The sequence below is a fragment of the Bradyrhizobium manausense genome, from assembly GCF_001440035.1.
Classification (GTDB): Bacteria; Pseudomonadota; Alphaproteobacteria; order Rhizobiales; family Xanthobacteraceae; genus Bradyrhizobium; species Bradyrhizobium manausense.
Window position 1 is genome coordinate 195,409 of record NZ_LJYG01000104.1, and the last position, 48,746, is coordinate 244,154.

The window sequence follows — 48,746 nt, forward strand, 5'->3', positions numbered from 1 at the left end:
CCGCCACGGCGAGATTTGGCAATGATTTCAGAACGATCAGGTGAGGGCCGGTAGGACTCGGGGCCGTCGTCGACCGCAACGAGGGGATCACGGCTTTTCACAAACGCACGCAAGCTGTGAGCGCAACGGGTCCGCGGAGCAGGATCAGGCAAGGCAGGGCAGTATCAGGAAAGACGTGGATTTTCGCGCCGCCTAGAACCCGCAAATCAACGGTGCCGGAGTTGCGACGGAACGTCCTCGACCACCGGTCCATCCGTTGAACAGAGATCAGCAGACATACCGTACGGCCCCGTCATGCGCCGGCTGACGGCATGATCACGACGTCGCGCATGCAGCGATGCGCCCCCACGCGAGTCAAACTCCATGAGCAACGCCAGCTTGCGCGAATCGTCGAACGAAATGCCCGCCGCGTCCCAAGACCGGCCCCAAGACCAGCCCCAAGACCGGCCCCAAGACCGGCCCCAAGACCGGCCGAAAGACCGGCGCGAGCTCGCTCCGGGCGGCGACCGGCCGGCTGCCGACGCCGAGATGGCCCGCGTGCTCGGAACAGTGCCTTTTCGCATGGCATTGGATGGATCCGGCGCCGGGATTGCGCACTGGAAGCACGAGCCGTTGCACGACGTCGTGCAACCCATGAACCACCACGTCATCATGGCTTACAACGGCTCGGTCCAGCGTATGGAGCGTCGGTCCGGACGATCCATCGCGATCGGGACGTTTCGTCCGGGCGTCGTGATCATCATTCCGGAAGGATCGAGCTCCCGGTGGGACATCCCAAAACCGGTCGACGTCCTCCAGCTCTATCTTCCGCAGACAACGCTGAGGCGTGTTGCGGACGAAGCCGAAGCCGGCTCTACGGCCGAACTTCTGGAGCGAACCGCTCATCCCGATCCCGTGACATCCCGTCTGCTCCTGAGTGCAGCAGACGTGCTGGAGGGCAACGAGGCTCTGGACACCCTGTTCAGGCAGCAGCTCATGGATCTGCTGGCCACGCGCCTTCTTGCCGCGCACACCGGCTCACCGAACGTGATCACGCCGGCCAGAGGCGGACTGGCGCCGAAGACGCTGCTCCGCGCGATCGAACGCCTGCGCTCGGACAGCGATGCCGACGTGTCGCTCGCGGCTCTTGCCGCCGAGGCCGGCCTGTCGCGCTTTCACTTCTGCCGCGCATTCAAGGACAGCACCGGACTTTCTCCTCATGCCTGGCTGCGCCAGCACCGGCTTGAGCAGGCCATGAACATGCTGCGCGACACCGACACGCCTGTCGTCTCGATCGCAGCCGCGCTCGGCTACTCCTCGCAGACCGCCTTCGCCGCGGCGTTTCGAAAACTGACCGGAGAATCGCCGAGCGATTGGCGGCGGCGCGTGCGCTAGCAGCAATCGCGCTGCAATCACGTCAATCGCGCTGGGGCATCGGCACGTGCGGCACGCTAGGAATCGCAGCGCCCCCACTCCTGAAACGGAAACTGCAAATGGCCTTGATCAGCTCTGTCAGCCAGCTCGCGAGTACCTCGCGACGAAGCATTCTCGCAACGACGCTCATGTACGCGGCGTCGATGACCCTGCGCTCCACCTCGGCGGCAGGCGGCGATATGAAAACAGCCGCCCTCTCGACCGGGAGGTACGACGCCGCGACCTACGTCACCACTAGCGACGGCGGAAACATCTTCTACAAGGACTGGGGACCGAGGTCGGCGCAGCCGCTCGTCTTCCATCACGGCTGGCCGCTCAGCGCCGACGACTGGGATGCCCAGATGCTGTTCTTCCTCGGCAGGGGCTTTCGCGTGATCGCGCATGATCGCCGCGGCCATGGCCGCTCGAGCCAGATCAGCGACGGCCACGACATGGACCACTATGCCGCCGACGTCGCGGCGCTCGCCGAACATCTCGATCTTCGCAACGCCGTTCATATCGGCCACTCCACGGGCGGCGGCGAGGCCACGCGCTACGTCGCGCGTCATGGCCGGGACCGCGTGGCCAAGCTGGCGCTGATCGGCGCGGTGCCGCCGCTGATGCTCAAGACCGAGGCCAATCAAGGTGGCTTGCCGCTCGAGGTGTTCGACGGCTTGCGGCGGCAGCTGGCCGCCAACAGGTCGCAGTTCTACCTCGAATTCGCAAGCGGGCCGTTCTACGGCTACAATCGCCCAGGCGCAGAGCCCTCCCAGGCGGCGATCTGGAACTGGTGGCGTCAAGGCATGATGGGCAGCAGCAAGGCCCATCACGACGGCATCAAGGCTTTCTCCGAGACCGACTTCAGCCAGGACCTGCGAAGCATCACGGTGCCGACGCTGGTCCTGCACGGCGGCGACGACCAGATCGTTCCCGTTGCCGACTCGGCGCCGCTGTCGGCCCGGCTTCTGAAGCACAGCACTCTGAAGATCTACGACCTGCTGCCGCACGGCCTCTGCACGACGCATCCCGACATCGTCAACGCCGATCTGCTCAAGTTCGTGACGGCCTGAAGCATGATCCGGAAAAGTGCGAAGCGGTTTTCCCTCGCGACATCAGCGGAACGCGTTTGCGCGGAGATCACGCGTAAACAACAACCTCGCTCCATTGCAATCATCTCAACCAAGGAACATCAGACATGCGCATCGTCATCATCGGCGCCGGCTTCGCCGGCATGTATGCCGCCCTCTCCGCCGCCCGCCTGCGCGAGATCCAGGGCGTTTCGCCCGACAAGCTCGAGATCGCACTGGTCGCGCCCGAGCCGACGCTGGTGGTTCGGCCGCGGCTCTACGAACCGAAACCCGAAACCTTGACGGCGCCGCTGGAGGGCGTGCTGAAGGCGATCGACGTCGTCTATGTCAGGGGCCATGCCGAGGCGATCGATACCGCGGCGAAGGTCGTCGAGATCGCTGTCGCGCAAGGCACGAAGAGGAAGCTGTCCTATGACCGGCTGGTGATCGCCACCGGCAGCCGGCTGTTCCGGCCGAACGTTCCGGGCCTGGCCGAGCACGGCTTCAGCGTCGACCAGCTTGATGACGCCATCGCGCTCGACCGCCATCTGCACGGCCTGTCGAACCGTCCCGCCTCGAAGGCACGCAATACCGTTGTCGTCGCAGGCGGCGGATTCACCGGCATCGAGGCCGCAACCGAGGTGCCATCGCGCCTGCGCAGGATTCTCGGCAACGATGCGGAGTTGCGCGTGGTCATTGTCGACCGCAACCAGGCGATCGCGCCCGACATGGGCCCGGGCCCCCGTCCGATCATCGAGGAGGCGCTCGGCAAGCTCGGCGTCGAAACCAGGCTCGGTGCCGGCGTTACCTCGCTCGACAAATCAGGCGTCACGCTTTCCAGCGGCGAACATATCGCATGCGAAACCGTGATCTGGGCTGCCGGCATCCGCGCAGCTCCCTTGACGACGCAGATCCCGGCCGAGCGCGACCAGTTCGGCCGGCTGCTGGTCGACCGTGACCTACGCGTTCCGAAGGTCGATGGCGTCTTCGCCACCGGCGATGCCGCACGGGCTGCGTGTGACGACGTCGGCAATTACGCGCTGATGTCGTGCCAGCATGCGACGCGGATGGGCGCCTTCGCCGGCAACAATGCTGCTGCCGAGCTGCTGGGCGTTGCGACCAGGCCTTATCACCAGAAGGCCTATGTCACCTGCCTCGACCTCGGCGAGGCCGGCGCGCTGTTCACCCGCGGCTGGGAACGCACGGTCGAGATGGTCGGCGATGTCGCCAAGAAGACCAAGCAGGAAATCAACACCGTCTGGATCTACCCGCCGAAAGCCGAGCGCGCCGCCGCCCTCGCCTCGGCCGACCCCGAGCGCGTCACCGCTCTCTGAACAACTCGCCATCAGCGACCTTCAACAGGAGACCAACATGAATCTGCACAACGCTTCCCTGAAATCGAAACCCGAAGAGCTCGTCCCGTCGCGCTATGCGGTGCGTATCGGCGAGATCGACGTCCTGGTCGTCAGCGACGGCGTGCTGCCGTTGCCGACCACCATGCTGGCGCACAACGCCGATCCGGCAAGCCGGGCAAGCTGGCTCAAGGACATGTTCCTGCCGCCGGACGCGTTCGACTGGGCCCTCAACGCAGTGATGGTGCGAAGCGGCGACAAGACCATCCTCATCGACGCCGGGCTGGGCTCGGACCCGAATTTGCACTTGCCGCGGGCCGGTCAGTTGATCAAACGGCTCGAATCCGCCGGGATCGATCTCGCATCCGTGACCGACCTGGTGCTGACCCACCTGCACATGGACCATGTCGGCGGCCTCCTGGTCGACGGCGTGAAGGATCGGCTGCGCAAGGACCTGCGCATCCACGTCGCGGCAGCCGAGCTCAAATTCTGGGAAGCGCCCGACTTCACCCACACCAACATGCCGCAGGGATTCCCGGATGCGCTTCGGGCCGCCGCCCGGCAGTTCGTGAAGATGTACGGCAGCCAGATACGCCCGTTCGATGCGCAGCACGAGGTTGCACCCGGTGTCATCGTTCGCCGCACCGGCGGCCATACACCCGGACACAGCGTGGTTCGTGTGGCGTCCGGCGGGGACGCATTGACATTCGCCGGCGACGCCGTGTTTGCCGTCGGGTTCGACCAGCCCGAATGGCACAACGGCTTCGAGCACGATCCCGAAGAGGCGGCGCGCGTTCGCGTCCGCCTCTTGCGCGACCTAGCAGAAAGCGGCGAGCTGCTGGTGGCCACGCATATGCCGTTCCCATCAGTCGGCCATGTCGCAATCGCCGGCGATGCCTTCCGCTGGGTGCCGGTGTTCTGGGATTACTGATCGCTCCTGCAAGGGCAACCTGGCGCGCGCTCATGAGCAAGCGCGCGCGAAGCGGGCTTTGCTGCATCCTCTCCGACCGCATGTTGCAGCCAAGCCTGACGCCGGGGGAGGTTTATCGGAAATTCGCCCGCTCCGCGGTCACACGCAATTCCTACCTCCAATCCCAAGGGGAGATGCAAAGCTTAGGTCTCGCCAGGGATTCAGTGTTCTTCACGTGATCGCCGACGAGGTGATCGAATAAGGACAGTGGCGCGGCTTTTTCCATAGTAGCGAATGTCCTATTGGCCCATCGCCGCCGCATCCCACGGCCTGAGGATATGTCAGCTGCCAGGAGCACCCGAGGCGGACGAAGGCTGCTAGCTATTCGAGCCAGATTGTAGCTGCTCAGCATACACTTGGAATTTGGTCGTACCATTCGAGGCTGATATGCCCCAAGGGGTCTCAGTGGTGATGTCAACGATTTCGCGCCCAGCACCGTCGGAGCGGACATCCGTTGATCTGAGTCAAATACGGCACCGGGTTAATGACCATCATTTCTTAGGCCGGCCATTCAGACAACCACGTTAGTGGGTTGGTCTACACAGGTTCGAAGCAAACATGCCCCGACCTGTGTCCAGGACCGATGTGACGGCCGGGATTGCAGGGAAGGAGTAAATCATGAATCGCGTGCTAGTCGCGTTCTCATCAGCACTCTTGCTGAGTGCAGCGCTCGTCGCGCCGGTGGCGGCCCAGCAGGCTGCGGCAACCATCACGGAGCAGGAGGCGATCGCTATTGCCGCCGACAGCTATATCTATTTCTACCCGCTGATATCCATGGACGTGACTCGAAAGCAGCTCGTCAACTCGGAGCCTGGCACCGGTATCGGCGGCCCGATGAACGCATTCGTCAACATCCCGGCATTTCCGCCCGCGGAGATGAAAGCAGTTGTCCGGCCGAATTTCGACACACTCTACTCTTCCGCCTGGCTCGATCTCACCACAGAACCATTGGTGCTCTCGGTGCCTGACACTGGCGGGCGCTACTATCTGATGCCCATGCTGGATATGTGGACCGACGTTTTCGCATCGCCCGGCTGGCGCACCACGGGCACGCAAGCGGGAAATTATCTCATCACGCCGCCGGGTTGGAGCGGCACGATTCCAGCCGGCATGACACGGATCGGAGCGCCAACGCCTTACGTTTGGATCATTGGTCGCACCAAGACCGATGGTCCGCCCGACTACGAGGCGGTGCGACGGATTCAGGCGAACTACAAGATAACGCCCCTGTCCGGATGGGGGCAGGCCCTCAAGCCAGTCCAGCAAATCATTGACCGGAGCGTAGATGTGAAGACTCCGCCAAAGACTCAGGTCGACACCATGAGCGGGGAAAAATACTTTGCCTATGCGGCCGAACTTCTCAAGCTGCATCCCCCGCACGCCACCGATCAGCCGATCATCGCACAGATGAGACGGATCGGCATCGAGCCGGGCAAGACCTTTGATTTCACCGGCCTTGCACCTGCGGTCAGGAAAGCCGTCGAACTTGCGCCGGAGACTGCACAGAAGTTGATGGCCTGGAAAGTGCCAACACTCGCCCGCGTTGCGAATTATTGGTCGATGAATACCGACACGATGGGTGTCTACGGAAACTATTACCTTAAGCGCGCGATCGTCGCCCAAGTAGGTCTTGGGGCGAATCTGCCCGAAGATGCCATCTACCCGCTCAATCTCGGCGATGAAACCGGCAAACCGCTCGACGGGTCGAGCAAATACACAATCACCTTCGAGAAGGGCGCGACGCCGCCGACGCAGGCATTCTGGTCAATCACGCTGTATGATTCAGAGGGATTTCAGGTCGCAAACGCGCTCAACCGCTTTGCTGTGAGCAGCTGGATGCCGTTCAAGGTCGACACGGATGGCTCTTTGACGCTCTACTTTCAGAACGAGAGCCCAGGCAAGGACAAGGAGGCCAACTGGCTGCCTGCTCCGAAGGGGCCTTTCAACCTCACCATGCGGGTTTACGGCCCAAAGTCTGAGGTGTTGACCGGACGCTGGATTCCGCCGGTTGTCTCACAGGTACAACCAACAGTCGGACTTGGCGCGCAATAGCAGGTTTGACTGCTATTGGCCCGAGGCTGGCTACCTCCTTTGCTGTCCAAGCGACCGCCAATGAGGGTGGAGCAGAAGCAGCGGCCGCTTCGTTTCAATCGGGAAGCGTTGTGAAGCTTGGAGTTGCTCGCGTCGGGGAACGATCTGAATTCGACCGGATTGGTTCGACCATGACAGACCCACTTCGATCGATCGGTTCTGGAGCCGGACCAAAACTCAACCAACGCAGTTTCAGCTCGCCTCGTCAGACAACGCACTACATCGAAAGCGGGCCGGACGACGGACCGTTGATGATCTTCGCCCATGGCTGGCCGAGCATCGGTCTGATGTGGCGCGCTCAGATCGATGCATTTGCCACCGACGGTTGGCATTGCGTCGCGCCCGATCTGCGCGGCTACGGCGACTCTTCTAAGCCTGCGGACAATGATGCCTACACCATCGAGGACGTCGTGGCTGACATGGCGGAGCTCCACGACCACCTTGGCGGCAAGCCTGCGATCTGGATTGGCCACGACTGGGGCTGTGTCGTGGTTGGCGAGCTGGCCGCGCATGAGCCGAGGCGCAGCCGGGGCGTCGTGCTGACCTCGCTCGCGTATCAACCCGACGGGCACGCCCTGCGCATGATCGTCCCACTGGTCGACCGAACGATTTACCCGGCTGACCAATATCCGGACGGCCAATGGGACTACTACCGTTACTACACGACGCACTTCGAGGCGGCCGTCGCCGACCTCGATGCAGACCTCGCAGCGTCACTGGCGTCGATCTTTCGCTGCGACAGGCAAGCCTTCGCCGAACGCAACGGTTACGCGCAACGGAGGGCGCTTTGGCGCCGCACACCGCGCCCCGCCGACCGAACCTGATCCGGCTCTTTGGCCGCCGGGGGACTTCGACGTGCTGGTGCAGTCGTTTGGGGCTCACGGCTTCCGTCCATCCTGTGCGTGGTACCTGAACGACGATGCCAACATCGCCTACGCGCGCAAGGCACCCGATGGCGGCCGCCTGTCGCAGCCGGTGTTGTTCGTCAACGGCGACTTTGATCAAATCTGCAGCATCACCGGAAATCACCAAGGTGACCCGATGCGCGCGGCCTGCCCAGACCTTACTATAATGAGCTTGCCCGCCGGGCATTGGCTGCCGCTGGAACGCAAGGCAGAACTCATCGGGGCCATCCGCAGCTGGCTTCAGTGTAAAAAGCTTTGATGGCGGCTGTCGTGCCGGTGTTTTGCCCGACGTGTCAACGTCGACGCGATTCAAGGTGTCGTCGCGTCCACCTCTGAAAAAGCCCTTGTCCTACAAGGGCCCTTCTACTGTGCATGGGGTTGTTTTCGAGTTTGTGCGATTGGCGGTGAAGCAGGCCGTGCTTCAGCGCGCCTTTTGCGCGATCGGCTGGCTGACGACGGTGGCCGTATCGAGCGGCTCGCATGTGATCGTGCGCCGCAGCTTCGGTGGACCTGCCCAGCCCGCAGACCCGCTCACTGGCATGAACGTATCCCCTTGTGGGCTGAGAATGATCGGCTCCGACTTCAGGCAGGCATCGGGAAACGCGAGGGCGTGGCCGGCGCTCTTCGAGAAATGCCCGATCAGCATCTGCGAGGCCTGCATTCGCGCAGCCGGTGAGGCCCGCATCGTACGATCAGGCTCGAAGGCGCGATAGCACGGCCAGTCGGCATGACCGGGCGCAAACTTATAGGTGATCCTGCAGGCCGCCCCGGCCGATTTCACGAATGGCGCATCCGAAGGCGCCGCGGCGTCGCGTTCGAAGACCAGCGTCTGCAATGTCAGCGCTTCCGTCGTCGCATCCGGCGAGACCGGCTTGTCGGGGTCGATTGCGATCTCACCGCGCGAGAACACCAGCTTCGTCTTGGGCTGAGCATCCTGGGTCTCCAGCACCATCACGGGCCGTGCGGCCCAGGAGCGATCCAGATCCAGGTCCCTGGCACCCATCGTCAGCCGGACAGTACCGACGGCGGGATTATCCTTGGCGAAATCGATCGTCCGGAGGCGCACGGTCTGCTTCGATGCCTCCAGGCTCAGGAAACGCAGATCGTCGAGCTTGCGCGTGATCGGCATCATCGGATCGAAGCGATCGTCGATATTGAACCGGACGATCTTCTTCAGCTTGGCCAACGCAGGTCCCTTGGGCGTGGCCGGTGGCGCGACGTCGATCACGAGCAGCGCACCAGCAGGTGAAAAGGTATCGCCAAGCACACGCTGCCAGATCGCCGTCAGCGGCGAGTTCGTCCGCTGGTCGACATCCCGCGCGAAGACGATCTGCTGTCCGGGACGAATGACCTGAAAGTCCTGGAACGCGCCGAGCGCTGCACCCTTGCTGACGTCGTCCCCGGAGAAGTGGATGCATTTCGACTGGTCGTCATGACCGGATTGATCGATTGGCCTCGATGCCGAACGCGAGCAGAAGCTGAGATCATTGTCGATCGTCTTCTGCGGGCTGATGGCGGTCGCGTAGATCGGGTCGCTCGCGCCCGGAATTTCCATCGGCAGCGGAGACGTCGCGAACATGTCGACCTCCACCATGCTCAACGAGGAACCGGCATCTTTCGAGCAGAGATCCCGCCGAGGCAGCGTATTGGTGAGAAGCCGCGCGGCATCCGCGCCGACGATGCAGGACATCGTGTCCTGTCGATTGTTACGGCTCATCCAGATCAGATGATGCTTGCCCGCGCTGTCCACCAACAAATGCGGCGCGGCATGATGACGACGCGGCGGCAGCCAGATCGGCACCGTCTCCGACAGCATCGGCTCGCGCTTGAGCAATGCCTCGGGCAGCTTCGTCACGCCGACCGAGCGCAGCTCGGCGTCGACCTCGTTCGGATCCTGCGTGTATTCGAACACCGGAAGTTGTCCGCAAGTCATGCAGGTTACGGCGATATCGGATCGAACGTTCTCGAACGACAGGATGACTTGGTCCGGATCGTTGCGATATTTGACCGGATCCACGGCCTTGAACGGATGATCCACGACGCGGCTCGCCTGGAATCCATTCGAGCGGAACGGATCGGATTCGAACTCGAAATAGGTCGATCGATCCCAGCCGCGAAAGGCGTTGTATCCACCCATGCTGACGCCTGCGAGGACCATCTTCGAATCGGTCTGGCAGCGCGTCGCGCTGCCGGTCCCGCTGCCGTTGCGAATATAGGTGCATAGCCGGAACGCCGCATTTTGCAGGATGCGGTCGCAATCGTTCTGGTTATAGCCATAGGTGGCGAGGCCGTGGCGGTAGCAGAGGTCATGGAACACGCAGGCCTGCCGGAACCGCTGCAGGACGAGATGACGCTTGCCCCTGGAATCCCTGCTTCCATCGAAGAAGACGTTGGTCAGAGCAGGAAGGCTGCAATTCAACCCCTCCCCGCTGCCCCCAATCGTGCTGACGATATCCGGTCCCGACTCAAAGGAGGTGACGGTGGCGGGCATCTCGCCATCAGTGATGTCGTCGACATTCTTGTAGATGGAGTCGGCGACCAACGAGGGCAGATAGTTGAAGACAAGTGCAATCGCGACGAACGCCGCGACCGACCAGCCGATCACCTTCCTTGACATGCCGCACCCCCGAAAAGCTATTCTCGTCGCAATGCCGATCTTGATCGCCGACAGGCCTGGAAATCCGCCGGGGTCGCCGCAATCGATGGCGCCCCGGTGTTGTCCCGGAAACGATCACGCCCAGGTTGTCCCGCTGTCAAGCGAGCCGCACACAGTCGCAGCCCTGAATTTCGGGGGACGTCAGGCCTGATTTTGCGCTGCGGCGCGCCGGCGGCAACGACCGGAACCGGCAATTGCTCATCCAGCGCGAGCCTTCATGGGCCATTCCAAAATGCGCACAACACCGCACGATCGACAATCTTCCCGCCACCGCGGAAATCTTCGTGGCGATCCCTCAGACTGTTGATTTGAAAGGTTCCGGTTTGCCGGACACATTGCGCCACTGAGTCCATCGGTGGATGGGCCAATCAGGGGACTTGCGATGGCAAACCTAACAATCAACGGAAAAAACTTCACGCTCGATGTCGAGCCAGATACGCCGCTGCTCTGGGCGATCCGCGAGAATGCCGGCCTGACCGGCACCAAATATGGCTGCGGCATTGCGCAATGCGGCGCCTGCACCGTGCACATGGACGGCGTCGCCACTCGCTCCTGCGGGATCTCGGTTGCCGAGGCCGAGGGCAAGAAGATCACCACGATCGAAGGGCTCGCCTCTGGCGCCACGCTGCACAAGGTGCAGGAGGCCTGGATCGCTCAGGACGTCCCGCAATGCGGCTATTGCCAGAGCGGCATGATCATGGCGGTGGCGGCGCTGCTGAGCGAGAAGCCGAAGCCGACCGACGCCGACATCGACGAGGCCATCACCAATATCTGCCGCTGCGGCACCTTCCAGCAGGTGCGCGAGGCGATCCACACGATCGCAAGCGCGTAAGGGAGCCGGCCCATGAACAAGCACGTTGCTCCCAAGATGAACCGCCGCGCCTTCGTGATCGGCACCGCCGCTGTGGGCACTGGCCTGGCGATCGGCTTCGACCTGCCGTTCGGCGGCCCGACCGTGGTTCGCGCGGCTGACGGCTCGCCCGAGGTCAATGCCTGGGTCGTGATCCGACCCGACGACACCGTGGTGATCCGCATCGCCCGCTCTGAGATGGGTCAGGGCTCGCTGACCGGCCTTGCCCAACTCGTCGCAGAGGAACTCGAATGCGACTGGACCAAGGTCGCCACCGAGTTCCCCTCGCCCGGCCAGAATGTCACCCGCAAGCGCGTCTGGGGCGATTACTCGACCGGCGGCAGCCGCGGCATCCGCGCCTCGCACGACTATGTCCGCAAAGGCGGCGCCACCGCGCGCATGATGCTGATCCAGGCCGCAGCCAATGAGTGGAAAGTGCCGGCCGCCGAATGCACGGCCGCCAACAGCATCATCACCCACACGCCGTCGGGCAAGACCACGACCTACGGCAAGGTCGCCGAAGCCGCGGCCCGGCTGACGCCGCCGGCCGACGTCAAGCTGAAGGACCCCAGGGATTGGCGGCTGGTCGGCAAGGGCGTGAAACGGCTCGACACGCCGGACAAGGTCACCGGCACCACCGTCTATGGCATCGACGTCAAGCTGCCCGGCATGCTCAACGCCGCGATCAAGGATTGCCCTGTGACCGGCGGCAAGCTGAAGAGCTATGACGAAGCCAAGATCGCCGACATGAAGGGTGTGAAGAAAGTGGTGAAGGTCGGCGACACCGCGGTTGCGGTTGTGGCCGACACGTTCTGGCACGCCAAGACCGCGCTCGATGCGCTGCCGATTGCCTGGGACGAAGGCGAGAACGCCAAGGTCTCCAGCGCCTCGATCGCAAAGTGGCTGGCCGAAGGCCTCGATGGCGGTCCGGCCTATGTCGGCAACTCCAATGGCGATGCCAAAGCTGCACTCGCCGGTGCGGCGAAGACGGTCGAAGCCGTCTACAATTATCCCTACCAGAACCACGCCACCATGGAGCCGATGAACGCCACCGCGCTCTATACGGCCGACAAATGCGAGGTCTGGTGTGGCACGCAGAACGGCGAGGCGGCCTTCGCCGCCGTGCTGGAAGCGTCAGAACTTCCGGCCGAGAGATGCGACGTCAACAAGTTGCTGCTCGGCGGCGGCTTCGGCCGGCGCGGCCAGACCGATTATGTGCGGCAGGCCGTGCTGATCGCCAAGCAGATGCCGGGCACACCGATCAAGCTGCTGTGGACGCGCGAAGAGGACATGACGCATGGCCGCTACCATCCGGTCACGCAATGCAAGCTGACCGCAGGCTTCGATGCCGACAACAACCTGACGGCACTCCATATGCGGATCTCCGGCCAGTCGATCCTGGCGAGCCTGCGGCCGGAGGCGCTGGTCAACGGCATGGATCCGGCGACCTTCGCCGGCCTCAATGCCAAGGGCGATGCACCGTTTGGATATTCGCTGCCCAATCTCCTGATCGAGCATTCGATGCGCAACCCGCACATCATCCCGGGCTTCTGGCGCGGGGTGAACGTCAACCAGAACGCCATCTATGTCGAATGCTTCATGGATGAGCTGGCGCACGCGGCAGGGCAGGACCCGCTGGAGTTCCGGCGCAAGTTGATGAAGGACCATCCGAAGCATCTTGCGGTGCTGGAGGCCGTGGCCGAGAAGATCGGTTGGGGCAACGCGCCGCCGCAGGGCATCTACCGCGGACTTGCGCACTTCGCCTCCTACGGGAGTTACGTCGCGGCGGCCGCGGAGATCTCCGTCACCGACGGCACCAAGATCAAGGTGCATCGCATCGTTGCGGCGACCGACCCCGGCTATGCCGTCAACCCGGCCCAGATCGAACGGCAGATTGCCGGGTCGTTCGTCTACGGCCTGAGCGGACTGTTCTATGGCGGCATCACGGTCAAGGATGGTGCCGTCGAACAGACAAACTTCGATACCTACGATTCGATGCGTATCGCGGCGATGCCGCAGGTGGAATCGATCGTGATGCCGAGTGGCGGCTTCTGGGGCGGTGTCGGGGAGCCGACCATCGGCGTTGCGGGACCGGCGGTGCTCAACGCCTATTTCGCAGCGACCGGCAAACGCATCCGTTCCGTGCCGCTGCGCGACCAGAACATCACCTTTGCCTAAGGAAGCACCGCGGCGGCCATGAGGGCCGCCGCGGCATTTTGACTGGATGATCCTGATGACCGCGCGACCGATGACACGGCGAACTGCCGTGCTCGGCATCACCGCCGCGGCCGCGACATTGGCGCGGCCATCGCTCTTATGTGCGCAATCGACGGGCCGCGTCGTCGTGGTCGGCGGCGGCTTCGGGGGGGCTGCCTGCGCCCGCGCGCTCAAGCGGGCGCAGGCAGACTTGCAAGTCATCCTGATCGAACCCAATGCGGTCTTCACCGCCTGTCCTTTCAGCAACCTAGTGATCGCAGGCCTGCGCGACATCGAAGCGCAGCAGTTTGACTACGACAAGCTCGCCGCCGAGGGCATCACCGTGATCGGTCATGCAGTGGCCACTATCGAGCCTCAGCAACGCAGCGTCATGACCGCCGACGGCGTCGCGCTGCCCTATGATCGCCTCGTGCTCTCGCCCGGCATCGACTTCCATTTCGAAGCCTTGCCCGGCTATGACGAGGCCGCATCGGAAATAATGCCGCACGCGTGGAAGGCTGGCGCGCAGACGCTGTTGCTGCGCAGGCAGTTGGAGGCGATGGACGATGGCGGCACGGTCGCCATCGCGATTCCCGCCAACCCTTCGCGCTGTCCGCCGGCGCCCTACGAGCGCACCAGCCTGATCGCGCATTATCTGAAGACGAAGAAGCCGCGCTCGAAAGTGCTGATCCTCGATGCCAAGGACAATTTCTCACAGAAACGGCTGTTCGAGACGGCGTGGAAAGAGCTGTACGGAGACATGATCGAACGGATCGGCCTGTCACAAGGCGGTCGCGTTACCTCGGTCGATCCCGCCACCAAGACCATCGTCACCGAATTCGGCAATTACACCCCTGACGTTGCCAATGTCATCCCGCCGCAGCGCGCTGGGCGCATTGCCGAAATCGCAGGCGCTGCGGACGCCACCGGCTGGTGCCCGATCGACCCTGTCACCTTCGAGTCAAAGCTCGTCAAGAATATTCACGTCATCGGCGACGCCTGCCTCGGCGGCGGCATCCCCAAATCAGCAGCGGCCGCGAGCGCGCAAGGCAAGGCGTGCGCCGCCGCCATCGTCAATCTGCTCGCTGATCGTGCGCCGGAAGCGCCGCGCTTGACCGGCGTCTGCTACAACATCGTCGCACCCGGCTATGGCTTCTCGCTCGCGGGCAATTACCAGCCAAGGGGCGACATCTTTGCCGAGGTCGAAGGCGGGACTACGAGCCCGGTCGATGCGCCGCGTGAGCTGCGCACCCGGGAAGCGGCGGAGGCGGAGCGCTGGTTTCAAACCATCACGGCGGACACCTTTGGCTAGGTCGATCGCCCATATGGCCACGTTGATTGCCGCCGGTCTCGCCGTCATCGCGTGCGCGAAAGCCGAAGGACTCGCGCCCTACAAGATCGTCGGCGACGGCATTCCGGAATCGCTGACCGGCGCCCCCGGCGACGCCGCGCGGGGACGCACGCTGGTGGCGACACGCACGACGACCTGCCTCCTCTGCCATTCCGGTCCTTTCCCGGAAGTGCGGTTCCAAGGCGACCTGGCGCCCGATCTCGCTGGCACGGGGAACCGCTGGACAATGAGCCAGTTGCGGCTTCGTCTGGTTGACGCCTCGCGTTTCAACCCGGCCACCATGATGCCGTCCTACTACCGTGCGGACGGCCTCGTCCGCGTCGGACGCAATTTCACCGGCAAGCCGATACTATCGGCCGCAGAGATCGAGGACATCGTGGCTTTTCTCGCCACCCTTCGCGACTAGGACCGCTTATGCCAACGACGCGACGACAATTTTTGAGCCTGGCTGGCGGCGTTACGGTCATTCCGATCGTCACGCTGCGGCCGGCCGAAGCAACGCCTGCGATGCTCAGCAGTGCGATCCGGAACATCGTCGGCGAAGCCCCCATTCGCACCGGCAAGGTCAAGCTCGACATTCCGCCGCTGGTCGAGAACGGCAACACGGTGCCGATGACTGTCAGCGTCACAAGTCCGATGACGGCGGACGACTACGTCAAGAGCATCCACATCTTCAACGAGAAGAACCCGCAGCCCAACATCGGAACTTTCTACCTGAACCCGTCCTGCGGCCGCGCGCAAATCTCGACGCGGATCCGGCTTGCCGACACCCAGAAAGTGGTCGCGATCGCCCGCCTCNCTCTCCGACGACAGCTTCTGGCAGGTCACGGCGGATGTTGTCGTGACTCTCGCCGCCTGCACCGAGGAGGTGAACTGATGACGGCACTCATCAATGTCCCCTCAAAGGCCAAGCGCGGCGACATCATCGAGATCCGCGCGCTGACCTCGCACATCATGGAAACCGGCTTCCGCCACACCATGGATGGCGCGCTGGCACCGCGCGATATCATCACGAGCTTCACCTGCCGCTACAATGGCACCGAGATCTTTCGCGCCGATCTGTTTCCGGCGATCGCCGCCAACCCGTACTTGTCCTTCTTTACGATCGCCAAAGAGAGCGGCAAGCTCGAGTTCGAATGGATCGGCGACAACGGCTATTCGTCCACCGCATCGGCATCGATCACGGTCGAATGATCTCATGGCACGCGATAGCAGTGGCGACGCTTGTCGCTACGACCTCTGCCCTGCTCGCCGGTGAGATCCCGGCCGATGCGCGCCGCTCCGGCTATTCCTTCATGGGTGCTGACACCCGCGCCATGCAGGATGACGATACCTCCAATCCAGGCATGCTGTTTGTGCTCGACGGCGAGGCGCTGTGGAGCAAGAAGGCCGGCGGCGCCGATAAAGCGTGCGCAGACTGTCACGGCGATGCGCGAAGCAGCATGAAAGGCGTCGCGGCGCGTTATCCAACCTTCGACAAGACGCTGGGGCGCCCCGTTACCCTCGACCAGCGCATCAACCTCTGCCGTGCCGATCATCAGCAGGCGAGCCCCCTGCCTTACGAGAGCCACGACATCCTGGCGCTGTCCGCGTTCGTTGCTCATCAGTCGCGCGGCGTTGCGATTACCGCGGGCGACGATCCACAGCTAAAACCTTTTGTCGAACAGGGGCGCAGCCTCTTCGTGCAGCGCGAGGGACAGCTCAACCTGGCCTGCACCAACTGCCATGACGACAACTTTGACAAGCACCTTGCGGGCTCGCCGATCACGCAAGGGCAGCCGACCGGCTATCCGCTCTATCGGTTGGAATGGCAGACGCTGGGATCCCTGGAGCGGCGCCTGCGCAGTTGCATGGCCGGCGTCCGCGCCCAGGCTTATGATTACGGCGCGCCCGAATTGGTCGCTCTCGAGCTCTATCTGATGTCGCGTGCCCGCGGAATGCCGCTGGAAACGCCAGCGGTGCGACCGTAACGCTCAAATTAGGACTAGGCAGGCGTGGAACGGTCGCTAGTATCCCCCCAAACAATTGAATCAGAGGGAGGAACTAAAGTGGCTGACCATAAGATCTCGCGCCGTACACTGTTGACGGGCACCGCTGCGGCTGGCGCGCTCAGCCTGACGGGATTGCCGGCGCGCGCCGAGGTCAACTGGAAGAAATATGCGGGCACCAAGCTGGAGGTGATCCTCGCCAAGGGGCCGCGCGGCGACAACCTGCAAAAGAACATCAAGGAGTTCACCGATCTCACCGGAATTCAGGTGGAATCGGAACAGATTCCCGAGCAGCAGCAGCGCCAGAAGTGCGTCATTGAGCTCACTTCGGGCCGACCGAGCTTCGACGTCGTGCATCTCAGCTATCACGTGCAGAAGCGGCAGTTCGAAAAGGCCGGCTGGCTCGCCGATCTGACGCCCTATATGAATGACCCGACGCTGACCGCGCCTGACCTGGTCGAGAGCGATTTTTCGGCCGCAGGTCTGCAGTACTGCAAGAACGACAAGGGGCAGATGCTGTCCCTGCCGTGGTCTGTCGATTATTTCATCCTCTACTACAACAAGGAGCTGTTCCAGAAGAAGGGCGTCGCGGTGCCCAAGACGCTGGATGACATGGTTGCAGCCGCCGAAAAGCTCACTGATGCCAAGGACGGCACCTATGGCTTCGTCGGGCGAGGCCTGCGCAACGCCAACATGACGTTGTGGACGAATTTCTTCCTCGATTATGGCGGCGAATTCCTTGATGCCAAGGGCAACATCCTGACCGACGGTCCGGAGGCCGTCGCAGCGACCAAGCTCTACCAGACCCTGCTGACGAAGATGGCCCCGCCAGGCGTCGCCGGCTTCAACTGGATGGAGTCGATGGCCTCGTTCACGCAAGGCAAATCGGCAATGTGGATCGACGGCGTCGGCTGGGCGCCGCCGCTGGAGGATCCGGCCGCCTCGCGCGTGGTCGGCAAGGTCGGCTACACTGTCGTGCCTGCCGGACCGAAGGGCCAATATTCGGCCACCTACGGCGACGGCCTCGGCATTGCCGCGGCGAGCAAGAACAAGGAAGCGGCTTATCTGCTGTGTCAGTGGGCGGTCTCCAAGACGCAGGGCGCGCGGCTGTTGCAGGCTGGCGGCGGCGTGCCGTTCCGTAACTCGATCCTGAACGATGCTGAGGTCCAGAAGGGCGTGAAGATGCCCAAGGAGTGGCTGCAGTCGGTGATCGATTCCGCCAAGATCAGCAAGCTCGGCCTGCCGGTGATCATCCCCGTCGCCGAATTCCGCGATCTCGTCGGCGCCGCTGTCACCGCGACCCTGGCCGGCTCCGATCCCGCAACAGAGCTGAAGAAGGCCCACGACCAGTTCCGGCCGATCCTGGAGCGTAGCGAAAAGGCGTGAGTACGTTGATACAATCTGCTCCGCGCGCGGCACAGTCTGATGCCGCGCCGGAGAAGGAGTTGCGGCCGCCGTCCTATTGGCCGTTCGTGGTGCCGGCGCTGGTCGTCGTGCTCGCGATCATCATCTTCCCATGGGTGTTCACGATCTGGATGAGCCTGAACGAATGGAAGGTCGGCTCGCCGACCACCTTCGTTGGCTTCTCCAACTATTTGCGCCTGACTGGCGATCCGCGTTTCATCGAGGCGATCGGACATACGCTGGTCTACACCGTGCTGTCCGTGCTGCTGCCGCTTGTGTTCGGGACGTTCGCGGCCGTGGTGTTTCACCAGAAATTCGCCGGCCGCGGTTTTCTGCGCGGCATCTTCATCATGCCGATGATGGCTACGCCCGTCGCGATCGCGCTGGTCTGGACCATGATGTTCCACCCGCAGCTCGGCGTGCTCAACTATTTGCTGTCGCTGGTCGGGATTCCCGCGCAGCTCTGGGTGTTTCATCCGGCAACGGTGATCCCCTCGCTGGTGCTGGTCGAGACCTGGCAATGGACGCCGCTGGTGATGCTGATCGTGCTCGGCGGGCTCGCTGCGATCCCGACCGAGCCCTATGAGAGCGCGCAGATCGATGGCGCCAGCCTGTGGCAGGTGTTCCGCTTCATCACCCTGCCGCTGATCATGCCGTTCCTGTTCATCGCCGGCATGATCCGCATGATCGACGCTGTGAAGAGCTTTGACGTCATCTTCGCGATCACGCAGGGCGGACCGGGATCCGCGTCGGAGACCATCAACCTCTACCTCTACAGCGTCGCCTTCGTTTACTATGACCTCGGCTACGGCTCAGCGATCGCGGTGGTGTTCTTCCTGCTGATTGTCCTGCTTGCAGCGGTGATGCTCTACGCCCGCCAGCGCATGCTATGGACCGAGATCGCGAGCGACGCATGACCCCGAAGCAAATCATCGGCAAGATCAGCCTGTGGTTCGCGGTGCTCGTCATCGTGTCGCCGGCCATCCTGTTCTTTCTCTGGATGCTGTCGCTCTCGCTCAAATTCGAGGTCGACAACGCCGCCTACCCGCCGGTCTTCATCCCCGAGCATTTCGCCTGGAAGAACTATGCGGACGTGCTCGCCTCCAACCGTTTCGTCACCTATTTCTTCAACAGCCTGATCGTCACAGGCAGCGCGACGGCGCTTGCGCTGATGGTCGGCGTCCCCGCCGGCTACGGCATTGCGCGCATGGCCGCGCACAAATCGGCGATCGTGATCCTGATCGCCCGGATCACGCCCGGCCTGTCCTATCTGATCCCGCTGTTCCTGCTGTTCCAATGGCTCGGCCTGCTCGGCACGCTGGTGCCGCAGATCATCATCCATCTGGTCGTGACGGTGCCGATCGTGATCTGGATCATGATCGGCTATTTCGAGACGACACCACTGGAGTTGGAAGAGGCCGCGCTGATTGATGGTGCCGGCCGCTGGCAGGTGTTTCGCCACGTCGCGCTGCCGATCGCCAAGCCCGGTATCGCGGTCGCCTTCATTCTCGCGGTGATCTTCTCCTGGAACAATTTCGTGTTCGGCATCGTGCTGGCCGGGCGCGAGACCCGCACCCTGCCCGTGGCCGTCTACAACATGATCTCGTTCGACCAGCTCAGTTGGGGCCCGCTCGCCGCGGCCGCACTGATCGTCACGCTGCCTGTGCTGCTGCTGACAGTGTTCGCGCAGCGGCAGATCGTCGCCGGGCTTACGGCGGGCGCCGTCAAGGGCGGGTGAGCGCCTTCCTCCTCGATCAAGCCGTAGGATCCGGTGCGTGTATCAGGAACAAGCCAATGAGAGCCGAGAAGCATAATTATGCCGGGCGCCGATCATTCACGACAAAGCTTCGCGGTGTGGCACAGAGCCGCCCTCAGCCTCGTTCTTTGCACGATCGCGCTCTCCGCGTCGGGCAGGCCCGCGGCAGCGGAGGCGGCATTCCCGAGTGACTGCGCGCGGCTTGCAGGGCTGAAGATCCCGACCCGACTGATCGGGCTGCCCAGCGGCGAGGCCACGGTCACATCGGCGAGCTACACGCCTGCCGCGCCAGCGAAGGCGACATCTTCCGCGACACCGGATTTCTGCAAGGTGGTCGGCACCATTGCTCCGATCGATCCCGCCGCGCAACTGATCAACTTTCAGCTGAACCTACCTGCCGCATGGAACGGCAAGCTGCTGCAATATGGTGGTGGCGGGTACAACGGCACGCTCGTGAGCGGCCTGGCTCCTTTGCGCGATGCCGCGCCAGATGACGCTCTGCCCCTGACGCGCGGCTATGCCACGCTCGGCACGGATTCCGGTCATCAGGTTGCTAGCTTTGCGCCCGATCGCATCGGCGAGTTCGGCCTCAACGAGGAGATGCTGATCAACTACGCCTATGCCTCCTACAAGAAGGTGCGCGACGTCGCCGTCGCGCTCGTCGACGCGCTTTATCGCAAGCGGCCGTCGAGGATCTATTATTTCGGCGGCTCGGAGGGCGGCCGCGAGGGCCTCACCATGGCACAGCGCTTCCCGGCGGATTACGACGGGATCGTCAGCGTGGTCCCGGTGGTGCAGCTGTCGATGTTGTTCCAGTCCTATGTCCCGAACAATTTGCCGCAATTCGACGGCGGCTGGCTCAACCCGGCCAAGAGCGAGACGCTGGCACGATTCGTGGCCGATGCCTGTGACGACCTGGATGGCCTGCGCGACGGCGTCATCAGCAACTATCTCACCTGCCAGCCGAAAGTGAGCTTGCAGGGGCTGCGCTGCCAAGGCGGCACCGACACGGGCGATAGCTGCTTGTCGGACGCGCAGATCGCCGCCATCCAGACGCTGCATGCGCCGCATCCCTTTCCGTTTGCGATGGCGAACGGCATCACCAGCTATCCGCAATGGCTCTATGGCAACGAGATCACGCCGGACCCGCAGCGGATGACCATCACGCGCTGGGTGATGGGCACGGCCCCACCGGCGCAGCCAATCGATGTTGCAACGGTATCGCAGCAATGGCTCTATGGCGTCAACGCAATACGCTTTATCGTGACGCGCGATGACAAGTTCGACGTGCGCAACTACCGCCCCGAGAACTTCCGCGCCCGCATCGAGGAGGTCTCGAGACTTCTCGACTCTACGAATCCGGACCTCTCAGCGTTCTTCGCCCACGGCGGCAAGCTGATCCTACGCGAGAACATGGCCGATCTCGCGCAAAGCCCACTCGCCGGGATCAATTATTTCCAATCGGTCGTGGCGCGTCTCGGCCAGTCGACGGTCGACGCATCGGCTCGGCTTTACGTCTCGCCTGGCTCGACACATACCGGACCCGGCACGAGCGTGCTGGGCGGCTCGGCGATCCCGACCATGGTCGACCTGCTCGGACCGCTCGACCGCTGGGCGGGCGACGGCATCGCTCCGGCCGACACGCTGATCCAGACCTCGAAAGACACCGCACCGCCTTTCGCCCTGAAGGCAGCCCGGCCGATGTGCCGCTATCCCGATTACCCACATTATGTGGGTGGCGACAAGGCCGCCGCTGAAAGCTTCGTCTGCAAGAAATCGATGCCCTAAAGAGCGACGACGGGCGGCAACCAGCCGCCCGTCGTTTCGCATCTACCGCCGCTACTCCGCCGGAGCGGCGTGCATCTCCGGATGCGCGGCGTAGTGCTCGCCGGCTCCAAGCTTGCTGGCCGCAAACAGGCCAGCAGCCATCACGGCGTAGGAGAAGGCCACGGCGGGCGTGACACCAAAGCCGCCGCCGACGCCGACCGCTTCGCCGTGCATGAAGCCGAAATAGGTCAGCACCGCACCGACAAGCGCGAAGGCCGACGCCTTTTCGAAGTCGCGCTCGATGATGAAGACGCCGATCGCGCCGAGGATGAGGCCGCCAAGGATGGAGCCACCGCCCATCACCTCCAGCCCGTGATAGAACACACCCTGCTGCGGCAGAGCGGCGACCGCCGCGGTCTTCACGGCGTCGGCTTTGTCGGCCGCCATGCCGCCGACGGTCGCGGCCGCTGTCATGGTCGAGGCCAGCATCGTGTCGATCTGGAGCTTGGCCCAGGCGGCAAGATGCGGCGTCAGCGCCAGCACGATCGCGGGCGCATGCTTGATCGGTGTGGTCTGGAACGCCTGCGCACCGATCAGCATGCCGATATAGAGCAGGATCGGCGAGATCGCGACCACGGGCACGAGCGCCAGCAGCACCGAGATGATGCCGAACCAGGCCAGCACCACCACCATGATGCCGGTCGCCGCCGAATAGCCGATGCGGCCGCCCATCGCCTTCCAGCCGGGATGGCCGATATAGACCGCGTTGATGAAGGGATTGCCCATCAGGCAGCCGATCAGGCTGACGACGCCGTCGGCGGTCAGCACCCGCGTGGTGGGATATTCGTCACCGGCTGCTTCCGCGCTCTCGACATTGTCCATGGCCTCGACGAGGTCATAGATGCCGAACGGAATGGCAGTGACCAGGATGACGCCGAGGAACTCGAAGCCGGAGAAGACATAGCCCACCGCCGGGATTGGCACCGAGAAGCCGAAGTTTGCGAAGGCTGCGCCCACGCCTTTGAGACTCAACCCCCCAAGGCCGAGCCCGAACAGGTTCGAGCCCCAGGCGATGATCATGCCGGCCGCAATCGCCACGAGGCCTGCGGGAATGCCGCGCCAGTATTTCACGCCGCCGAACCAGCTCACCAGGATGATAGCGAAGCAGACGAGGCCGATCTGCGGCGTCATATACATCTCCAGCGCAGGCCGCATCGAGATGAAGGTGACGGAGACGCCGGCAAGCGTGCCGAGCAGTGCCGCGCGCGGCGTGATCTTGCGGATGAACGGCGCGATGAAGCCGCCGATCATCAGGATGAAGCTCTGGAAGAACACCCAGACCAGGCCGGCTGACCAGCCCTTGAGCGGGTCGCCGGTCTTGAGCGTGATCGGTAGCATGATCACGAAAGTGACGATGAACATGTGCGGCACGCTGACGCCCGACGGCAGCGCGCAGACGTCGTTGCGGCCGGTCTTCTGCGCGAGCCGATAAGCGAGGAAGGCGTAGTAGAAGGTGGAGAGGCACATCATCAGCCCGAGCGCGGGCAGGATGCGGCCGAACACGAGACTATCAGGCATCTTCAACACGAAACGAAGCAGGCCCGTGAGCACCAGCATGTTGACGAGGATGTTGGTGCCGAAGCCAAAAAACGCGTTCCAGTCGCCCGATGTCCATAACGCCGGTTTAAATTCGGACGTATTGCTGTCAGATTTGCCGGCCGTCCCCGTCAAAGTGCTCATGAGAACCCCCTATGTGGTCGAAATCGTCATCGCCTCCAGTACTGCGGCTGAGCTAGCGACCCAGCCGAAGATGCCGCCCTGGGCCTTGATCATCTTCAGGCCCATCTCGTGAAACTCGGGGAAATAGGATGCGCAGCCATCCGAGATGACGACGCAGCGATAGCCGCGGTCATTGGCCTCGCGCACGGTGGTGTTGACGCACACCTCGGTGGTGACGCCGCACACGAGCAGATTCTCGATGCCATATTTCTCCAGCACATCGGTCAGCTCGGTGGCGTAGAACGCGCCCTTGCCGGGCTTGTCGATCACAACCTCGCTGTCGAGCGGATAGAGCTCCGGAATGATGTCGTGGCCGGCCTCGCCACGAATGAGGATGCGGCCCATCGGGCCGGGATCGCCGATCCGCAACGACGGCGCGCCACGCTCGACTTTCGCCGGCGGCGCATCGGACAGATCGGGCAGATGACCTTCGCGGGTGTGGATCACCAGCATGCCGGTGTCGCGCGCCGCCTTCAGCACCGCGCCAATCGGCTTCACCGCGCGCGCAAGCTGGCTGACATCATTGCCAAGCGTCTCGCCGAAACCACCGGGCTCCATGAAGTCGCGCTGCATGTCGATGATCACGAGAGCAGTCGACGACCAGTCGAGCCTGATCGGCTCGGGCTCGGCACTGATGACGCCCAGTGTCGGCTTGGCTGAGTTCAACATGACGCAGGCCCCCGCGAGAACTCTCTTTGAGGAGAGTTCTGCAAGCACCATGCCATTGTGTACAATTGCGCTGACGTGCGAGCTGAAACGAAAATCGATGCGTGCTCAGAAGGTTACGTCAGACGTCGACGTCTGCTTATTCCCTGTGCGACGGCTTTGCGACGTGCATTTGCCTAGAGGATGAGCGGCCTCCTCCGTCATTCCGGGGCGACGCGTCAGCGTCGAACCGGGAATCCATCGAGCAGCAAACGTACGGTGAAATGGATTCTCAGATGCGCAATTGCTCGTAGCTCGCGCTCCCCGCGCCCCGGAATGACGGGATGGTGCTACCGCCCCGCTCCATACAGCCGCCGATACTCCTTCTCATAGGGCGCGTACGAATCCTTCAGCGTCGCCATGTTGAGCAGCATGGTCGCGACCATCGCGCCAGCCTTGTCGAACACCCGCGTCTTGACCCAGGCGCTTTCGGTGCGACGGCTGCCGGACAGCGCGACCACCTCGCGTTCGACTTCGTATTCTTCGTCAACGAAGAGCGGCCCCTTCACCAGCCGGATCTCCTGGTCAGCGAACAGGCCGACGGCCGGTCCCTTCGCCGGCAGCGGATCGTCCTTGGAACGGTACTGGAACAGCACGCTCAGCATTTCCATCGGGATGATCGCCTTCCGCCACGGATTGTCGGCGCTCGAATAGTAAGGCGAGCTTTCGGTGATGACTGCGAGCTTCTGCCTGAGGGAGAACGGATAGAGGTCGCCCATGTTCTGGTCGAACGCCATCCGCACCAGCTGCCGCTTGCTCGTCTGCGCCACCTTCACGTCGCGCAGGATCACCGGATCGGTGAGCGGCTTGAGCTCTGTCAGGCGCGTCTCCAGCGCTGTCGCAGCGTTGGGATCGCCGACTGACGCCGTGCCGCGCAGCACCTCGGTGCCGTCGCGCTTTATCATCTGGATCTGGCACTGGCTCGTTCCAGGCAAAGGCTTTGACAGGATCGCCTGCACGTCCTCGCCTTCGAAACAGGCATTGCGATAGTGCGCAGAGAGACAACCACTCTCGAACCACGCCCGCCCCCACAGCCGCGCGCCGAGCGGCGCGAACTGGCTGAAATGCGTGGGGCCTTCGATGGTACCGCCCTTGAAGCCGAGCTTCTGCGCGGTGGCGTCGTCGTGGATGGAGGCATGCGCGTCGTAAACCTGCGCGTGCAGCATCTGGCGCGGCTGACGCCACGGCCCGATCAGAGCCTCGGCGGTTTCGGTGATCTCGGTATTGAACGCGTTCGCTGTCATCGGTTCCTCCACGGGCAGCCATGACTAGCAGGCCCGCCACGGATGCGGCCAGCGATATTGACTTCGATGCTCCATGCTTTTGACTGCGGCATCCGCTTCGCAAGTCGCCAATCTTTCCGCGGCGCAAAATTCCCACCTGATACGACGACGAGGACTGCTGAAATGACGCTATTGCAGGTCGAGCTGGACGATAAATACCGGCTCGAATCGAAGCGGATCTTCCTGTCCGGCACCCAAGCCCTGGTCCGCTTGCCCATGTTGCAGCGCGAACGCGACCGGCTCCAAGGGCTCAGCACCGGCGGCTTCATCTCCGGCTATCGCGGTTCCCCGCTTGGCATGTACGACCACGCGCTGTGGCGCGCGAAGTCGCATCTGCAGCAGCACGATATCGCCTTCGTCCCCGGCCTGAACGAGGATCTGGCGGCGACCGCGGTCTGGGGCAGCCAGCAGGTCGGCCTGTTTCCCGGCGCCAAGGTCGATGGCGTGTTCGGCATCTGGTACGGCAAGGGTCCCGGCGTCGATCGCTCGGTCGATGCGCTCAAGCACGCCAACGCGGCCGGCACCTCACTCAACGGTGGCGTGCTGGCGCTTGCCGGCGACGATCATGGCTGCCAGTCCTCGACGCTGGCGCATCAGAGCGAGCAGGTCTTCGCGGCGGCGCTGATTCCCGTGATCAATCCGGCCACGCTGCAGGATTATCTCGATCTTGGCCTCTACGGCTTTGCGCTGTCGCGCTTCTCCGGCTGCTGGGTCGGCTTCAAGGCCATCAGCGAGACCGTGGAAAGCTCGGCGTCCATCTACAGCGATCCTGAACGCATCAAGATCGCGCTTCCCGATGATTTCGAGATGCCGCCCGGCGGCCTCAACATCCGCTGGCCCGATCCGCCGCTGGAGGCCGAGCGGCGCCTGTTCGGGCCGAAGATGCAAGCGGTGCAGGCCTTCGCCCGCGCCAACCAACTCGATCGCATCGTGCTCGATTCCAAGGCCGCCCGGCTCGGCATCATCGCGACCGGCAAGGCCTATCTCGATCTGCGCCAGGCGTTGGCCGACCTCGGCATTACCGACAAGGACGCGCAGGATCTCGGCTTGCGCATCTACAAGGTCGCGCTGACCTGGCCGCTGGAGGAAAGCGGCGCCAAGCGCTTTGCCGAAGGCCTGCAGGACGTGCTCGTCGTCGAGGAGAAGCGCGGCTTCATCGAAGACCAGCTGATGCGCATCCTCTACAACATCGATGCGTCGAAGCGCCCGACTATCACCGGAAAGCGCGATGAGAGCGGCGCGCCGCTGCTGCCGAGCGAAGGCGAACTGACGCCGACCATCGTAGCGGGCGCGTTGGTCGCGCGCTTGCGCAAGCTCGGCCATCACAGCCCGGTGCTGGAGCAGCGCCTCGCGCGGCTCGAGGCCTTCGACAATCCCGTCACGACCAGTTCGCAGATCAAGCTAGCGCGGACGCCCTTTTTCTGCTCGGGCTGCCCGCACAACACCTCGACGCGCGTACCCGAAGGAAGCCGCGCCATGGCCGGCATCGGTTGTCACGGCATGGCGCTGAACATGCCGACGCGGCGCACCGACCTGATATCGCATATGGGCGCCGAGGGCGTGAACTGGATCGGACAAGCGCCCTTCACCGCCGAGAAGCACATCTTTCAGAATCTCGGCGATGGCACCTATACTCACTCCGGCTTGCTGGCGCTGCGCGCTGCCTCAGCGGCCGGCATCAGCATCACCTACAAGATCCTCTACAACGACGCCGTCGCGATGACCGGCGGCCAGCCGGCGGAAGGTGCCTTCAACGTTGCGCAAATCGCGCATCAGGTCTGGGCCGAGGGCGTCAAGCGGCTCGCGATCGTCTCCGACGATCCCGGCAAATATCCTGAGGGGAACTACTTCCCACAAGGCGCGACCATCCATCATCGCCGCGAGCTCGATGCCGTGCAGCGCGAGCTGCGCGACATCAGGGGCCTCACGGTCATCATCTACGACCAGACCTGCGCCGCCGAAAAGCGCCGCCGCCGCAAGCGCGGCCTCTATCCCGATCCGGCCAAGCGCGCCTTCATCAATGAGTTGGTCTGTGAAGGCTGCGGCGATTGCTCGCAGGCCTCCAACTGCGTCTCGGTGCAGCCGCTCGAGACCGAGTTCGGCCGCAAGCGCCAGATCGACCAGTCCAACTGCAACAAGGACTTTTCCTGCGTCGAAGGCTTTTGCCCGAGTTTTGTCACCGTGCATGGCGGCTCGCTGAAGCGCATGAAGACATCGGCGGTCGATTCCGGCCAGTTGTTCGCCGATCTGCCGCCGCCGCCGCTGCGTGAGCTGGACGGTCCCTACAACATCCTCGTCACCGGCATCGGCGGCACCGGTGTCATCACGATCGGCGCGCTGCTCGGCATGGCCGCCCATGTCGACGGCCGCGGCTGCTCGGCGCTCGACTTCACCGGCCTGTCGCAGAAGAACGGCGCCGTGATGAGCCACGTCCGCATCGCGCCGAAGCCGGAGGATATCTCGGCCGTCCGCATCACCACCGGCGGCGCCGACGTCATCCTCGGCTGCGACATGATCGTCTCGGCCGGCCCCACCGCGCTCAGCCGCGCCGAGCGCGGCGTGACCAAGGCCTACATCAACGCCGACCTGCAGCCGACCGCGAGCTTCGTGCAAAACCCCGATCTGGATTTCGAGATGGGCACGATGCAGGCCGTGCTGCGCGACGCCGTCGGCGACAAGAACCTTGACATCATCGACGCGACAGGCATTGCCGCGGCACTGATGGCCGACAGCATCGCGACCAATCCCTTCATGCTGGGCTTCGCCTTCCAGAAGGGCGCAATCCCGCTGTCGCTGGAGGCCCTGCTCCGCGCAATCGAGATCAACGGCGCCGCGATCGAGATGAACAAGCTCGCCTTCACCTGGGGCCGCCTCGCCGCTCACGACATGTCACGCGTGCGCAGCGTGCTGCAGTTCAAGAGCCGCGCCTCCGCCGCGACCAATTCGCTCGACGATGTCGTCGCAACCCGCGCGGAGTTCCTGACGGGCTATCAGGACAAGGCCTACGCCGACCGCTATCTTGCGGCGGTTGCGAAGGTGCGCAAGGCAGAAACGGCCGCTTCGCCTCGGTCCTCGGAGTTGACCGAGGCCGTGGCAAAGAACCTGTTCAAGCTGATGTCCTACAAGGACGAATACGAGGTCGCGCGACTCTACACAGATGGCAGCTTTGCCAAAAAGGTATCGGAGAAATTCGACGGCAACTTCACGCTGAAGTACCATTTGGCACCGCCGATCTTCGCCAAGCGCGACAAGACGACGGGACGGCTTCAGAAGCAGGAGTTCGGCGGCTGGATGATCCACGCCTTCCGCGTGCTGGCAAGATTCAAATTCCTGCGCGGCAGCGCGTTCGATCTGTTCGGCCGCACCGAGGAGCGCCGGATGGAGCGGAAGCTGGTCGCGGATTATCTTGACATGATCGATCAGCGGATGGCTGGACTGAAGGCGGAGCAGATTCCACTGCTGACGCGGCTCGCGCGTGTTCCGGAAACCATCCGCGGCTTCGGCCACGTCAAGGAAGCTAACGTCAAGCTGGCAGCAGCCGAGAAGGCGCGACTGGAAGCGGAGCTGGAGAACAGCTGCTTTGCAGCCGCGGCGGAGTAGCGGTTAAACGCGAGCCTCCCTCCGCGTCATTGCGAGGAGCTCTTGCGACGAAGCAATCCAGAATTTTTCCGCGGAGACAGTCTGGATTGCTTCGCTGCGCTCGCAATGACGGAACTTGTTGAGAGGGAGCGGACGACACTCAGACGGACGCCCGCGCAGCGCTGGGCGCTGCCACCCCGCCCTCCGCCAGATGCCGCCCGGCAATATAGCCGAACGTCAGTGCCGGCCCGAGCATGATGCCCGGGGCCGGACAATTCCCGTTCGTGATCGAGCCCATGTCGTTGCCGCAGGCATAGAGCCCCGCGATCGGCGTGCCGTCCTCGCGTAGCACGCGCGCCTGCGCATCGACCTTCATGCCGATCGCCGTGCCGAGATCGGCGGGATAGATCCGCATTGCAAAGAACGGCGCACCGACGATCGGCGCGACGCAAGGATTGGGCTTGTGCGCAGCATCGCCGTGGTGCCGTTGGTAGATGGTGCTGCCACGGCCGAATTCGGGATCGCGGCCCTCCTTCGCATCGGCATTATAGCTCGCGATTGTCGCCGTGAGCACAGCCGGCCTGATGCCGATCTTGGCCGCGAGCTCTGCGATGTCAGGCGCCTCAATCAGCTCGCCGCCGGCCACATATCGCCGCACGTTGCGCGTGAGCGGCCTGATGCGGCCGAGACCGTAGCTCCACAGGAAGGGACGGTCGCAGACCAGGTAGAACGGCCGGTCCCGCTCGCCATTGGCATCGCGCAGCATGGCGAGCGCGAACTCATGGTACGGCAGCGCTTCATTGACGAAACGGCGACCGGCGGCGTTGACGGCAATCACGCCGGGCTTGGCGCGGTCGGTCACCATGTGGGGAAACACACCCCTTCTGCCGTCGGCGCGTCGGAAGAGCGAGGCCGGCACCCAATAGGCCGGGCTCGTCGCCTCCGTGTTGAGCGCAGCGCCAGCCGTCGTCGCAAGGCGAATTCCATCGCCCGTGGTCGAAGTGTCGGTCGCCGAGACCAACCCGGCTGCCGCAGGGAAGAAACGTTTGCGCAGGATGGCATCGTGCGAGAACCCGCCCGTCGCCAGGACCACGCCGCGCCGCGCGGTGATCAGGCGATCGCGCGCGCCATGACGAATGACCACACCGCTGACACGGTCACCCTGTATCGACAGATCCTCGACGTCGGCACTGCAGAGGATCTCCACCCGCCGCGCCAGCAGCGAGGCGTACAGCCGCGCGGCGAGCGCATTGCCGAGATGCAGCGTCGTCCCGCGGGACCAGCGCAGCCGTTGCAGCGCGTATTGGGAAACGAGCCGTGCCACGCGCAGGGTCGACCGCAACGATTTTCCGACGCGGCATAGATGTGGAATGTCGAGACAATCGACCATCATCCCGCCGAAAAGCATCAACTCCGGCAGCGGTGGGCGCAGCCGCGCGAAAGCTTCGCCGAGCCGTATTCCGTCGAAGGCTGCGGGCTGCAGCACTCGCCCGCCAGATGTCGCACCTAACCGCTCAGGATAATGGTCCGGGCAGACTTTCACCGGCCGAAGCTGCACCTCGGTCCTGGCTTCGAGATAGGCGATCGCCTCCGGGCCGCGCGCGAGAAAGGCCGCGCGCAGGCCCGCGTTGGCGGGCTCGGGCACCGTACTCGACAGATACTGGACTGCATCCGCAATGCTGTCGGCGAGCCCCGTCTCCTTCATCTTGGCATTCGCGGGGATCCAGACCATGCCGTCAGACCACGCCGTGGTGCCGCCGACGAAGGCGGTCTTCTCGATCACCAGCACACGCAGGCCTTCAGCGGCGGCGACGGCCGCAGCCGTCATGCCGCCGGCACCCGCGCCGATGACAATGACGTCGTAGGTCTCATGCGCCGGCATCATGCGGCTGGGATCCGGAGGCGAGGCATGACACCGTCATACCCCGCCCGCCGTCCCGCAGCTAGCGCTGCGGCTTCCGCTCGATCGGATCGATATCGATCGCCCGCAGCCGTCCGAGCCGGAGCACGTCCATGGCGAGCCGCCGGCCGATCCGGTCGCGATCGAGCACGCGGATCAGATCGTCGACGCCGTTGATTTCGACGCCGTCGAGCCTGATCACGACGTCGCCGGGCAACAGGCCGGCCTTCGCCGCCGGTCCATCCGGCTCGATCTGCATCAAGAGCGCACCCATCTTGTTCTCGACGCCGGCGAGCACCGCGTGCCGCCGCGGCACCGGCGCGGTCTGCCCGGCAACGCCGATATAGGCGCGGCGGACATAGCCGTGGCGGATGATCTCCGACAGCACGAATTGCGCGGTGTTGCTGGCGACCGCAAAGCAGATGCCTTGTGCCCCATTGATGATGGCCGTGTTGATGCCGATCACCTCGGCATTCGACGACACCAGCGGACCACCGGAATTGCCGGGGTTGAGCGCGGCATCGGTCTGGATCACGTCCTCGATGGTGCGGCCGCTCACAGAGCGGATCGAGCGCCCGAGCGCCGAGACCACGCCGGCGGTGACGGTCGATTCGAAGCCGAGCGGATTGCCGATCGCGATCACGAGCTGGCCGCGCCGCAGCGTCTTGGAGTTGCCAAGCGCGGCATACGGCAAGTCGCGCACGCCGTTGGCGCGCAGCAGCGCGAGATCCGTATCCGGATCGACGCCCAGCACCCGGGCATCGCCGACATGGCCCTCGACATCGCGTAGCCGGATCACCTTGGCCGAGCCGACCACATGGCTGTTGGTGAGCACGAGGCCATCAGGCGAAATCACGATGCCCGAGCCGAGCCCNCCCGCCACGCTCGCGGCCATTCGGCGTTTTTGGTCCCGTCTCAACGCGCACGACGGCAGGACCGACGCGGTCGGTCACATCGATCACGGCGTTGGAATAGGCGTCCAGCAGGACCCGGTCATCGACGGGGGCAGATTCTGTCGTTCGCGATGACGCTGCGTCATCGACGATATCTGAGGTGAAATCCAGCATGGCAAGAATCCTTGAAGCTCACACAGATGGTGGCCTGTGCCCTGCCGTGCAAGGGACCCGCCTGGGGCGCGGGACTGAACTGCCCAGATGGCTAGGGCGCGCGCCGCAGTGTGCCGCCCCTCGCCTTGACCGGATCGAGCAGCGACCAGTCGCCGTCGGGGAGCACGTGGCCCTTGGGAAACGGCGCGCGCAGCTCCAGTCCAAGCGAGCGCAGCACGCGGTCGTCGCGGTAGTAGCATTGCAGCACGACGCGAACGAGCGTTGCCGCAGCCGCGCCGCCGTTCTTGCGAAACTCCTGCGCCACGGCATCGCGCTGCGTCGCGTCGAGCTCGGCGAGCGGCCCGCCGGCCAGCCGCGCCAGATGGTCCAGCGCTGCCGCCACCATCCTGGTGTCGCGGCCGAGTGTCGCCAGCATGTCGGCCTGGATCGCGGCATCGTCGGCGCCGGGCACCTTGTACTCGTCACTGGCGGGCACGATCATCGCGGCGATGGTGCGGAGGTCGTCGCGCTGAGCGCGCGTGAGTTGGTTGTCAGCGGTCATGACGGCCTCAGTCGAACAAATTGGCGAGGCGCTGCTTCATCTGGTCGGCGATGTAGAGCGCAAGCGCCTGGATGGTGGAGGTCGGATTCACGCCGCCCGAGGTGACGAAAATGCTGCCGTCGACGATGAAGAGGTTCTTCACGTCATGCGTGCGGCCCCATTCGTTGACGACGGAGCGCTTGGGGTCAGTACCCATCCGCGCGGTGCCGAGCAGGTGCCAGCCGCCCCAGGGGATCGGGGAGTTGACGCAGATGTCGGTTGCGCCGGCCATCTCCAGCACCTCGCGGCCGCGGGCGAGCGCATGGTCCATCATCCTCCGGCTGTTCTCGGAGATCGTGTAGTCGATCTTCGGCGCGGGAATGCCGTGGCTGTCCTTCAGCACCGGATCGAGCGTGACCTGGTTGTGCTCCTCCGGCAGATCCTCGCAGATCGCCGAGAAGCCCAAGCGGTGCCCATTGAGCTTGCGGAAGACGCGGTGGTGATCCGCGCCCCAGGGCAGAATGCCCTTCTGCTCGCTGACGACGGCCTCGAACACGGGACCTGCCCCGCGCACGAACTGAACGCCATAGCCGCGCACGAAGCCGCGCGAGAGGTCCGTGTCGTACCACTGCTTGCTCCACAGGCAGGTCGGCGGCGCGCGGTTCGAGTCGGTCGGCTCCTTCACATAGCCGTAGATCTGCGCATAGGGATGGAACATCAGGTTCTTGCCGACGAGCCCCGACGAATTGGCAAGGCCGTTCGGAAAGCGGTCGGATTTCGAGTTGAGCAGCAGCCGCGGCGTGCCAACGCCATTGCAGGCGATGATCACGACATGCGCGGGCTGGAACTGCTCGACGCCATCCTTGTCGTAATAGACCACGCCCGAAGCCATGCCGTTCTCGTCGGTGGTGATCTCGCGCACGCGGCAATGCGTGCGCAGCTCGACACCGGCGCGAATTGCATGCGGCCAATAGGTGATGTCGGTCGAGGATTTTGCGCCTTGCGCGCAGGCCGGCGTGCAATGGCCGAGATTGATGCAGCGCGCCCGGCCTTCATAGTCCATGGTCGCGACGGTCGTGTCCGACGGCCACCAGTGCCAGCCGAGCTTGTTCATGGCCTTGGCGACGATGGCCCCGGACAATCCCATCGGCTGCTGCGGCATCGGCGGATGGGTCAATGGCGAGAGCGGATCGCCTGACAGGCCCGACGTGCCCATCATGCGGTCGTTCTCTTCAAAGAACGGCGTCAGCGCGTCATAGTCGATCGGCCAGTCGTCGGCGACGCCGTCGAGCGTCTTCACCTTGAAATCGGACGGATGCAGCCGCGGCCAGTGCGCGGTGTACATCACCGTCGAGCCGCCGACGGCGTTATAGTTCACGACCTTGATCGGCGAATTGTCGTCGTTGACAGGATAGTCCTCGGGCCGGCCGCGGATATTGGGACTCGACGACCATTCGCCGAAGAACCTGGCCTCCCAATCCCGGCCTGTGCTCGGATATTCCGCCGGGTTCATCCAGCCGCCCTGCTCCAGGCAGAGAATATGCATCTTCGTCTCGGCCAGCGACCACGCCACCGCCGCGCCAGAAGCGCCGGCGCCGATGATCAGGACGTCCACGGGGTCTTTCATCGAAAAGTCTTCCTCCCGCCCTCGCCACTTCCCGGGCGATTCGGCCATCACGGCTTACAAGGCTGCAGAACGATAGGGGTAGACCGGCCGGCGAGTAAAGGCTGGCTGGCGAATGTCGCACTTCGCACAACGCAGACCATTGGTCTGGCGATGACCGGATGCTAGGAACGAGGAGCCAGAGCAATCGACAGCGAGAAATGATGTCCTTCGAAAATTCATCGGCCGCCGCCCGCGCCTTCGCCCTTGTTTTATTTCTCGCTCTATCCGGGTTCTTGGGGACCTCCAATCCTGCCGCCGCGCTGACTGCGGCTGCGACGATCCGGGATGCCAATTCGATCCAGCTCGGCGATGTCACCTACCGGCTCGACGGCGTCGACGCGCCCGAGCTCGACCAGGTCTGCATCGACGACCACGCTGATTCCTGGACCTGCGGCATCGAGGCCCGCGACCAGCTCACCAAGCTGATCGGCGGCAAGCCGGTGCGCTGTGACGACGTCGGTCCCGAGAAGAAATTCGGCAAGCGCCACCGCGCGATCTGCACGGTCGAGGGCGACAAGGTCTCGTTGAACGAGCAACTGGTCAGGCTGGGCTTTGCCATCGCCCGCGAGCCGCTCAAGGCCAATGTCAAGCCGGCGGCGGCCGAGGCGAAGACGGCGTCATCAGGCATCTGGAAGGGCTGCTTTGTTGCACCGCAAGAATTCCGCACCGGGAAGAAGGACGGCGCCCTGCTCGGCGCCGCCTGCCGCCCCGACCGCGACAAGGAGATTCGGGCGGTGCTGTTTCCGGAGGAGCTGACCGCGCCGCCGAGCTGCGCCATCAAGGGCAAGCTCGCAGTGCGCGCCCGCGTCACCGGCAATATCGGCATCTATCACCTCAGGGGCTGCCCGAGCTACGCCGCGACGACCAAGCCGGACCGCTGGTTCTGCTCGGAGGACGACGCCCAGGCCTCGGGCTTCCGCAAGGCCTATAATTGCCGCCGGCCAAAGTGAACATTTGGTTCACGCAGCCGTGAGTGGTAGCCGGAGACAGTAATGATCCGGAATTGAACTGAAACGGGAGTTGCTGCACCTATATGTGTACGCAAGCGCTTTGCGCGGGCGTTTCCTTGGCAGACGATCCTCATCGGATTGTCCTTGCTCGGGCGTTTCCTCCCTAGACTTGGGCCGCTTGTCACGCACAAGCGGCTCTTCTTTTTTGTACAGCGCTAGCTGTGCATCCGGATGAAGTCATCCATCGGCGGCATGTTCTGGTTGAGATGCGACATGATCCAGACGGTTCCTCCGACCACCAGGAAGACGACCAGCAGCCCGAAGGCCAGCGCCAGTACGTTGTTGGTGTTGTCTGGGCCCGTGGTGATGTGCAGGAAGAACACCAGATGCACGCCCATCTGCGCGATCGCGAGCACGATCAGCGCGACGGGGATCGATGGCTGCCAAACCAGATCGGTGCCCGCGATGAAGAACGAAGTCGCCGTGAGGATTAGCGCCAGCCCAAGACCGACGACATAGCCAAGCACCCGCTCGCCGACACTGTGTTGCTCTTCGTCGCCCGGCGCGAGATCATGTCCGGCCGGCATATGCGTCTGATCGCTCATGCGCCACCCCCTAGCAGGTAGACGACGGAAAACACCCCGACCCAGATGATGTCGAGCGCATGCCAGAACAGCGCAAAGCACATCATCCGACGCAGCACGTCGGCGCGAAAGCCCTTGGCGAAGACCTGCGCCATCATGGTGAGCAGCCAGAGCACACCGGCCGAGACATGCAGGCCGTGGCAGCCGACCAGCGAGAAAAACGCGCTCAGGAAGGCGCTGCGTGACGGCCCATAGCCGCGCGACACGAGGTCGGCAAACTCCCTGAACTCGATGGCGAGGAAGATCAGCCCTAGCACGCAAGTCACGGCCATGCCGAGATAGAACCAGAACCGATTGCGCACGTCGGCGGCGATGCTGGCCATGCCGCAGGTAAAGCTCGACAGCAGCAGGCAAACCGTCTCGATCGCGACGTTACGCTGCTCAAAAATCTCCGAGCCCTTGGGGCCGTCAGCGGTCTGGTTGACCAGCACGGCGTAAGCCGCAAAGAAGCAGGAGAACATCACGATGTCGGAGAGCAGGAACACCCAGAAGCCATAGGCGGTCACGGTCCGCTTTGGCGCGGGCCCGGGATGCTCGATGACAAGACCGATGTGATGGGGATCGGCATGCGCGCGGCCGGCGGTCGCGGTCATCGACATCAGATCGCCCCCGCCATGCTGACGAGACTGCGCCGCTCCTCGAGATTGACGCGGTCGATCGCGGCGACTTCCGCTGCCGGAATCACGTATTCGTCATGGTCGCGCCAGGCGAACACGACGAAGGTCGCGAAGGCGCCGATGCCGCCCAAAATCACCATCCACCAGATGTGCCAGATCAGCGCAAAGCCCATGATGGTGGCGAAGAACGCGCAGACGAAGCCGGTCGGCGAATTCCGGGGCATTTCGATGTCCTGATATTCAGGCACGTCATGCTCGAGCGATTGCTGCTGGGCCGCGATCTTCATGTCCCAATAGGCATCCTCGCCGCGGACATCAGGATGGAAGGCGAAGTTGAACACCGGCGGCGGCGACGAGGTCGCCCATTCCAGCGAGCGGCCGTCCCAGGGATCGCCGGTGCGGTCGCGCAACGCCTCGCGGTTGCGAATGCTGACCACGAGCTGCATGATCTGGCAGATCACGCCGATCGACAGCACGGCCATGCCGATGGCCGCCACGATCATCCACGGTCGCCACTCCGCAACATTATAGTGCTGCAAGCGCCGCGTCATGCCGAGCATGCCGGCAGCATAGAGCGGCACGAAGGTGATCCAGAAGCCTGTGAAGGTGAACCAGAACGCCAGCTTGCCCCAGCGCTCGTCGAGACGGAAACCGAATGCCTTGGGAAACCAGTATTCGAAGCCGGCAAAGGCGCCGAACAGCACGCCGCCGATGATAACGTTGTGGAAATGAGCCACCAGGAACATGCTGTTGTGGAGCATGAAGTCCGCCGGCGGTACCGCGACCAGCACGCCGGTCAATCCGCCAATGATAAAGGTGACCATGAAGCCGACCGCCCACAGCATCGGCGTCGCAAAGCGGATGCGACCGCCATACATCGTGAACAGCCAATTGTAGATCTTCACGCCCGTCGGCACCGCGATGATCATGCTGGCGATGCCGAAGATGGCGTTGACGTCGGGGCCTGCGCCCATGGTGAAGAAGTGATGCAGCCAGACCATGAAGGAGATGACGCAGATCGCCATGGTCGCAAGCACCATGGAGCGGTAGCCGAACAGCGCCTTGCCGGAGAAGGTCGAGACCACCTCGGAGAAGATGCCGAAGGCCGGCAGCACCAGAATGTAGACCTCCGGATGCCCCCAGGCCCAGATCAGATTCATGAACATCATGACGTTGCCGCCGGCTTCATTGGTGAAGAAATGAAAGCCGAGGTAACGGTCGAGCAGCAGCATCGCGAGTGTCGCTGTGAGGATCGGGAACGCCGCGACGATCAGGAGGTTCGAGGCCAGCGTGGTCCAGCAGAACATCGGCATGCGCAGATAGTTCATGCCCTTGGTCCGCAGCTTCAGCACTGTCGTGACAAGATTGATTCCGGCGACCAGCGTCCCGACACCGGAGATCTGGAGCGACCAGGCGTAATAGTCGACGCCGACACCCGGCGAGTAGGACAGCTCCGACAGCGGCGGAAAGGCCAGCCACCCGGTGCGGGCGAATTCGCCGATCACGAGCGACAGATTGACCAGCAGGGCACCTGTCGCGGTGAGCCAGAAGCCGACCGAATTGAGGGTCGGAAACGCGACATCGCGGACGCCGAGCTGAAGCGGCACGACGAGGTTCATCAGTCCGATCACGAACGGCATCGCCACGAAGAAGATCATGATGGTACCGTGCGCAGAAAAGATCTGGTTATAGTGCTCCGGCGGCAGATAGCCTTGCGACTGATAGGCGATCGCCTGCTGAATCCGCATCATGATGGCGTCGCTGCCGCCACGCAGCAGCATCACCGAGGCCAGCAGGATGTACATGACGCCGATCCGCTTGTGATCGACGCTGGTGATCCATTCGTGCCAGAGATAGGGCAGATGCCCTTTCACGACGACCCAGATCAGCACTGCCAGGATCGCAACCAGCACCACGCCACCCGCGATCAAGGGAATAGGTTGATCAAACGGAATGGCGGACCAGTCGAGCTTACCGAGCATCAACGCCTCCAGTGTGGGAACGGCCTGCATCGGAGACGAGCTCCGGCCCCGGCCCTGGCGGAATGTGCTGGGTTGCGATCAGGTCGAACAGGCGCGGATCGTCGAGCCGATAGGTCGGCCTGCCCTTCTCGATGCCCTGCTGCATCAGCTTCTTGTAGCTGTCCTCGTTCAGCACGGCATCGGTCTTCGCGGTGGTTGCGACCCAGTCCGGAAATGAGAGCGGCGAGACCACGTTGACGTCGAACATCATGTCGGGAAAACCGTCGCCGGAAAAATGCGCCGAGAGGCCTTGCAGCTTGCCCTCATTGTCGGCACGCAGGTTCAAGTTCGTCACCATGCCATTCATGGTGTAGATCATGCTGCCGAGCTGCGGGATGAAGAACACGTTCATCACGCTCGACGACGTCAGCTGGAAATTCAGTTCGGCACCTGCGGGAATTGTCAAACTGTTGACGGTCGCAATGCGCTGGTCGGGATAGATGAAGAGCCATTTCCAGTCGAGCGAAACGGCTTGGATCCGCACCGGACTGCCGGTGCCTGGCACGGGTGCTCTGGGATCGAGTTGGTGCGAGCCGATCCAGGCGACGCCGCCGAGCAGGATAACGGTCAGCGCAGGGATCGACCACACCACCATCTCAACCCGGCCGGAATAGACGAAGTCGGGCTGGAAGCGTGCTCTCGTGTTCGAGGCGCGAAACCAGAACGCAAAAGCGACGATCGCGACAATGGTCGGTACCACGATCGCGAGCATGATGAAGACGGAATCGACCAGGATGGTGCTGTTGGCGGCAGCCACCGGCCCTTGTGGATCGAGCAGATTCATCGGCAAGCCACTGGCGATTGGGAAGCCCCGAAGAGAGCCTAGCGCGGAAAAGGCTCCGCAACAAACGCCGCGACCTCAGAAGGGTTCCCGAACAACAAGGAGCAGCCATGCCGGATGAGCCGGCCGCAGCATGCAATTCCATGTGATGTCAATGACATGAACGCAGGAGCACGCCCTTCTCTCGGATCGGATCGATTGCTAATGTGCACGAAAATAATGCGATGTATCGATCCAGGGAGCGAAGTGAGATGCGCCTCAAAGACAAGGTTGCGATCGTCGTCGGCGCCGGCCAGAGCCCCGGCGAAGGCATGGGCAACGGCCGCGCCACCGCGCTGACCTTCGCGCGCGAGGGCGCCAAGGTGCTTTGTGTCGATCACCACCTGGAATCGGCGCAGGAAACGGTTGCCATGATCACCGCAAAAGGCGGGACCGCCGCGGCCTTCAAGGCCGACGTGACCAAGTCCGCCGACATCAAGGCGATGGTAGCAGATGCCATATCGCGCTGGGGCCGGATCGACGTGCTGCACAACAATGTCGGCGTCAGCCTCGCCGGCGGCGACGCCGAGCTGCTGCAAATCACCGAGGAGGCGTTCGATCGCGTCGTCGCCATCAATCTGAAAAGCTGCATCCTCGCGGCCAAGGAAGTGATCCCGATCATGCGCGCACAGAAGAGCGGGGCCATCATCAACATCTCGTCGATGGCAGCGATCACCACCTATCCCTACGTCGCCTACAAGGCGACGAAATCGGCCATGATCGCCTTCACCGAGCAGCTCGCCTACCAGAACGCCGAATACGGTATCCGCGCCAACGTCATCCTGCCCGGCCTGATGAACACGCCGATGGCTGTCGATACCCGCGCCCGCGAATGGCACAGGACCCGCGCCGAGGTCGAAGCCGAGCGCGACAGCAAGGTACCGCTGCGCAAGAAGATGGGCACTGGCTGGGACGTCGCGAATGCCGCGCTGTTCCTGGCGTCGGATGAGGCGAATTTCATCACCGGCGTGACGCTGCCGGTGGATGGCGGAGCAAGTGTGCGGCGGGGATGAGGGCGGCAAGCACGATCATCGCGGCGCGCTTGTCACCCGCCAGATCGTGCCGCCAGTATCTTCCGAAATCAGCAGCGATCCATCCTTGGCCACCGCGATCCCCACCGGCCGCCCCCACACCTGGCTGTCGTTCACGACAAAGCCCGTGACAAAATCCTCGTATTCGCCAGTCGGCTTGCCGTCCTTCAGCCTGATGCGGATCACCTTGTAGCCGGTGCGCTTGGAGCGGTTCCAGGAGCCGTGCTCGGCGGCGAAGGCGTCGCCCTGATATTCGGACGGAAACAGCGTGCCCTGGTAGAAGGTCATGCCGAGCGATGCCGAATGCGGCTGGATCAACACATCAGGGACCGTCACCTTGTCCTTGAGGTCCGGCCGCGCGCCGGCATGACGCGGGTCTTCATTGCCGCCGATGTAGAACCAGGGCCAGCCGTAGAAGGCGCCCTCCTTCACGCTGGTGACATAGTCGGGCACGAGATCGTCGCCGAGTCCGTCGCGCTCGTTGGTCGAGCACCAGGGCATGCCGGTCTGCGGCTGGATCGCAAGGCCGACGCAGTTGCGGATGCCGGTGGCGTAGAGCTTGCGGTCCTTGCCTTCGGGGGTGAAGGAGAGCACTGCGGCCCGCTCGGCCTCATAGCCCCAGGACGCACCGAGCGCCTGGGTGTGCGCCCAGGTCTCGAGCCCGCCGGGCGGGCTGCCCATGCCCTCGGCGACGTTGCTGGCGGAGCCGACCGACACCAGCATGCGCTTGCCGTCAGGCGTGAACACGATGTCGCGGGTGGAATGGCCCGATCCATGCGCCAGGTTGGCCACCACCACATCGGCCTTGCCCGAGGCCTTCAGGTCGCCGGCACGATAGGCAAAGCGGACGACGTTGCCGGCATTGGCGACATAGACCCATTGCGGATTGTCACCATTCGGGAAGAAGGCGATGCCGAACGGTCGGGTGAGCCCGCTGGCAAAGACCTCGTTGCTCGCAACCTTGCCGCCCTCTGCGAGACGCAACACGCGAATGCGCCCCGGCCCGGTCTCGGCAACGAAGATATCGCCATTGGGCGCGACGCGCAGCACGCGGGGGTCGGAGAGGCCGTCAGCCAAAAGCTCGATCTTGAATCCGTCAGGCACATCAGGTGTCGCGCTGCCGCGCGCGGTCACGCGCGTGGGATTTGAGACCGAGGGCGTGGCTCCGGGCTTGGCCAGATCCTGCGGGCGGATCAGTCTGACGGTACCGGGCTTGTCGGCCTGCCAACTACCATAGGCATCCTTGCCCTGCAGCATGGGCTCGCCTTGGGCAACGGTGCAGACGCTCAACAGCCATGCGGACAGCATCATGTGCGCAACATGAATCTTCACGCCACCTTCCTCCCGGACTTATCTGCCAAATCCCACGTCAGCTCATGCCCGCATGATGTGCAGATGGTGTGATCCATCGTACTGGAAAACGGTGCGGATCGGTGCAACAGATTGTAAGGGCACGGCCGCAGGTTGCGGTCATCAAAGCTGCGGCATCGGTGTCGCGATTGATGGGGTGATCATGTGGGGATCGATCGTATCGGAATGGGCGGGCCTGCTGCTGCGCTGGCTGCACGTGGTGGCCGCGATCGCCTGGATCGGCAGCTCGTTCTATTTCATCGCCCTCGACCTCAGTCTCAAGCCCAGGAGCGATTTGCCTGACGGCGTGCAGGGCGAGGCCTGGCAGGTCCATGGCGGCGGCTTCTACCGGATCATGAAGTATCTCGTGGCTCCCGCCCAGATGCCGGACGAACTGACCTGGTTCAAATGGGAGGCCTACACCACCTGGCTGTCCGGCTTCGCGCTGATGGTGGTGGTGTATTATCTCGACGCCGACCTGTTCCTGGTCGACAAGTCGATCCTCGATCTCACGCCTTTGCAGGCCGGGCTTTTCAGCTTCGGCAGCCTTGCACTGGCGTGGCTGCTTTACGAGGCCGCCTGCCGCACCGGGCTTGCGCAGCGCGAGCTGCCCTTCGCCATCGGCGGCTATCTGTTCCTGGTCGCGCTGACCTACGCCTTCACCCACGTGCTCAGCGGCCGCGGCGCCTTCAACCAGATCGGCGCGCTGATCGGCACCATCATGGTCGCCAACGTCTTCGCGGTGATCATTCCGAACCAGAAGAAGATCGTGGCCAGCCTGATCGCAGGCCAGGCGCCCGATCCGAAGCTCGGCAAGACCAGCAAGGAGCGCTCGGTCCACAACAACTATCTGACCCTGCCGGTCGTCGTGCTGATGATCAGCAATCACTATCCCCTGCTCTACGCCACGCGCTTCAACTGGATCATCGTCGCGATCGTGCTGGCGCTCGGGCCGGTGATCCGCCACTTCTTCAACGAGGGCCATGCCGGGCGCAAATCGCCATGGTGGGTATGGGGCGTGGCGGCAGTTGGCGCCATCGCGATCCTTTTTCTCTCCGCAGCTGGCCCGCGCGAGGTCAAGACCGGCGCGCTGTCGACGCAGCCGACACTCGCCAATGTCGAGGAGATCGTGATGTCCCGCTGCAGCATGTGCCATGCTGCCGAGCCGGTCTGGGCCGGCATCGTCACCGCGCCGAGGGGCATCCTGCTCGATGCACCCGAGCACATCCATCGCAACATCCGCCTGATCGGGCGCGTCGCGGCCTGGTCCAATGCGATGCCGCCGGGCAATATCACCGAGATGACCAGCGAGGAGCGCGCCGTCCTCGCCGCCTATATCGGCGAGCAGCATCGCTGAACACAACGCGTCGATGCCGCGTTCGCGGAATGAAAACCCGGATCTCCCCCCCGATTTGAAAATGACTTGGGCGCTTATCCGGCGTAGACAGGACCGGCGGCCGCAGGCCGTCCAGAGTCAGTTCGCAATTGCCGGGGAAATCACAGTGGCCCTCAAGAATGTCATCGGTATCGACCACGCCGTGGTCATGGTGAAGGACCTCGACAAGGCTGCCGAGAACTATCGCCAGCTTGGCTTCACGCTGTCGCCGCGGGGCACCCACAGCGCGCATATGGGCACCGGCAACTACACCATCATGTTCGACCCCGATTATATGGAGCTGCTCGGCGTGCTGGTCGCAACCGAGCACAATGCGCCGGCGCGCGCCTTTGTCGAGCGACAGGGTGAAGGCATCGAGCGCATCGCCTTCACCGCGATCGATTCTACAGAAGGTGCCGAGGAAATCCGCGCACGCGGCTTCACGCCTGTTGGCCCGACCGATTTCGAGCGTCCGGTGACACTGCCTGACGGCACGGTCTCGGCCGCCAAATTCCGCACCTTCATGTGGCCGACCGCCGAAGCGCCCGGCGGCGTGCGCATCTTCGCCTGTCAGCACAAGACCCGCGAGACGGTGTGGATTCCCGAGCTGATGAAGCACGCCAACGCGGCGAAGCGGATCAGCCAGGTGCTGATCGCGGCGCCCGAGCCCGCAGCGGAAGCCGCTCATCTGGCGCGGCTGATCGATCGCGAGCCGAAGGCAGGAGCTGACGGCGCAGTGACAGTGCCCTCAGGCGGCGACCGCGCCGACTTCGTCTATCTGACGCTGGAGCAGCTCGGCAAGCGCTATCGCGGCGTGCCGCTCGCTGGCCTCTCAGGGCGCGGCGGCGCAGCGCTGGTGCTCGTCAGCGGCGATCTCGCAGCGACCGAGAAGGCACTCGGCCCGGCAGGCGTTCGCAGCGGAGCGGCAATCGTCGTGCCCCCGGCCAAGGCCAATGGCACCCTGATCGCCTTCATCGCCGGCTGATCCTGAGCTGCTGTGGAACGGCGGAAGCGGCCACGCGCGTTCCTGCGACGGGAACACCGTACTAACACCGGTGGTCTTTCGGAATCGCAGCTTCGCCGCAATTACGGTTAAGAAGTCCTTGTCACCAGCGCTCGCTGGTCGTTCCCCACAGTTCGAGGACTCTTACCGAGATGCGATTTCTCGTCGCGGCTTGCGCTGCGTTCCTGCTTCTGATGTGCGACGTCAGCCCGGAGCCGACATGGCAGATCTCACATGTCGACCAAGCCACGCCGAAGTCCGATCGCGCGCCCTCCTTGGTGCCGCTCGTCGACCTCTTCCTCGCCAGCGTACAGGCCATCGAACTTGCCAATGCGCGTGCGTCCTACGAGGAGACGATCGAGCCGGAGCCCGGTGTCGAAACTGCCGCGGAGACTCCGCCGTCCCCGACTGAACAATTCTGCCGCGCGCTGAAGCAAGCGGCGGAGGAGAGCGGCATTCCCGTGCCGTTCTTTGCCCGCCTGCTCTGGCAGGAGAGCCGCTTCAAATCCAACGAGGTCAGCCAGGCTGGCGCACAAGGCGTTGCGCAGTTCATGCCGGAGACCGCCGCCGAAATGGGGCTCGACGATCCCTTCGATCCCATGAAGGCGCTGCCCGCATCGGCAAGATTCCTGCGCAAGCTTCGCGATGATTTCGGCAATCTCGGCCTCGCCGCAGCCGCCTACAACGCCGGCCCCGGCCGGATCCAGAAATGGCTCGCCAGGGAGAGCGAGCTGCCGCGCGAGACGCGCGACTATGTCCGCATCATCACCGGCACCAAAGCCGAAGACTGGATCGAGCGTTCGGATGCGCTGGCGATCCGGATCGACCTGCCGCGCGAGGCGCCGTGCGAGGGCGTCGGCAGCCTCTCCAAGGCCAGGGACGTTGCCTGGGTGCCCGCGAGCCTCACGCCCTCGGCCGCCAGCATCATTCGCAGGGCCGAGCAGCTGGCGGCGCGGCTCGCGGCCAATCGCGCCCGCAAGCATCTCGTGTCCCTGCTCCGCAAGGGCGGCGCCGCCCGCGGCAAGGCGCACAGCATGATCGCGGCCCGCGCCAAGGGCGGAGCGAAGGGGGCGAAGGCCCACGCCGTCCGCTTGGCGGCGCGCGAGCGCTCCTCGGGCTGATGCATGGATCAGGAAGCCGCTCGATGGAGCGGCTTCCTGCGGCGGCTACTCGACCTCCTCGATCACGCGACGCTCGTGGGGCTCGACGACATAGGTCCGCGTGTCACGATGGATGTAGCGGTAGTCCCGCAGACCCGGCGCGTCCTGGTAGACGGTGCTCGGGAACTCCTCGACCTCGACACTGTCAGGAACGCGATCGCCGACATGAATCTCGGTGCGCGCGGTGCTGCCGGTGGTCCGCACTTCGCTCCGCTCGGGGCGCGCCTTGACGTGCTTGCGGATGACCTCGCGATCCCGATCCGAGAACTTGCTGGCGCTGCGCTCGCGCGTCGTCGTTGTCGTCGTCGCGGTGGATTGCCCTGAGTACGGCAGCACCGTTACGATCTTGTAGGTGGCGGGATCGACGATGACGATCTCGTCCTTGACCAGTGCAAAGCTGTAGCCGCGATATTGCGGCACGATCTCCACGACGTCAGGCGGCAGCGTCGCCAGCTGCACGTCGCGCGGCACCACCGTGCCGACGTTCAGCGAGAAATTCACGTTGGTCAGCGGCCGCACGTTCAGGTGCGAGATCGAGGCGCTGATCTTGGTCTCCTGCTGCCGGTCGAGCTTGACGTCGGTTCGGGCAGCCATCTGCGAATTGGCGTCGGTGCGCGCGCCCTGCGCCTGGTTGCTGCTCGGCGCCTGCTGAGCCTGGTTGTTGGCCGGCGCCTGCTGAGCCTGATTGGTTCCGGTCGCGCTCGGCGCCTGCTGCGCCTGGTTGTTGGTGTTGGCGGGCGGCTGACTGCGATCCTGTGCCTGGTTGGTGTTCGTCGCAGGCGGATTGGCGCTTTGCTGGCTCGCGGGCGGATTGGCCGGGCTCGAGCTCGCCGTACCGGTCTGCGGCCGTGACGATGTATCCGTGTTGTTGGCCGCGTTGGTCCCGGAACCGGGGGATGCGGAAGATGGTGCGGTGCTCTGGTTATTCTGTGCCGACGGTCCCGACGTCGAGGGCTGCTGCGGCTGCGAGCTGGGCTGCTGCGACTGAGCCATCCCCGATGGCGTGGTGGTGGAGGTCGTCGCGGATTTGTCTTGCGATGGTGCGGATTGCTGCGAGGTCGTGTTCGCATTCGGCGCTTGCGCAAAGGCGGCGTTCGCCAGCACAAGTCCCAATGCGGTGGTTGCCAACAGGCGGATCATGGTTCTCTCCCTTTTGTCCCGACAAATATTGGCTACTAACCTGCGTTAAGAAGCGAGGTTCCAGTTTTTCCCGGATGAGACCCGGGTGCTTCACCGGCACGGAACCTTGTGGATGCCGTCGAAGAGCACCGCATCCCGGCCCGTCGAAAACAACCCCATGCACAGTAGCCGGCGCCCGCCAGATCGAGGGCCCTTCGCGCGGGCGACTGCTGAATTTCAGAAAATCACTTTGACCCGTCGGGCAAAACAGGAGTATGGTGGCATCATCGCGCTATCAGGCCCTGTCCAGCTCCGCCCAACGGGGCGGCGCGCTCGACCAGGCTGCGCGACAACGTCTCATCTCCACCTGAAAAATCTCAACCGCCGCATCAGTAGACGCCCGATCGGCTTCGCTCGCCGCGAGGCCGCGCGCCTGCGCCGGCAAAGGACCCATCGCATGACCACATCCCTGACCTCTCCCGAAACGACGGCCATCGCAGCCAGCAATCGCGCCGCGATCATTGCCAGCCCGAAAGTCAAGCTCCGTCGCCGGCGCATCGTGATCGAACACCCTGATACGAACACCGGCGAAGCGCTGCTGGCCGAGGCGCTCGGCGCCGCCGACCGCGACGCGCTGCATGGCCTGTTGAGCCAGCTGGTGAAGGCCAGCGTCGTCGCGCGCAAGCCCGACCAGGGCAACCTCGCCTTCATGGTCTCGACACTGAAGAGCATCGCGCCGAGGGATTCGCTCGAATCCATGCTGGCGGCGCAGATGGTGAGCATTCAGGTCGCGACCATGCGCTGCGCCTGCCGCCTCGCCTGCACCGACGATGTTCAGCAGCAGGAGAGCCTCACCCGCGCCATGACTCGGCTGTCACGCACCTTCGCGGCGCAGATCGAGGCGCTGAACCGTCACCGCAGCAGCGGCGGCTGCGCGATCACGGTGCAGAATCTCTCGGTGCAGGACGGCGGCAAGGCCGTGGTCGGCAACTTCACGCAGCACACGAACCTGATCGCTGCGCAGCCCGGCTTTGTTGATGCGGCGGCTCTCCCGGCATGAGCCACGCCCGCAACACCTGCGCGATGCGAACGAGCCGGCGTTGCGGCGCGCAAACACGCAATGGTGACGCCTGCCGCGCGCCGGCGCTGCGCGGCAGGATGCGCTGCCGCATGCACGGCGGCGCATGGGGATCCGGCGCGCCTGATGGAAACAGCAATGCCCTCAAGCACGGCTACTTCACCAGCGAGGCGATCGAGGAGCGGAGATTTGTCCGCACCATCTTGGCTGAGGCGGAGCACTTGCTCTGCCAGTTGCCTGCACAGCCGGAAGCAGACGGCAACCCGCGCACGGGCGGAACCCATTTTACGCCGGAACAGAACTGCCCCTCGGCAATTAACAAAAGTTAGAAAGCGAGGTGCGTCATGGGCCCATCAAAGCCGATCCGCCCGACCGCGATCGTCGTCGAAGATGACGACATTCAACGCGAGATGCTCGCGCTGCTGCTCGAGGAGAGCAATTTCCAGGTACTCCAATGCGAGGATGCAGAGACCGCAGCACTGGCGCTGAAAGCACGGCACCCTTCGCTAATGGTCACGGACATCAGTCTGGTGGGCAAGATGGACGGCGTGGAGCTCGCGCACTTTGCCCAGCAGCAGAACGCCGGCATGCGGATCATCGTGATCTCGGGTCATCCGCTGCCGCGTCCCCTGCCGCCCGGCGCGACATTCCTCACCAAGCCGGTCTATGCGACAACGCTGCTGGCGGAAGCCGGGCAATAGTCGATGGTTCGTAGCTCGTAGGATTTGTAGCGCGTCAACGAAACCCACTGCGCCTTGGCGCAGGGCTATCGCTTGCCACGCGCGAGACGATGCTTCGCATCGCCCCGGGGCGTGCATAGCCTCGGCGTCCTTTGGAAGGACGGCCGCCGAAGGCGGCCTATGCTCTCCCGCAAGCAGGCGGGAGAGGCGGGAGCAAGCCCGCAGACACCCCCTGAGCGATGCGGGAGCCCGGTGCAGCCTCCCGTTCACCTGCAGATGACAGCCCCTTTGTTCTCTTCCCTCCAGCAAACGTGATCGCGCCGGCCGCGCTCGCGACAGCCGGGGCGCTACCTTTTATAGAGATGTACCTTGCATTAAAAGGTACCTTGCAATATGTTGTCTCCACGGCCAACCGCGCAGCTGCCATGACCGAACAGAACCAAGTCCAGCTCAAGAAAGGTGCACTCGAACTGTGCGTGCTGGCGCTGTTGGCGCGCGGCGAAAGCTATGCCTATGAGATTGCCAGCGCGCTCGCTTCCGGCGTCGGCATGGGAGAAGGAACGATCTACCCGCTGATGCGGCGCATGCAGGACGACGGGCTCGTCGACACGCGCCTCGCCGAATCCAACAGCGGCCCGCCTCGCAAATATTATC

Annotated in this window: 43 protein-coding genes and 2 pseudogenes; 30 read left to right on the forward strand and 15 right to left on the reverse strand. The window is 63.8% G+C overall.

What is annotated here, in order from left to right; genetic code table 11:
* Positions 1-363 precede the first annotated feature (363 nt).
* The 7 genes from AOQ71_RS27995 to AOQ71_RS48685 all read left to right on the forward strand — a co-directional run bounded on the left by AOQ71_RS27995 (position 364) and on the right by AOQ71_RS48685 (position 8,036).
* Complete coding sequence (locus AOQ71_RS27995) at positions 364-1,374, forward strand: helix-turn-helix transcriptional regulator (protein ID WP_083514533.1); 1,011 nt, start codon at positions 364-366, stop codon at positions 1,372-1,374.
* A 218-nt stretch (positions 1,375-1,592) separates the two neighbouring features.
* On the forward strand, positions 1,593-2,462 hold the full coding sequence (locus tag AOQ71_RS28000; RefSeq protein WP_057753844.1) for an alpha/beta fold hydrolase: 870 nt from the start codon (positions 1,593-1,595) through the stop codon (positions 2,460-2,462).
* A gap of 125 nt (positions 2,463-2,587) precedes the next feature.
* Positions 2,588-3,793 (forward strand): NAD(P)/FAD-dependent oxidoreductase, encoded by a 1,206-nt coding sequence (locus AOQ71_RS28005; RefSeq protein ID WP_057753416.1) that lies wholly within the window; start codon positions 2,588-2,590, stop codon positions 3,791-3,793.
* Positions 3,794-3,830: 37 nt separating this feature from the next.
* A complete protein-coding gene (locus tag AOQ71_RS28010; protein WP_057753418.1) occupies positions 3,831-4,742 on the forward strand; it encodes an MBL fold metallo-hydrolase in 912 nt (303 codons plus the stop codon).
* A gap of 657 nt (positions 4,743-5,399) precedes the next feature.
* Positions 5,400-6,833 (forward strand): DUF1254 domain-containing protein, encoded by a 1,434-nt coding sequence (locus AOQ71_RS28020; protein WP_057753422.1) that lies wholly within the window; start codon positions 5,400-5,402, stop codon positions 6,831-6,833.
* Positions 6,834-7,123: 290 nt separating this feature from the next.
* Positions 7,124-7,696 carry an alpha/beta fold hydrolase gene (locus tag AOQ71_RS48680; protein ID WP_245317217.1) on the forward strand — a complete coding sequence of 191 codons (573 nt, stop codon included), beginning with the start codon at positions 7,124-7,126 and terminating at the stop codon, positions 7,694-7,696.
* Between the two features lie 31 nt (positions 7,697-7,727).
* Positions 7,728-8,036, forward strand: a complete 309-nt coding sequence (locus AOQ71_RS48685; protein ID WP_245317183.1) for an alpha/beta fold hydrolase — start codon at positions 7,728-7,730, stop codon at positions 8,034-8,036.
* Between the two features lie 162 nt (positions 8,037-8,198).
* Here the strand turns inward: AOQ71_RS48685 and AOQ71_RS28030 are convergent, their stop codons facing one another.
* A complete protein-coding gene (locus AOQ71_RS28030; RefSeq protein ID WP_057753424.1) occupies positions 8,199-10,394 on the reverse strand; it encodes a hypothetical protein in 2,196 nt (731 codons plus the stop codon).
* Between the two features lie 233 nt (positions 10,395-10,627).
* On the opposite strand from AOQ71_RS28030, the gene AOQ71_RS45430 reads away from it, so the two are divergent.
* The 13 genes and pseudogenes from AOQ71_RS45430 to AOQ71_RS28085 all read left to right on the forward strand — a co-directional run bounded on the left by AOQ71_RS45430 (position 10,628) and on the right by AOQ71_RS28085 (position 21,766).
* On the forward strand, positions 10,628-10,780 hold the full coding sequence (locus AOQ71_RS45430; protein WP_157083664.1) for a hypothetical protein: 153 nt from the start codon (positions 10,628-10,630) through the stop codon (positions 10,778-10,780).
* 35 nt (positions 10,781-10,815) lie between these two features.
* The gene (locus tag AOQ71_RS28035) at positions 10,816-11,265 is read left to right on the forward strand and encodes a (2Fe-2S)-binding protein (RefSeq protein WP_057753426.1); all 450 of its coding nucleotides are present in this window, start codon (positions 10,816-10,818) and stop codon (positions 11,263-11,265) included.
* Positions 11,266-11,277: 12 nt separating this feature from the next.
* A complete protein-coding gene (locus tag AOQ71_RS28040) occupies positions 11,278-13,461 on the forward strand; it encodes a xanthine dehydrogenase family protein molybdopterin-binding subunit (protein WP_057753427.1) in 2,184 nt (727 codons plus the stop codon).
* 46 nt (positions 13,462-13,507) lie between these two features.
* Positions 13,508-14,791, forward strand: coding sequence for an NAD(P)/FAD-dependent oxidoreductase (locus AOQ71_RS28045; RefSeq protein ID WP_083514535.1), 1,284 nt, complete (start codon positions 13,508-13,510; stop codon positions 14,789-14,791).
* Positions 14,792-14,804: 13 nt separating this feature from the next.
* Positions 14,805-15,236, forward strand: coding sequence for a sulfur oxidation c-type cytochrome SoxX (gene soxX, locus AOQ71_RS28050; RefSeq protein ID WP_430648657.1), 432 nt, complete (start codon positions 14,805-14,807; stop codon positions 15,234-15,236).
* An 8-nt stretch (positions 15,237-15,244) separates the two neighbouring features.
* Positions 15,245-15,628, forward strand: a 384-nt coding sequence (locus AOQ71_RS28055; RefSeq protein WP_245317185.1) for a SoxY-related AACIE arm protein, incomplete at its 3' end; no start/stop codon positions are given.
* 1 nt (position 15,629) lies between these two features.
* Positions 15,630-15,707 (forward strand): annotated as a pseudogene (locus AOQ71_RS48690) (sulfur oxidation protein SoxY); the annotation flags it as partial.
* The gene (gene soxZ, locus AOQ71_RS28060; protein ID WP_057753431.1) at positions 15,707-16,024 is read left to right on the forward strand and encodes a thiosulfate oxidation carrier complex protein SoxZ; all 318 of its coding nucleotides are present in this window, start codon (positions 15,707-15,709) and stop codon (positions 16,022-16,024) included. The pseudogene AOQ71_RS48690 and the gene soxZ, both read left to right, overlap by 1 nt.
* The gene (gene soxA, locus AOQ71_RS28065; RefSeq protein ID WP_057753433.1) at positions 16,021-16,800 is read left to right on the forward strand and encodes a sulfur oxidation c-type cytochrome SoxA; all 780 of its coding nucleotides are present in this window, start codon (positions 16,021-16,023) and stop codon (positions 16,798-16,800) included. The genes soxZ and soxA overlap by 4 nt, the downstream gene beginning before the upstream one ends.
* A 78-nt stretch (positions 16,801-16,878) precedes the next feature.
* Positions 16,879-18,204 carry an ABC transporter substrate-binding protein gene (locus AOQ71_RS28070; protein WP_057753435.1) on the forward strand — a complete coding sequence of 442 codons (1,326 nt, stop codon included), beginning with the start codon at positions 16,879-16,881 and terminating at the stop codon, positions 18,202-18,204.
* Positions 18,201-19,139 (forward strand): carbohydrate ABC transporter permease, encoded by a 939-nt coding sequence (locus AOQ71_RS28075; RefSeq protein WP_057753437.1) that lies wholly within the window; start codon positions 18,201-18,203, stop codon positions 19,137-19,139. Before AOQ71_RS28070 ends, AOQ71_RS28075 begins: the two co-directional genes overlap by 4 nt.
* Complete coding sequence (locus AOQ71_RS28080; protein WP_057753439.1) at positions 19,136-19,960, forward strand: carbohydrate ABC transporter permease; 825 nt, start codon at positions 19,136-19,138, stop codon at positions 19,958-19,960. Before AOQ71_RS28075 ends, AOQ71_RS28080 begins: the two co-directional genes overlap by 4 nt.
* Positions 19,961-20,038: 78 nt before the next feature.
* Positions 20,039-21,766, forward strand: coding sequence for a tannase/feruloyl esterase family alpha/beta hydrolase (locus tag AOQ71_RS28085; RefSeq protein ID WP_057753441.1), 1,728 nt, complete (start codon positions 20,039-20,041; stop codon positions 21,764-21,766).
* Between the two features lie 51 nt (positions 21,767-21,817).
* Here AOQ71_RS28085 and AOQ71_RS28090 read toward each other — a convergent pair whose 3' ends face one another.
* The 3 genes from AOQ71_RS28090 to AOQ71_RS28100 form a co-directional block, all read right to left on the reverse strand.
* The gene (locus tag AOQ71_RS28090) at positions 21,818-23,485 is read right to left on the reverse strand and encodes a hypothetical protein (RefSeq protein ID WP_057753443.1); all 1,668 of its coding nucleotides are present in this window, start codon (positions 23,483-23,485) and stop codon (positions 21,818-21,820) included.
* Positions 23,486-23,494: 9 nt separating this feature from the next.
* Entirely contained in the window at positions 23,495-24,193 is a 699-nt protein-coding gene (locus AOQ71_RS28095) for a cysteine hydrolase family protein (protein ID WP_057753445.1), read from the reverse strand.
* 326 nt (positions 24,194-24,519) lie between these two features.
* The gene (locus tag AOQ71_RS28100) at positions 24,520-25,473 is read right to left on the reverse strand and encodes a hypothetical protein (RefSeq protein WP_057753850.1); all 954 of its coding nucleotides are present in this window, start codon (positions 25,471-25,473) and stop codon (positions 24,520-24,522) included.
* Between the two features lie 162 nt (positions 25,474-25,635).
* On the opposite strand from AOQ71_RS28100, the gene AOQ71_RS28105 reads away from it, so the two are divergent.
* Positions 25,636-29,112, forward strand: coding sequence for an indolepyruvate ferredoxin oxidoreductase family protein (locus tag AOQ71_RS28105; RefSeq protein WP_057753448.1), 3,477 nt, complete (start codon positions 25,636-25,638; stop codon positions 29,110-29,112).
* 139 nt (positions 29,113-29,251) lie between these two features.
* Here the strand turns inward: AOQ71_RS28105 and AOQ71_RS28110 are convergent, their stop codons facing one another.
* The 5 genes and pseudogenes from AOQ71_RS28110 to AOQ71_RS28125 all read right to left on the reverse strand — a co-directional run bounded on the left by AOQ71_RS28110 (position 29,252) and on the right by AOQ71_RS28125 (position 34,205).
* Positions 29,252-30,976 (reverse strand): FAD-dependent oxidoreductase, encoded by a 1,725-nt coding sequence (locus tag AOQ71_RS28110; protein ID WP_057753450.1) that lies wholly within the window; start codon positions 30,974-30,976, stop codon positions 29,252-29,254.
* A gap of 58 nt (positions 30,977-31,034) precedes the next feature.
* A partial coding sequence (locus tag AOQ71_RS28115; RefSeq protein WP_245317187.1) for a S1C family serine protease occupies positions 31,035-31,865 on the reverse strand: 831 nt, incomplete at its 5' end.
* Position 31,866: 1 nt separating this feature from the next.
* A pseudogene (locus AOQ71_RS48695) lies at positions 31,867-32,058 on the reverse strand (serine protease); the annotation flags it as partial.
* A gap of 91 nt (positions 32,059-32,149) precedes the next feature.
* Entirely contained in the window at positions 32,150-32,599 is a 450-nt protein-coding gene (locus tag AOQ71_RS28120; RefSeq protein WP_057753453.1) for a gluconate 2-dehydrogenase subunit 3 family protein, read from the reverse strand.
* Positions 32,600-32,606: 7 nt separating this feature from the next.
* Entirely contained in the window at positions 32,607-34,205 is a 1,599-nt protein-coding gene (locus AOQ71_RS28125; protein ID WP_057753456.1) for a GMC family oxidoreductase, read from the reverse strand.
* A gap of 200 nt (positions 34,206-34,405) precedes the next feature.
* Here AOQ71_RS28125 and AOQ71_RS28130 point away from each other — a divergent pair, with 200 nt between their 5' ends.
* On the forward strand, positions 34,406-35,194 hold the full coding sequence (locus AOQ71_RS28130) for a thermonuclease family protein (protein ID WP_057753852.1): 789 nt from the start codon (positions 34,406-34,408) through the stop codon (positions 35,192-35,194).
* 215 nt (positions 35,195-35,409) lie between these two features.
* Here the strand turns inward: AOQ71_RS28130 and cyoD are convergent, their stop codons facing one another.
* From cyoD to AOQ71_RS28150, 4 genes are read right to left on the reverse strand one after another with little or no spacing between them, the layout of a single operon-like run.
* Entirely contained in the window at positions 35,410-35,799 is a 390-nt protein-coding gene (cyoD, locus tag AOQ71_RS28135) for a cytochrome o ubiquinol oxidase subunit IV (protein ID WP_057753459.1), read from the reverse strand.
* Positions 35,796-36,437, reverse strand: a complete 642-nt coding sequence (locus tag AOQ71_RS28140; RefSeq protein ID WP_057753462.1) for a cytochrome (ubi)quinol oxidase subunit III — start codon at positions 36,435-36,437, stop codon at positions 35,796-35,798. The genes cyoD and AOQ71_RS28140 overlap by 4 nt, the downstream gene beginning before the upstream one ends.
* Positions 36,437-38,437, reverse strand: coding sequence for a cytochrome o ubiquinol oxidase subunit I (gene cyoB / locus AOQ71_RS28145; RefSeq protein WP_057753855.1), 2,001 nt, complete (start codon positions 38,435-38,437; stop codon positions 36,437-36,439). Before cyoB ends, AOQ71_RS28140 begins: the two co-directional genes overlap by 1 nt.
* On the reverse strand, positions 38,427-39,260 hold the full coding sequence (locus AOQ71_RS28150) for a cytochrome ubiquinol oxidase subunit II family protein (RefSeq protein ID WP_057753466.1): 834 nt from the start codon (positions 39,258-39,260) through the stop codon (positions 38,427-38,429). The genes cyoB and AOQ71_RS28150 overlap by 11 nt, the downstream gene beginning before the upstream one ends.
* Before the next feature lie 248 nt (positions 39,261-39,508).
* Here AOQ71_RS28150 and AOQ71_RS28155 point away from each other — a divergent pair, with 248 nt between their 5' ends.
* Entirely contained in the window at positions 39,509-40,309 is an 801-nt protein-coding gene (locus tag AOQ71_RS28155; protein ID WP_057753469.1) for an SDR family NAD(P)-dependent oxidoreductase, read from the forward strand.
* A gap of 15 nt (positions 40,310-40,324) precedes the next feature.
* Here the strand turns inward: AOQ71_RS28155 and AOQ71_RS28160 are convergent, their stop codons facing one another.
* Positions 40,325-41,635 carry a PQQ-dependent sugar dehydrogenase gene (locus tag AOQ71_RS28160; protein WP_057753857.1) on the reverse strand — a complete coding sequence of 437 codons (1,311 nt, stop codon included), beginning with the start codon at positions 41,633-41,635 and terminating at the stop codon, positions 40,325-40,327.
* Between the two features lie 205 nt (positions 41,636-41,840).
* On the opposite strand from AOQ71_RS28160, the gene AOQ71_RS28165 reads away from it, so the two are divergent.
* From AOQ71_RS28165 to AOQ71_RS28175, 3 genes are all read left to right on the forward strand, one after another.
* Entirely contained in the window at positions 41,841-43,034 is a 1,194-nt protein-coding gene (locus tag AOQ71_RS28165; protein ID WP_057753472.1) for a urate hydroxylase PuuD, read from the forward strand.
* Positions 43,035-43,179: 145 nt separating this feature from the next.
* Positions 43,180-44,037: a VOC family protein gene (locus AOQ71_RS28170; protein WP_057753475.1), complete on the forward strand. Its 858-nt coding sequence runs from the start codon at positions 43,180-43,182 to the stop codon at positions 44,035-44,037.
* A gap of 170 nt (positions 44,038-44,207) precedes the next feature.
* Positions 44,208-45,176 carry a lytic transglycosylase domain-containing protein gene (locus tag AOQ71_RS28175; protein ID WP_057753477.1) on the forward strand — a complete coding sequence of 323 codons (969 nt, stop codon included), beginning with the start codon at positions 44,208-44,210 and terminating at the stop codon, positions 45,174-45,176.
* Positions 45,177-45,221: 45 nt separating this feature from the next.
* On the opposite strand, the gene AOQ71_RS28180 is transcribed toward AOQ71_RS28175, so the two are convergent.
* Complete coding sequence (locus tag AOQ71_RS28180) at positions 45,222-46,355, reverse strand: DUF1236 domain-containing protein (RefSeq protein WP_057753480.1); 1,134 nt, start codon at positions 46,353-46,355, stop codon at positions 45,222-45,224.
* A 436-nt stretch (positions 46,356-46,791) separates the two neighbouring features.
* On the opposite strand from AOQ71_RS28180, the gene AOQ71_RS28185 reads away from it, so the two are divergent.
* From AOQ71_RS28185 to AOQ71_RS28200, 4 genes are all read left to right on the forward strand, one after another.
* Positions 46,792-47,394: a hypothetical protein gene (locus AOQ71_RS28185; protein WP_057753483.1), complete on the forward strand. Its 603-nt coding sequence runs from the start codon at positions 46,792-46,794 to the stop codon at positions 47,392-47,394.
* On the forward strand, positions 47,391-47,741 hold the full coding sequence (locus tag AOQ71_RS28190) for an HGGxSTG domain-containing protein (protein ID WP_063958311.1): 351 nt from the start codon (positions 47,391-47,393) through the stop codon (positions 47,739-47,741). Before AOQ71_RS28185 ends, AOQ71_RS28190 begins: the two co-directional genes overlap by 4 nt.
* Positions 47,742-47,756: 15 nt before the next feature.
* A complete protein-coding gene (locus AOQ71_RS28195; RefSeq protein WP_057753486.1) occupies positions 47,757-48,113 on the forward strand; it encodes a response regulator in 357 nt (118 codons plus the stop codon).
* 404 nt (positions 48,114-48,517) lie between these two features.
* The coding region (locus tag AOQ71_RS28200; protein WP_347336717.1) for a PadR family transcriptional regulator at positions 48,518-48,746 on the forward strand (229 nt) is incomplete at its 3' end.

Coding starts and splice junctions, on each gene's coding strand:
- AOQ71_RS27995 (WP_083514533.1), top strand. CDS start 364: ATGAGCAACGCCAGCTTGCGCGAATCGTCGAACGAAATGCCCGCCGCG.
- AOQ71_RS28000 (WP_057753844.1), top strand. CDS start 1,593: ATGAAAACAGCCGCCCTCTCGACCGGGAGGTACGACGCCGCGACCTAC.
- AOQ71_RS28005 (WP_057753416.1), top strand. CDS start 2,588: ATGCGCATCGTCATCATCGGCGCCGGCTTCGCCGGCATGTATGCCGCC.
- AOQ71_RS28010 (WP_057753418.1), top strand. CDS start 3,831: ATGAATCTGCACAACGCTTCCCTGAAATCGAAACCCGAAGAGCTCGTC.
- AOQ71_RS28020 (WP_057753422.1), top strand. CDS start 5,400: ATGAATCGCGTGCTAGTCGCGTTCTCATCAGCACTCTTGCTGAGTGCA.
- AOQ71_RS48680 (WP_245317217.1), top strand. CDS start 7,124: ATGATCTTCGCCCATGGCTGGCCGAGCATCGGTCTGATGTGGCGCGCT.
- AOQ71_RS28030 (WP_057753424.1), bottom strand. CDS start 10,394: ATGTCAAGGAAGGTGATCGGCTGGTCGGTCGCGGCGTTCGTCGCGATT.
- AOQ71_RS28035 (WP_057753426.1), top strand. CDS start 10,816: ATGGCAAACCTAACAATCAACGGAAAAAACTTCACGCTCGATGTCGAG.
- AOQ71_RS28040 (WP_057753427.1), top strand. CDS start 11,278: ATGAACAAGCACGTTGCTCCCAAGATGAACCGCCGCGCCTTCGTGATC.
- AOQ71_RS28045 (WP_083514535.1), top strand. CDS start 13,508: ATGATCCTGATGACCGCGCGACCGATGACACGGCGAACTGCCGTGCTC.
- soxX (WP_430648657.1), top strand. CDS start 14,805: ATGGCCACGTTGATTGCCGCCGGTCTCGCCGTCATCGCGTGCGCGAAA.
- soxZ (WP_057753431.1), top strand. CDS start 15,707: ATGACGGCACTCATCAATGTCCCCTCAAAGGCCAAGCGCGGCGACATC.
- soxA (WP_057753433.1), top strand. CDS start 16,021: ATGATCTCATGGCACGCGATAGCAGTGGCGACGCTTGTCGCTACGACC.
- AOQ71_RS28080 (WP_057753439.1), top strand. CDS start 19,136: ATGACCCCGAAGCAAATCATCGGCAAGATCAGCCTGTGGTTCGCGGTG.
- AOQ71_RS28085 (WP_057753441.1), top strand. CDS start 20,039: ATGCCGGGCGCCGATCATTCACGACAAAGCTTCGCGGTGTGGCACAGA.
- AOQ71_RS28090 (WP_057753443.1), bottom strand. CDS start 23,485: ATGAGCACTTTGACGGGGACGGCCGGCAAATCTGACAGCAATACGTCC.
- AOQ71_RS28095 (WP_057753445.1), bottom strand. CDS start 24,193: ATGTTGAACTCAGCCAAGCCGACACTGGGCGTCATCAGTGCCGAGCCC.
- AOQ71_RS28100 (WP_057753850.1), bottom strand. CDS start 25,473: ATGACAGCGAACGCGTTCAATACCGAGATCACCGAAACCGCCGAGGCT.
- AOQ71_RS28105 (WP_057753448.1), top strand. CDS start 25,636: ATGACGCTATTGCAGGTCGAGCTGGACGATAAATACCGGCTCGAATCG.
- AOQ71_RS28110 (WP_057753450.1), bottom strand. CDS start 30,976: ATGATGCCGGCGCATGAGACCTACGACGTCATTGTCATCGGCGCGGGT.
- AOQ71_RS28120 (WP_057753453.1), bottom strand. CDS start 32,599: ATGACCGCTGACAACCAACTCACGCGCGCTCAGCGCGACGACCTCCGC.
- AOQ71_RS28125 (WP_057753456.1), bottom strand. CDS start 34,205: ATGAAAGACCCCGTGGACGTCCTGATCATCGGCGCCGGCGCTTCTGGC.
- AOQ71_RS28130 (WP_057753852.1), top strand. CDS start 34,406: ATGTCCTTCGAAAATTCATCGGCCGCCGCCCGCGCCTTCGCCCTTGTT.
- cyoD (WP_057753459.1), bottom strand. CDS start 35,799: ATGAGCGATCAGACGCATATGCCGGCCGGACATGATCTCGCGCCGGGC.
- AOQ71_RS28140 (WP_057753462.1), bottom strand. CDS start 36,437: ATGTCGATGACCGCGACCGCCGGCCGCGCGCATGCCGATCCCCATCAC.
- cyoB (WP_057753855.1), bottom strand. CDS start 38,437: ATGCTCGGTAAGCTCGACTGGTCCGCCATTCCGTTTGATCAACCTATT.
- AOQ71_RS28150 (WP_057753466.1), bottom strand. CDS start 39,260: ATGAATCTGCTCGATCCACAAGGGCCGGTGGCTGCCGCCAACAGCACC.
- AOQ71_RS28155 (WP_057753469.1), top strand. CDS start 39,509: ATGCGCCTCAAAGACAAGGTTGCGATCGTCGTCGGCGCCGGCCAGAGC.
- AOQ71_RS28160 (WP_057753857.1), bottom strand. CDS start 41,635: ATGCTGTCCGCATGGCTGTTGAGCGTCTGCACCGTTGCCCAAGGCGAG.
- AOQ71_RS28165 (WP_057753472.1), top strand. CDS start 41,841: ATGTGGGGATCGATCGTATCGGAATGGGCGGGCCTGCTGCTGCGCTGG.
- AOQ71_RS28175 (WP_057753477.1), top strand. CDS start 44,208: ATGCGATTTCTCGTCGCGGCTTGCGCTGCGTTCCTGCTTCTGATGTGC.
- AOQ71_RS28180 (WP_057753480.1), bottom strand. CDS start 46,355: ATGATCCGCCTGTTGGCAACCACCGCATTGGGACTTGTGCTGGCGAAC.
- AOQ71_RS28185 (WP_057753483.1), top strand. CDS start 46,792: ATGACCACATCCCTGACCTCTCCCGAAACGACGGCCATCGCAGCCAGC.
- AOQ71_RS28190 (WP_063958311.1), top strand. CDS start 47,391: ATGAGCCACGCCCGCAACACCTGCGCGATGCGAACGAGCCGGCGTTGC.
- AOQ71_RS28195 (WP_057753486.1), top strand. CDS start 47,757: ATGGGCCCATCAAAGCCGATCCGCCCGACCGCGATCGTCGTCGAAGAT.